The 55,426-nt window shown below is 62.5% G+C and carries 53 protein-coding genes, 2 pseudogenes and 1 riboswitch (1 of these 56 cut by a window edge); of the genes and pseudogenes, 28 read left to right on the top strand and 27 right to left on the bottom strand.

Annotated features, from left to right (window positions below; all coding sequences use genetic code 11):
• A protein-coding gene (locus QEN71_RS15495; protein WP_201648624.1) for a hypothetical protein crosses the window boundary here: on the top strand, window positions 1-231 show its 3' portion. Its footprint begins 24 nt before the window's first position; only the last 231 of its 255 coding nucleotides appear in the window; the start codon falls outside the window, past its left edge; it ends in the stop codon at window positions 229-231.
• 37 nt (window positions 232-268) lie between these two features.
• On the opposite strand, the gene QEN71_RS15490 is transcribed toward QEN71_RS15495, so the two are convergent.
• A complete protein-coding gene (locus tag QEN71_RS15490) occupies window positions 269-1,168 on the bottom strand; it encodes a hypothetical protein (protein WP_201648625.1) in 900 nt (299 codons plus the stop codon).
• 235 nt (window positions 1,169-1,403) lie between these two features.
• On the opposite strand from QEN71_RS15490, the gene QEN71_RS15485 reads away from it, so the two are divergent.
• The 4 genes from QEN71_RS15485 to QEN71_RS15470 all read left to right on the top strand — a co-directional run bounded on the left by QEN71_RS15485 (window position 1,404) and on the right by QEN71_RS15470 (window position 4,289).
• The gene (locus QEN71_RS15485; RefSeq protein WP_201648626.1) at window positions 1,404-1,937 is read left to right on the top strand and encodes a carboxymuconolactone decarboxylase family protein; all 534 of its coding nucleotides are present in this window, start codon (window positions 1,404-1,406) and stop codon (window positions 1,935-1,937) included.
• Window positions 1,938-2,147: 210 nt separating this feature from the next.
• Window positions 2,148-2,552 carry an FKBP-type peptidyl-prolyl cis-trans isomerase gene (locus QEN71_RS15480; RefSeq protein WP_012403284.1) on the top strand — a complete coding sequence of 135 codons (405 nt, stop codon included), beginning with the start codon at window positions 2,148-2,150 and terminating at the stop codon, window positions 2,550-2,552.
• 353 nt (window positions 2,553-2,905) lie between these two features.
• Window positions 2,906-3,340, top strand: coding sequence for a low molecular weight phosphatase family protein (locus QEN71_RS15475; protein ID WP_407675431.1), 435 nt, complete (start codon window positions 2,906-2,908; stop codon window positions 3,338-3,340).
• Window positions 3,341-3,455: 115 nt separating this feature from the next.
• Window positions 3,456-4,289: a CHAD domain-containing protein gene (locus QEN71_RS15470; protein WP_201648628.1), complete on the top strand. Its 834-nt coding sequence runs from the start codon at window positions 3,456-3,458 to the stop codon at window positions 4,287-4,289.
• A gap of 79 nt (window positions 4,290-4,368) precedes the next feature.
• On the opposite strand, the gene QEN71_RS15465 is transcribed toward QEN71_RS15470, so the two are convergent.
• From QEN71_RS15465 to QEN71_RS15455, 3 genes are all read right to left on the bottom strand, one after another.
• Window positions 4,369-4,566 carry a DUF3562 domain-containing protein gene (locus QEN71_RS15465; protein WP_201648629.1) on the bottom strand — a complete coding sequence of 66 codons (198 nt, stop codon included), beginning with the start codon at window positions 4,564-4,566 and terminating at the stop codon, window positions 4,369-4,371.
• A gap of 285 nt (window positions 4,567-4,851) precedes the next feature.
• On the bottom strand, window positions 4,852-5,184 hold the full coding sequence (locus QEN71_RS15460) for a hypothetical protein (RefSeq protein ID WP_201648630.1): 333 nt from the start codon (window positions 5,182-5,184) through the stop codon (window positions 4,852-4,854).
• 35 nt (window positions 5,185-5,219) lie between these two features.
• Entirely contained in the window at window positions 5,220-5,639 is a 420-nt protein-coding gene (locus QEN71_RS15455) for a secondary thiamine-phosphate synthase enzyme YjbQ (RefSeq protein WP_201648631.1), read from the bottom strand.
• 116 nt (window positions 5,640-5,755) lie between these two features.
• On the opposite strand from QEN71_RS15455, the gene QEN71_RS15450 reads away from it, so the two are divergent.
• Window positions 5,756-6,022, top strand: coding sequence for a cupin domain-containing protein (locus QEN71_RS15450; protein WP_201648632.1), 267 nt, complete (start codon window positions 5,756-5,758; stop codon window positions 6,020-6,022).
• A 124-nt stretch (window positions 6,023-6,146) separates the two neighbouring features.
• Entirely contained in the window at window positions 6,147-7,010 is an 864-nt protein-coding gene (locus QEN71_RS15445; protein ID WP_201648633.1) for an oxidoreductase, read from the top strand.
• Window positions 7,011-7,014: 4 nt separating this feature from the next.
• Here QEN71_RS15445 and QEN71_RS15440 read toward each other — a convergent pair whose 3' ends face one another.
• On the bottom strand, window positions 7,015-7,689 hold the full coding sequence (locus QEN71_RS15440; RefSeq protein ID WP_201648634.1) for an antibiotic biosynthesis monooxygenase family protein: 675 nt from the start codon (window positions 7,687-7,689) through the stop codon (window positions 7,015-7,017).
• A gap of 24 nt (window positions 7,690-7,713) precedes the next feature.
• Window positions 7,714-8,106, bottom strand: a complete 393-nt coding sequence (locus QEN71_RS15435) for a RidA family protein (RefSeq protein ID WP_201648635.1) — start codon at window positions 8,104-8,106, stop codon at window positions 7,714-7,716.
• Window positions 8,107-8,306: 200 nt separating this feature from the next.
• Here QEN71_RS15435 and QEN71_RS15430 point away from each other — a divergent pair, with 200 nt between their 5' ends.
• Together QEN71_RS15430 and QEN71_RS15425 are read left to right on the top strand one after the other, a co-directional pair.
• A complete protein-coding gene (locus tag QEN71_RS15430) occupies window positions 8,307-8,783 on the top strand; it encodes an outer membrane lipoprotein (RefSeq protein WP_201648636.1) in 477 nt (158 codons plus the stop codon).
• A 38-nt stretch (window positions 8,784-8,821) separates the two neighbouring features.
• Window positions 8,822-9,226: a VOC family protein gene (locus QEN71_RS15425; protein ID WP_290468209.1), complete on the top strand. Its 405-nt coding sequence runs from the start codon at window positions 8,822-8,824 to the stop codon at window positions 9,224-9,226.
• A 10-nt stretch (window positions 9,227-9,236) separates the two neighbouring features.
• On the opposite strand, the gene atzF is transcribed toward QEN71_RS15425, so the two are convergent.
• From atzF to QEN71_RS15385, 8 genes are all read right to left on the bottom strand, one after another.
• A complete protein-coding gene (gene atzF, locus QEN71_RS15420) occupies window positions 9,237-11,066 on the bottom strand; it encodes an allophanate hydrolase (protein ID WP_201648638.1) in 1,830 nt (609 codons plus the stop codon).
• A gap of 37 nt (window positions 11,067-11,103) precedes the next feature.
• A complete protein-coding gene (uca, locus tag QEN71_RS15415) occupies window positions 11,104-14,715 on the bottom strand; it encodes an urea carboxylase (protein WP_201648639.1) in 3,612 nt (1,203 codons plus the stop codon).
• A gap of 197 nt (window positions 14,716-14,912) precedes the next feature.
• Window positions 14,913-15,557 carry an urea amidolyase associated protein UAAP2 gene (locus QEN71_RS15410; RefSeq protein ID WP_201648640.1) on the bottom strand — a complete coding sequence of 215 codons (645 nt, stop codon included), beginning with the start codon at window positions 15,555-15,557 and terminating at the stop codon, window positions 14,913-14,915.
• Between the two features lie 14 nt (window positions 15,558-15,571).
• On the bottom strand, window positions 15,572-16,279 hold the full coding sequence (locus tag QEN71_RS15405) for an urea amidolyase associated protein UAAP1 (RefSeq protein ID WP_201648641.1): 708 nt from the start codon (window positions 16,277-16,279) through the stop codon (window positions 15,572-15,574).
• 37 nt (window positions 16,280-16,316) lie between these two features.
• A complete protein-coding gene (locus QEN71_RS15400) occupies window positions 16,317-17,090 on the bottom strand; it encodes an ABC transporter ATP-binding protein (RefSeq protein WP_201648642.1) in 774 nt (257 codons plus the stop codon).
• Window positions 17,087-17,902: an ABC transporter permease gene (locus QEN71_RS15395; RefSeq protein WP_201648643.1), complete on the bottom strand. Its 816-nt coding sequence runs from the start codon at window positions 17,900-17,902 to the stop codon at window positions 17,087-17,089. Before QEN71_RS15395 ends, QEN71_RS15400 begins: the two co-directional genes overlap by 4 nt.
• Window positions 17,903-17,932: 30 nt before the next feature.
• Window positions 17,933-19,000 carry a putative urea ABC transporter substrate-binding protein gene (locus tag QEN71_RS15390; protein ID WP_201648685.1) on the bottom strand — a complete coding sequence of 356 codons (1,068 nt, stop codon included), beginning with the start codon at window positions 18,998-19,000 and terminating at the stop codon, window positions 17,933-17,935.
• A 57-nt stretch (window positions 19,001-19,057) separates the two neighbouring features.
• Window positions 19,058-19,177: riboswitch (guanidine-I (ykkC/yxkD leader) on the bottom strand.
• A gap of 180 nt (window positions 19,178-19,357) precedes the next feature.
• Window positions 19,358-20,314 (bottom strand): LysR family transcriptional regulator, encoded by a 957-nt coding sequence (locus tag QEN71_RS15385; RefSeq protein ID WP_201648644.1) that lies wholly within the window; start codon window positions 20,312-20,314, stop codon window positions 19,358-19,360.
• 202 nt (window positions 20,315-20,516) lie between these two features.
• Between QEN71_RS15385 and QEN71_RS15380 the strand changes: the two genes are divergently transcribed.
• Genes QEN71_RS15380 through QEN71_RS15370 form a run of 3 tightly spaced genes read left to right on the top strand, consistent with a single transcriptional unit; the run spans window position 20,517 to window position 24,160 of the window.
• Entirely contained in the window at window positions 20,517-21,824 is a 1,308-nt protein-coding gene (locus QEN71_RS15380) for an MFS transporter (RefSeq protein ID WP_201648645.1), read from the top strand.
• A gap of 33 nt (window positions 21,825-21,857) precedes the next feature.
• On the top strand, window positions 21,858-23,114 hold the full coding sequence (locus QEN71_RS15375) for a Zn-dependent hydrolase (protein WP_201648646.1): 1,257 nt from the start codon (window positions 21,858-21,860) through the stop codon (window positions 23,112-23,114).
• 17 nt (window positions 23,115-23,131) lie between these two features.
• Window positions 23,132-24,160: a histone deacetylase family protein gene (locus QEN71_RS15370; protein ID WP_201648647.1), complete on the top strand. Its 1,029-nt coding sequence runs from the start codon at window positions 23,132-23,134 to the stop codon at window positions 24,158-24,160.
• Between the two features lie 90 nt (window positions 24,161-24,250).
• Here the strand turns inward: QEN71_RS15370 and QEN71_RS15365 are convergent, their stop codons facing one another.
• On the bottom strand, window positions 24,251-25,786 hold the full coding sequence (locus tag QEN71_RS15365) for a complex I subunit 4 family protein (protein ID WP_201648648.1): 1,536 nt from the start codon (window positions 25,784-25,786) through the stop codon (window positions 24,251-24,253).
• A 402-nt stretch (window positions 25,787-26,188) separates the two neighbouring features.
• Between QEN71_RS15365 and QEN71_RS15360 the strand changes: the two genes are divergently transcribed.
• Window positions 26,189-26,437 carry a hypothetical protein gene (locus tag QEN71_RS15360; RefSeq protein ID WP_201648686.1) on the top strand — a complete coding sequence of 83 codons (249 nt, stop codon included), beginning with the start codon at window positions 26,189-26,191 and terminating at the stop codon, window positions 26,435-26,437.
• Window positions 26,438-26,513: 76 nt separating this feature from the next.
• Here QEN71_RS15360 and cyoD read toward each other — a convergent pair whose 3' ends face one another.
• The 4 genes from cyoD to cyoA are packed head-to-tail and all read right to left on the bottom strand — an operon-like array spanning window position 26,514 to window position 30,378.
• Window positions 26,514-26,858: a cytochrome o ubiquinol oxidase subunit IV gene (gene cyoD / locus QEN71_RS15355; RefSeq protein WP_028363654.1), complete on the bottom strand. Its 345-nt coding sequence runs from the start codon at window positions 26,856-26,858 to the stop codon at window positions 26,514-26,516.
• Window positions 26,859-27,467, bottom strand: a complete 609-nt coding sequence (gene cyoC / locus QEN71_RS15350) for a cytochrome o ubiquinol oxidase subunit III (RefSeq protein ID WP_201648649.1) — start codon at window positions 27,465-27,467, stop codon at window positions 26,859-26,861.
• Window positions 27,467-29,473 (bottom strand): cytochrome o ubiquinol oxidase subunit I, encoded by a 2,007-nt coding sequence (gene cyoB, locus QEN71_RS15345; protein WP_201648650.1) that lies wholly within the window; start codon window positions 29,471-29,473, stop codon window positions 27,467-27,469. Before cyoB ends, cyoC begins: the two co-directional genes overlap by 1 nt.
• Before the next feature lie 2 nt (window positions 29,474-29,475).
• Window positions 29,476-30,378 carry a ubiquinol oxidase subunit II gene (gene cyoA / locus QEN71_RS15340; RefSeq protein WP_201648651.1) on the bottom strand — a complete coding sequence of 301 codons (903 nt, stop codon included), beginning with the start codon at window positions 30,376-30,378 and terminating at the stop codon, window positions 29,476-29,478.
• Window positions 30,379-30,654: 276 nt separating this feature from the next.
• Here cyoA and QEN71_RS15335 point away from each other — a divergent pair, with 276 nt between their 5' ends.
• From QEN71_RS15335 to QEN71_RS15315, 5 genes are all read left to right on the top strand, one after another.
• Complete coding sequence (locus QEN71_RS15335; protein WP_201648652.1) at window positions 30,655-31,074, top strand: DUF1810 domain-containing protein; 420 nt, start codon at window positions 30,655-30,657, stop codon at window positions 31,072-31,074.
• A gap of 129 nt (window positions 31,075-31,203) precedes the next feature.
• Window positions 31,204-31,656 (top strand): Fur family transcriptional regulator, encoded by a 453-nt coding sequence (locus tag QEN71_RS15330; protein ID WP_201648653.1) that lies wholly within the window; start codon window positions 31,204-31,206, stop codon window positions 31,654-31,656.
• Window positions 31,657-31,740: 84 nt separating this feature from the next.
• Window positions 31,741-32,403, top strand: a complete 663-nt coding sequence (locus tag QEN71_RS15325) for a response regulator (protein WP_201648654.1) — start codon at window positions 31,741-31,743, stop codon at window positions 32,401-32,403.
• Window positions 32,400-33,734, top strand: a complete 1,335-nt coding sequence (locus QEN71_RS15320; RefSeq protein ID WP_201648655.1) for a sensor histidine kinase — start codon at window positions 32,400-32,402, stop codon at window positions 33,732-33,734. The genes QEN71_RS15325 and QEN71_RS15320 overlap by 4 nt, the downstream gene beginning before the upstream one ends.
• Before the next feature lie 250 nt (window positions 33,735-33,984).
• On the top strand, window positions 33,985-34,233 hold the full coding sequence (locus QEN71_RS15315) for a DUF4148 domain-containing protein (protein WP_342965337.1): 249 nt from the start codon (window positions 33,985-33,987) through the stop codon (window positions 34,231-34,233).
• A 20-nt stretch (window positions 34,234-34,253) separates the two neighbouring features.
• On the opposite strand, the pseudogene QEN71_RS15310 reads toward QEN71_RS15315, so the two are convergent.
• The 5 genes and pseudogenes from QEN71_RS15310 to QEN71_RS15290 form a co-directional block, all read right to left on the bottom strand.
• Window positions 34,254-35,705: pseudogene (locus QEN71_RS15310) on the bottom strand (heavy metal sensor histidine kinase).
• A complete protein-coding gene (locus tag QEN71_RS15305; protein ID WP_201648656.1) occupies window positions 35,705-36,382 on the bottom strand; it encodes a heavy metal response regulator transcription factor in 678 nt (225 codons plus the stop codon). Before QEN71_RS15305 ends, QEN71_RS15310 begins: the two are co-directional and overlap by 1 nt.
• 165 nt (window positions 36,383-36,547) lie before the next feature.
• Window positions 36,548-37,411 carry an ABC transporter permease gene (locus QEN71_RS15300; RefSeq protein WP_201648657.1) on the bottom strand — a complete coding sequence of 288 codons (864 nt, stop codon included), beginning with the start codon at window positions 37,409-37,411 and terminating at the stop codon, window positions 36,548-36,550.
• A 26-nt stretch (window positions 37,412-37,437) separates the two neighbouring features.
• Window positions 37,438-38,235 (bottom strand): ABC transporter ATP-binding protein, encoded by a 798-nt coding sequence (locus tag QEN71_RS15295; RefSeq protein ID WP_028363642.1) that lies wholly within the window; start codon window positions 38,233-38,235, stop codon window positions 37,438-37,440.
• Between the two features lie 51 nt (window positions 38,236-38,286).
• Window positions 38,287-39,303, bottom strand: a complete 1,017-nt coding sequence (locus tag QEN71_RS15290; RefSeq protein ID WP_201648688.1) for an ABC transporter substrate-binding protein — start codon at window positions 39,301-39,303, stop codon at window positions 38,287-38,289.
• Window positions 39,304-39,511: 208 nt separating this feature from the next.
• Here QEN71_RS15290 and QEN71_RS15285 point away from each other — a divergent pair, with 208 nt between their 5' ends.
• From QEN71_RS15285 to QEN71_RS15270, 4 genes are all read left to right on the top strand, one after another.
• Window positions 39,512-40,189 carry a response regulator gene (locus tag QEN71_RS15285; RefSeq protein WP_201648658.1) on the top strand — a complete coding sequence of 226 codons (678 nt, stop codon included), beginning with the start codon at window positions 39,512-39,514 and terminating at the stop codon, window positions 40,187-40,189.
• Window positions 40,186-41,586, top strand: a complete 1,401-nt coding sequence (locus tag QEN71_RS15280) for a sensor histidine kinase (RefSeq protein WP_201648659.1) — start codon at window positions 40,186-40,188, stop codon at window positions 41,584-41,586. Before QEN71_RS15285 ends, QEN71_RS15280 begins: the two co-directional genes overlap by 4 nt.
• Before the next feature lie 158 nt (window positions 41,587-41,744).
• Window positions 41,745-43,337, top strand: a complete 1,593-nt coding sequence (locus tag QEN71_RS15275) for an aspartate-alanine antiporter-like transporter (protein WP_201648660.1) — start codon at window positions 41,745-41,747, stop codon at window positions 43,335-43,337.
• 268 nt (window positions 43,338-43,605) lie between these two features.
• Entirely contained in the window at window positions 43,606-45,543 is a 1,938-nt protein-coding gene (locus tag QEN71_RS15270; RefSeq protein WP_201648661.1) for a putative bifunctional diguanylate cyclase/phosphodiesterase, read from the top strand.
• A 6-nt stretch (window positions 45,544-45,549) separates the two neighbouring features.
• Here the strand turns inward: QEN71_RS15270 and QEN71_RS15265 are convergent, their stop codons facing one another.
• Entirely contained in the window at window positions 45,550-46,008 is a 459-nt protein-coding gene (locus tag QEN71_RS15265) for an Lrp/AsnC family transcriptional regulator (protein ID WP_007745325.1), read from the bottom strand.
• A gap of 259 nt (window positions 46,009-46,267) precedes the next feature.
• Here QEN71_RS15265 and QEN71_RS15260 point away from each other — a divergent pair, with 259 nt between their 5' ends.
• Window positions 46,268-47,341 carry a Leu/Phe/Val dehydrogenase gene (locus tag QEN71_RS15260; protein WP_201648662.1) on the top strand — a complete coding sequence of 358 codons (1,074 nt, stop codon included), beginning with the start codon at window positions 46,268-46,270 and terminating at the stop codon, window positions 47,339-47,341.
• 79 nt (window positions 47,342-47,420) lie between these two features.
• Here QEN71_RS15260 and QEN71_RS15255 read toward each other — a convergent pair whose 3' ends face one another.
• A complete protein-coding gene (locus QEN71_RS15255; protein ID WP_201648663.1) occupies window positions 47,421-48,293 on the bottom strand; it encodes a sulfurtransferase in 873 nt (290 codons plus the stop codon).
• A 167-nt stretch (window positions 48,294-48,460) separates the two neighbouring features.
• Between QEN71_RS15255 and QEN71_RS15250 the strand changes: the two are divergent.
• Window positions 48,461-49,730, top strand: a pseudogene (locus QEN71_RS15250) (IS4 family transposase).
• 56 nt (window positions 49,731-49,786) lie between these two features.
• Here QEN71_RS15250 and QEN71_RS15245 read toward each other — a convergent pair.
• Window positions 49,787-50,893 carry an aromatic ring-hydroxylating oxygenase subunit alpha gene (locus QEN71_RS15245; RefSeq protein ID WP_201651245.1) on the bottom strand — a complete coding sequence of 369 codons (1,107 nt, stop codon included), beginning with the start codon at window positions 50,891-50,893 and terminating at the stop codon, window positions 49,787-49,789.
• Between the two features lie 286 nt (window positions 50,894-51,179).
• On the opposite strand from QEN71_RS15245, the gene QEN71_RS15240 reads away from it, so the two are divergent.
• From QEN71_RS15240 to folE2, 4 genes are all read left to right on the top strand, one after another.
• Window positions 51,180-51,497 (top strand): exodeoxyribonuclease VII small subunit, encoded by a 318-nt coding sequence (locus QEN71_RS15240; RefSeq protein ID WP_201651244.1) that lies wholly within the window; start codon window positions 51,180-51,182, stop codon window positions 51,495-51,497.
• Entirely contained in the window at window positions 51,494-52,387 is an 894-nt protein-coding gene (locus QEN71_RS15235) for a polyprenyl synthetase family protein (protein WP_201651243.1), read from the top strand. Before QEN71_RS15240 ends, QEN71_RS15235 begins: the two co-directional genes overlap by 4 nt.
• Window positions 52,388-52,480: 93 nt before the next feature.
• A complete protein-coding gene (gene dxs / locus QEN71_RS15230; protein WP_201651242.1) occupies window positions 52,481-54,379 on the top strand; it encodes a 1-deoxy-D-xylulose-5-phosphate synthase in 1,899 nt (632 codons plus the stop codon).
• 149 nt (window positions 54,380-54,528) lie between these two features.
• Window positions 54,529-55,335, top strand: coding sequence for a GTP cyclohydrolase FolE2 (gene folE2 / locus QEN71_RS15225; protein WP_201651241.1), 807 nt, complete (start codon window positions 54,529-54,531; stop codon window positions 55,333-55,335).
• Window positions 55,336-55,426: the final 91 nt, after the last annotated feature.

Raw genomic sequence — 55,426 nt, 5'->3', positions numbered from 1 at the left:
TCGTTCTGGAAGGCGTTTTGCGCGCGTCAGATTGCGCGCGGCGTATCGCAGGCGCAGCTGCAGGCGTCGGAAGCGGCGTTCTATTCAGGTGCCGTAGCCATGTACGACATCATGATGATCGTCACGGATCCCGACTTCGATCCAATGGATGCACGCGTGATACTCGCCGCGCTTTACGACGAGCGAGAAGAGTTCCTGCGCATTCACGATATCGCGGCGATCGACCGCTAAAGATCACGCTAAAAGCTTCACGAAATGTCGTTTAGAACTATTGCGCCGTTTGCTGGCGCAAGTACTCGTTCTTCTTCATCTGCAAATACTCTTGCCGGTCCAGTTCATGTAGTTGACGCGGATATTGCTCCGTAGCGTCGAACCATGTAGCAAAGCGCTGATCGACGCGCTTGCCGGCGGGAAGAGAAAGAGAAGCGAGATACGCATCGATGGCGAGGTAATAGCGCATCGTATTGCGTTCCACGAGGCCGCGCACGCCGCCTATATAGTCGCCCGATGCCTGGGTGAATCCCACTTTCGCACTGCCTATCGTCGCGAGATACGTCTTCATCGCGATGCGTCCTGCCGCGCCGAATCCATACGAGTACGTGAGATGCAGGAACGTGCGCCCTTTGCCGATATCGACGGCTTCGAGCACGATCCGATAATCCTTCGTGCTGAGCGGTCCCGTCGCCGCGTTCAGATCGACCTGGAAGTAGTCCGGGCTCGTCGCCACCGATCGGTAATTGAACTGCACGCGGTACGTGTCGCCGAGTTCCTGTTCCGTCTTCTTGCCGACGTTCATGCTGATGATGGCCGCGCCGTTGCCGCCCACGGACGCATGGCAGTACTTCGTGTTCAGATGCAGGATCAGCACCTCGCACCAGTTCACGGGTCCTTGCTGCGGGTCGTTGAATGCGCTGTTGACGGTGGCGAACGGATAGTCCACTACCGCGTAGATATCGCCCTTCAGCGAGTTCGATGTCTCTTCCGAATCCAGATGGATCGGCCGATGAAACACGTTCGACTTGAGCTGCGGCGTGAGCGCGTCGTACTTGTCCTTGAGGGCGGTGGAGTTGTCGTCGGCCCATGTGAGCGCGCCGAGCGACAGCCCCAATAGCGCGAGCACGACCAGTACGAAGCGTTGTGTTATACGCATGATCCCGTGAGTGCTCATTTTTGGCGCTCCCGCTGACGACGCTGTTATAGGGCAGATAACGAACAAATGACAGGGCAAGTGCCGCACGAATATAGCAGAGCGCGGCCCAACGCCCGATAAACCGTTGAGCCGTTCGAGCATAAACGTGATTTGAACCAGCATTCACCGTAGCAACGTGCGTTCCTAGAATGGCATCCATGCGCTGACCCAATGGCGCTACGCAAATACCACGATCCACTCTAGGAGAAACATCATGGAACGCCTCAATCGCCAACCCGTCGCCGAAGCAACCGGCCAGGCCGCAGAACTGTTCGCGGGCATCAAGCGCGCGGTGGGCATGGTTCCGAATGCGTATGCAGCGATTGGTTCGAACAGCCCGGCTGCGTTGCAAATCGTGCTGGCAACGGGCGACGCGCTCGGCAAGGGCGCGCTGTCGCGCAAGGAAGTGGAAGCGATCAAGCTGGCGATCAGCGGCGTCGCGGATTGTGATTACTGTCTCGCCGCTCACTCGCTGACGGGCAAGAAAGTGGGCATCGCGGCCGACGACGTCGCCGCACTGCGCGAAGGACGCGATTCGTCGGACGCTCATCTGAACGCGATCGCCACGTTTGCGCGGACCGTGTTCGCATCGCGCGGCACGGTGCCCGCAGCAGTCGTCGATGCCGTGAAGGCAGCCGGTTATAACGATCAGCAGATCACCGAGACGCTGCTCGCGATCGCCGACATCACCTTCACGAACCTGTTCAACCGCGTGAACGACACGGTCGTCGATTTCCCGAAGATCTGAACGCAGTGCGATCGAAGCGCGATCGAAGCCGCTTCAGGTAGCGGCTTTGTTGTCCCGCGACGGGCCATTCGCCCGCCGCGGGCATCGCGCGTTTGCTCGTACAACTTTTCATCGCATGCAAGGGTTGATTTGTAGCAAGTTGATTCAGGTCTCTGTCGCGAAGGGGTGATCCGCTAGAATGGGGTCGCTTTTTCAACCAAGGAGATACGCGTGAAATCAGTTGTTGCCCTGCTCGCCGCAGCCGCGCTCGCATCGGTAGCGCTCAACGCTAACGCCGCATCGACGGAGAAGCTGCCCTCCGGTGTGGTCGTCGAACACCTGACGCAGGGAAGCGGCCCGCAGCCCACGGCTGCCGACGTCGTGCGCGTCAACTACCGCGGCACGCTCGCGAACGGCACCGAGTTCGACAACTCGGCCAAGCATGGCGGCCCGGCAGAGTTCCCGCTCGGCCGCGTGATCCCCTGCTGGACGCAAGGCGTCGCCACGATGAAGGTGGGCGAGAAAGCCAAACTGACCTGCCCGGCTGCGACTGCATACGGTTCGCGCGGCGTCGGCACGATTCCGCCGAACAGCGATCTGACGTTCGAAGTCGAACTGCTCGCGATTGTGAAGTAACTCTCAGGTAACCACGCAGTTAACCTTTCAGCAACCCGGCCATCCCGTGGCCGGGTTTGCTTTGCGCATCGCCGCGCACCGCGCCGTCGCTGGCGCGCAGCCTTAACGGTAGGCCCGCACCCGTTCTTCATTATCGTTAACGCTGGCTGGCCGGACGCAAATTGGCGTGATATCTAAACGGTCCTGCGGCGAATCGGTTGGACGATTGGGATTCTGTCACCAATATGAAAAACTGGACGCTCAGAATCCCGCAAAAAAATAGAATCTGCATGACGGGGTGTAGGGTGACCAGAAAACAAAGAGTGCTGTTCCTTTGCCGGGACAACGCGACGCTAAGCATTTTGGCGGAAGCCTTGCTACGCGAGCTGGACGGATTGCATTTCGACGCATTCAGCGCAGGCCTCGAGCCCGCCGAGCGGGTTCACTCGGCGGCGATGGGCGAGCTGCGCCATGGCTTTTCGAGTCTCGACCTGCTGAATCCCAAAAGCTGGCTGGAATTCACGAGCGAGTGGGCGCCGCAGATGGATTTCGTGGTGACCTTGTGCGACGAGTCGGCGCGTATCGACATGCGCGCGTTTCACGGCGCGCCGAAGCAGCATCACTGGACGCTGACGCCGTCCGCGTATGGCGCTGCGGGCGCGATCGAAAACGCGTTCTGGCAGATCCTGAAGCGCGTCGAAGACTTCATCACGGCGGAGCGCCGCCCGTGGCCGTCGTCGCTGAAACTGCCGTCCGTGGCCAGTTGCGCGTCGCCGGACGCCTGCGATCTTCTGCTAAGCGGGCAATGACTTCGTGACGCCGCTGCGGCATCGTGCGCTGCAGCCGGCTCGAACAGGCGGGAACCTGATTTGCTTACCCAAGCATTACAAACACACTGGGTTAGCACCACATTCAGGGAACACGATGAAAGCCGATACACCGAACGGACTGCCGCACGATGGCACCGCACAAGCTCATTTCTCGCACTACGCCGCGCCCTTGATCGACAGCGCGCTTGCCTGCGCAGCGGCCTTGCACTCGAACCCCGACGCCGAAGTGCTGCACAAGCTGCGCGTGTCGCTGCGACGTTTACGCACGTTGTTGTGGGCATATCGTCCGCTGCTGGATGAGCAATTTGACAATCAGCAGCGTGCACTTTTCAAGTTCTACGCAAGCGCCGCCGGCAAGACGCGCGACTGGGACATCCTGATCGCGTTGCTCGACGAAACGGGCGATGGGCAGGAAAAGCCCGGCGACGCGTTGCAGGCCGCCCGCGCCAAAACCTTCGAGACGAGCCGCACGACGCTCGAACAGGCGGACGTGAAGCGCGCGTTGCGCGAGACGCTCAAGGAAGCGAACCGCGAACTGAATACGGCGCACAAACGCACGCCGCTGCCGAAATTCGCGCGCAAGCGTCTCGCGGCCGCGCAGAAGTCGATGACGAAGCGCATGAAGCGCGCGGCGCGCGCCAAACGCTCGGACTACGCGTCGTACCACGAGGTACGCAAGGCCGGCAAGAAGCTGCGCTATCTGATCGAGTTCTTTGAGCCGATGCTCGCGAAGAAGCAACGCAAGGCCACGAAGCCGCTCAAAAGGCTGCAGAAGCGCTTCGGCGCGTTGAACGATGTCGTGGCGAGCGAACAGCTGCTGCGCGACAACCAGACCCTATACGCCGACGATACAGCCGCCGCGCACGCATTGGACGCGCTTGCGCAAGAGCGCAAGCGCCGCATGCGCGACGCAGGGAAGCTGCTGTGATGCGATTGAGTGCGGTGGCGCCAGGGTCGGCGCGATGGAACGGGGAGCGCAACCGGGTAGCGCTCCCCGCGTTCGTCAGTTAGCGGCGTGATGCGGTCCGCGAGCGCAGGGTCTCACGCACGCGCTTGGCCGCGAAGAGCGGCACGTAGTCGAGGATGCGTGCTTCGCGTTCATACGCCTGCACGGCATCGGTGTACATCTGCGATACGACTTCTTCCGGGGCGTCGGTGGATTCAGCAATTTCGTGCACGATCTTCTGCGAATCTTCCGTCTTCATTCAAGCCTCCTTGTCGCTTGTCGGTCAGTCGTCGTCGGAAAGCTGAATTGAAGGACACGCGATGCGAGGACGCCAATAGAACTTCGCAATCGGTGGTCCTGCTGCGCGAAGGTGTGCTCGAACGCGACGTGTGAAGGCGCGCTTGACGTTGCATTGCAACGCGCGAATAAAGCCTGTTTGATCAGACAGATAGCGCGCGTGCCCCAAACTTTTCCACAGATCTTTCAACAGAATCTGTGGATAACGTGATTGCAAATCAGTCGCGAAGTACGGCAGCACCTGCGACTATTTGAGCCACTTGCGCACGTCCTGTTCCCATTCGGGGTCGCCGCAGCCTTTCGGATTTTCCGGGCCGAGCACGGTGATGTAGCCCTTGCTTTTCATGCAAGATTCGTAGGCGCGCACTTTCGCGCATTGTCCCGTGCCCGTGTTCTTCGCGACCGTCTTGCACTGCGCGATCGAGCGGTCCATCGGACCGAAGTCGAGGTCGCTCGAACTGTTGAGCGTCGGCGCGTCCGCGCCCGTCACCGAGAACTCGACGGGCCCCGTATGAGTGCAGCCCGCCGTCAGCACCGCAAGCGATGCCGCCGCGATCAGAACATGCGCACGCAAGATCATGATTCGCTTCCTTGTCGAAGTCGTTCGTTGAGTTGTTATTCGCCGATCAGATGCAGCACGATATCGCGTTCCTGCGGACGCGCGCGATGTTCGAACAGATAGATGCCTTGCCATGTACCGAGCGTCATGCGTCCGTGCTCGACGGGTATCGACAGTTGCACTTGCGTGAGCGCGGTGCGCAAATGCGCGGGCATGTCATCGGGGCCTTCCGTGTCGTGTTCGTAGCGCTCGGAGTCTTCGGGAGCGAGCATCGCGAAGTGTCGTTCGATATCGCGCTGCACCGAAGGGTCCGCGTTCTCCTGGATCAATAGCGATGCCGACGTGTGCCGGCAGAATAGTGTGAGGATGCCTGTATCGATCGACGCGTCGCGCACGAATGCGGCGACTTGCGTAGTGAATTCGGACAGTCCGCGAGCGCGCGCCCGCACGTTCAGATGGCGAATGGCCTGGCGCATGAATCTTTCTCCCTTGTAGTGCCTGTCAAAGAGTTTACCGCGAGCGCCGTGCCCGATCCCGCCATGCAAACAGGGCTATGCTGATACCTCGGTGCAAACAGAAAAGGGCGAAGGTCATGGAACGCGATGAATTCATCGATGCATTGAAGCGCGAAGGTTTTGCCGAAGTCGTGACCGTCACGCGCGACCCGAACGGCACAATGGACGATCATGCTCATCCCTTCGAAGCGAAGGCGCTGGTTCTGCACGGCGAATTGACGATTCGCATTGCCGCGACGGAACGTCTGTACAAGACGGGCGACGTATTTCATCTGCAAGCGAATGAAAGCCATTCGGAACGCTTCGGACCCGAAGGTGCTCAATATCTGGTCGGCCGGAAATAAGCACGGCGAAAGCGGTCAGGCCGTCAGCACGAATTGCATCGAGCCGCTACTATTTTTGTTCGCGTCCGTCGACGTCATGCGCGTCGACGCGTCATCGCTCATTCCATCATCGAGGAGGTTTTGAATGTCCACGTCCACGACGCCCGTCTGGTTCATCACCGGATGTTCAACCGGCTTCGGCAAGGAACTGGCGCGCGCGGTGCTCGAACGCGGGTGGCGCTGCGTAGCGACGGCGCGCAACGTCGCGTCGCTCGCCGATCTCGCCGAGCCCGGCAGCGATGCCGACGCGCGTCTCCTGCGTGTAAAGCTCGACGTGACGGATGCCGCGCAGATTGCCGCTGCCGTTGAAAGTGCGGAGCAACGCTTCGGCGCGATCGATGTGCTTGTGAACAACGCGGGCTATGGTTATCAATCGTCGGTCGAAGAGGGCGAAGAAGCGGAAATTCGCGAGCAGTTCGACGTCAACGTGTTCGGCCTGTTCGCGATGACGCGCGCCGTGCTGCCCGGCATGCGCGCGCGGCACAAGGGGCATGTGCTGAACATCACGTCGGTGGCGGGCATTGCGGGCTTTCCGGGCTCGGGGTATTACGCGGCAAGCAAGCACGCCGTCGAGGGCTGGTCCGATTCGCTCGCCACTGAAGCCGGGCCGCTCGGCATCCGCGTGACCTGCATCGAGCCGGGTCCGTTTCGCACCGACTGGGCGGGCCGCTCGCTCAGGCAGACGCCGAACAGGATTTCCGACTACGCGGAGACGGCCGGCAAGCGCATGCAAGCGACGGCCGGTTACAGCGGCCAGCAGCCCGGCGACCCCGCGCGCGCTGCGCAGGCGATGATGCGCATCACCGAAACGGAACATCCGCCGCGTCATCTGGTGCTGGGCGCGTTCGGCGTGGATGCCGTATCGAAGCGCGTGCATTCGACGCTCGCGGATATCGAAGCGTGGCGCGACACGAGCATCGGCGCGGACTTTCCGGAGAACGAGCGCTAGGCGGTCATTCGGGTCGCGCAGCGTCGGGATAGTACTGCGGCGCTTCGCGGCGATCGAACATGCCGTAGTCGCGAACGACGCGCACGGTGCGCAGCCGCGCGCCTTCGGGCAACGTGAGCGTGCTTGCATAGGCATCGGCGGCCTGAGCGTCGCGCCACGCCGTGAGCAGGATCACATCGCCCGGTGTCAGCACGGCGTCGAACGCGTCCCACGATACGAGACCTGCTGCGCCTTCGCGCAAGCCCAGCGCGCTCGCAACTTCGTGCGCGCTCGCATGCTTGACCCAGTCAGCGTCGCGTTGCGCGTCGATCAGCACGATCGTGGTGGCATCGCCCGTTTCGGTTTCGTCGAGCCGTTGTTCGTGCAATGCTTGGCCAGCGGGCAAGCGCGTGTCGTGCGTCAACTGACCCACGCGCAGGCGATAATCGCGAAACGTCTGCGAGCGCCCTTTCTCCTGTACGCCATGATGGATTGCCTGCGTACGCCAGCGCACGAGCGCTTTCTCGTCACGCCAGCCCGACAGCGACAACAGCCATCCTTCGCGCGTGAGACTGCCGTAACGGACGTTATCGACGAAGCCGTCGATCTGCTCCAGTTCCGGCTTCAGCAATTTCGCGTAGCCGAGATACGTGTCCCATCGGTCGCCACGCGGCTGCACTTCGAACAGCACTGAAAACATCGTGCGCTCCCCTGAATAGACGAATCAAATGGCCGCGATGCAATCGATTTCGATGTCGAAATGCCCCGGCCATGCAGGCACGCACACAAAGATACGCGCGGGCGGATCGTTCGGAAAGTAGCGGGCGTAAATCGCATTGACGGCCGCGAACTGTTCGACCGATGTGCAGTACACATTGCACTTCAGCACGTTATCCAGCGACGAACCCGCCGTCTCGACGCACAGCTTCAACTGTTCGAGCACGAGTACCGTCTGACGTTCGAGCGGCGCATCGACGACCTCGCCCGTTTCGGGATCGAACGGCGGCAGGCCCGACACGTAGATCGTGTCGCCATGCCGCGTAACGACGGAAGTCGGCGCCTTCCATCTTTCGAGCCAGCCCGACAGCGGTTCGACCCGGATGATTTCGCGTTTCATTGCAGCCCTCGTTTCGCAGGATGTGGAAGCCATCGTAGCGCTGTTCGCTGCGTCGACGTTTCAGGCCGAGACGAAATGACGGGTGCGAATGCGCAAATCCGCTCCTCATTTTTCTCTCATTCTTCGAGCCTAGGATGCACTCATCGAAAGAACCTGCAGCGCGACACACCGACAGCGCGCTGCTTCCAGAGGGGAACACCATGAACAGGTCATTCGTTACAGCATCTGCATCGGCACTCGTCGTCTCGCTCGCGTTGAGCGGTTGCGCGACCTTCGACGGCTCCGCCAACGTCTACAGCGCGTCGCAGGCGCAGCGTGAAGAAACGGTGCGCTTCGGCACCGTCGAAAGCGTGCGCGGCGTCACGATCGATGCCAGCAACGGCCAGCCCGGCGTGCTCGGCGCACTCGGCGGCGGCGCGCTCGGCGCTGTTGCGGGCAGCGCGATCGGCGGCGGACGCGGCTCCATTCTGACGGGCATCCTCGGCGGGCTGGCAGGCGCCGTCGCGGGCAACGAAGTGCAGAACCACTTCGAGAAGAAACAGGGCGTCGAGATCACGGTGCGGCTCGACGACGGCTCGCTGCGCGCGATCACGCAAAGCACCGACGGCCCGATGTTCTACGCGGGCGAGCGCGTGCGGCTGCTGTCGAGCGGCGGCATCACGCGCGTGACGATCTGAGCATACGCAGCGGCAAAGTGAAGGAGAACATCATGTTCATGCGCGACGACGTAACTTACGAGTTTCATCACATCGGCATTCCGACGCACGAAGTGCGCGACGGCGAACGCTACAGCCCGCAATACCGGATGTACACGAGCGACAGCGATTGCCAGCTCGCGCACATCCAGTACCACCGTTTCGAAGCGGATAGCCCGCTGCACGAGCTGATGCGCACCATTCCGCATTCCGCGTTCAAGGTCGACGATCTCGACCGCGCGATCGACGAGCAGCAAGTCATTCTCGGCCCGTACGAGCCGATCAATGGCTTCCGCGTGGCGGTGATCGTCGATGACGGCATGCCCGTCGAACTGATCCAGACCGCGCTGACCGACGACGTGATCTGGAATCGCGCGGTGACGGGAAGGCAGGCGTCGCTGTACACGGCGGAACTCGTGGACTGACTCCACGCGATCAGGCTGCCGAAGGCTCCGTGGCCTGTGCCGCGCTGCGTTGCAGCCACGCGCGCCAGCCGCCGTATGACGTGATGTCGACAGCGCCTGCGATGCCTTGCGCTTCGCACACGAAGCCCGTTTCCCAACTGCCGTCCGCAAGCTCGACCTTGCCGAGCGCGAGCGGCGCGGGAATGCCCGCGAGGAACGAGCCGACTTCGCTGCCCGGCAAGTCCCACACTTCGACGTCGATAGCCGCGCCGCTCGCCGTATCGCGAATCATGCCGGGGCGCTGCGTCGCGCCGCTGCCCGCGAGGGCATACAAGCGGTAACTCGGTGCGCTCGACGTCGCTGCGACAAGCCGCGCGCCGCGTGATGTCAATTGGCAGTTCAACGCGAGGCCTTCGAGATGCGCGCCGCACACGACGAGCTTCATCCTGTCGTGACGTGCAGCGCGTGCGGGTACATCTAAGTCATGTCGCGCACCGCCCGTCAGCGGCACTGCGAGCTTGCGATGCAGCGCATCGGCGACACTCAGCAGATATTGATCGGTGAACGCACGCCCGAACAGCGTCACGCCCCACGGCAGACCATTGCGTATGAAACCCGCAGGCGTCGCGACGGCGGCGTAGTCGAGCAGATTCATGAAGTTCGTGTAATGCCCGAGTAGCGAGTTCGCGCCGACAGGATCGCGCTCCAGTTCCGCTAACGTCACGGCACGCGGAATCGACGGTGTCAGCACGCAATCGAGTTGCGCAAGCACGGCATCGCAATGCTGCTTCAACGCCTGAAGCCTGTATTGCGCGCGAAATGCATCGACGGCTGTGGCGCCTGGCGCTTTCGCGAGCACGTCGCGGATCACGGGCAACACGGCATCGGGTTGCGATTCCATCAACGCGCCCGCCACGCTGTAACGCTCGGCGACCCACGGTCCTTCGTAAAGCAGGCGCGCTGCTTCGAGAAAAGGCGTGAAGTCGATTTCAACCGCCTCGCCGCCGATGGCTTCAAGCGCTGCACGCGCCTGCGCGAATAGCGCGGGGCTTTCTTCGCAGCCGGCAAATTCGAGTTGCGCGGGCACGCCGAAACGAAAGCGTGTGACGGCGCCGAACGCCGACGCGTCGTTCCATTGCGGATTCACGCGGCTATACGCATCGGCGGGATCGTGACGGGCGGTGAGCGCGAGCAGTTCGCTCGCCTCGCTCGCGGTGGCCGTGAAGTACGTCACGCAGTCGAGCGTGCGGCACGCGGGTACCACGCCTGCCGTCGACAACAAGCCTTTCGTTCCCTTCGTGCCGACGAGGTTGTTCAGCGCGGCGGGCACGCGGCCCGAACCTGCCGTATCCGTGCCGAGCGCGAAGCTCGCGACACCGAGCGCCACGGCCAGCGACGATCCCGCGCTCGATCCGCCCGACGGATACTCGGGATGCACGCTGTTGCGGCACTTGCCATATGGCGAGCGCGTGCCGTTAAGGCCCGTGGCGAACTGATCGAGATTCGTCTTGCCGATGGGCACTGCGCCGAGCGCGATCAGTTGCGCGACCAGCGTCGCCGATTCGTCAGGCGTGTAGGCGAAGGCGGGGCACGCCGCCGTCGTCGGAATGCCTGCCAGATCGATGTTGTCCTTTAGCGCGAACGGCACGCCATAGAGCGGCAGCGAATCGATGTCGCGTTCATCCAGCGCGGCAAGGTAAGGCTCGATTTCCGCGTCGGACAGAAGATGGATGAAGAGATGAAACTCGGGGTTAAGCGCGGCGGCGCGTTCGCGCAATGCGGCAATCAGTGTGCGCGGCGTGGCGCGGCCTGCGCGATACGCAGCCCGCAACGCGGGCAGACGCAGATCGAATGAATCCATGTCGTGCGGTTCCTTGAATACGTTGATGTGAAGTGCGTCACGCGTGCTGTTCGAGCACGACCACGCGCTGTCCGGCGCGCACGGGCGAACCCGGCGCGACATGAATCTCGCCGACTGTACCCGCGCAAGGCGCCACGACGGATATCTCCATCTTCATCGACTCGATCACGAGCAGCACGTCGCCGGCTTCGACCGTCGCGCCGGGCTCGACGCGCACTTGCCACAAGTTGCCCGCGATTTCGCTGTCGACGGCGATCTGGCCATCGGTGAGCGGCGCGATTTCGGCGTCGGCGGCGACGGGCGGCTCCAGCGCGTCTTCATTGCTGCCCGCGTCATGCCAGCGTTGCCGCTCTGCCTGAAACGCGGCTTGCTGACGCGTGCGGAACTGCGCGATTTCATCAGCGTCGCGTTCGAGAAAAGCCTGATAGTCGGCGAGCGACAACTCGGTCTCTTCGATCTTCAGCGGATAACGCCCGAGCGGGAACGCTTCGCGGATGCGCAGCAATTCATCGGCGGAGACTTCATAGAAGCGGATCTGATCGAAAAAGCGCAGCAAATAAGGACGTCCCGCGAAATCCGCGATGTCGCGATAGCGATTCCACATCTGCAGCGTGCGTCCGACGAACTGATAACCGCCGGGCCCTTCCATCCCGTACACGCACAGATACGCGCCGCCGATGCCGACCGAGTTTTCCGCCGTCCACGTGCGCGCCGGGTTGTACTTCGTCGTCACGAGCCGGTGACGCGGATCGAGCGGCGTCGCGACGGGCGCGCCGAGGTAGACGTCGCCGAGTCCCATCACCAGATAGCTCGCATCGAACACGACGCGCTTCACGGCGTCGATCGAATCGAGATCGTTGATGCGGCGGATGAACTCCAGATTGCTCGGACACCACGGCGCGTCCTTGCGCACAGTGGTCATGTACTTGTCGATCGCGAGCTGACATGCAGGGTCGTCCCACGACAGCGGCAGATGCACGACACGCGACGGCGCGCGCAGATCCTTTTGCAACAGCACGCGCTGCCACGTCGCCGCGACGTGATCGAGCAGCGTGGCGAGCGGCAACTGTTCCGGCTGATAGTGAACCTGCAGCGAACGGATGCCGGGCGTCAGGTCGATCACGCCGGGCAACTGCAACGCTTCGAGCGATTGCATCAGCGCGTGGCCGCGAAAACGCAGCACGAGATCGAGTTCGGGCGGTCCGATTTCGAGCAGCAGATGCGTGTCGCCGGAAAGACGGGCGACGAGACGCTCATCGCCTTCGCCGACGTTCAGCACGATCGGCGATTGCAATGTCGTTGGCGCGTCGTTATCAGGCGATACGGCATGCGCCGTGAGCGTCGACACTTCCTGAAGACGTGCATGTGCCGCCGCGCGCGCCGTCGTGATGTCGACGGGAATGAAGCGCACCTTGTCGCCTGCTTTCAGCTGACCGATCTGCCAGAGGTCCGCTTCGATCACCGTCACAGGGCAGACAAAACCGCCGAGGCTCGGGCCGTCCGGGCCGAGAATCACAGGCATATCGCCCGTGAAATCGATTGCGCCGACCGCATACGGATTGTCGTGAATGTTCGACGGATGCAGACCTGCTTCGCCGCCGTCCGCGCGCGTCCATTCGGGCTTCGGGCCGATCAGCCGCACACCGGTGCGGCTCGAATTGAAATGGATTTCCCAGTCGGTATCCAGAAACTGCTCGATATAGCGCGCGCTGAAGTATTCGGGCGCGCCGTGCGGACCATAGATCACGCGCAACACACGCACGTCATCGAGCCGATGCGCGAGCGTCGACGGCAGCGTTGCGCCTGTATCGCGATCCGTGAGCGCGTGAAGATGCAGCACATCGCCTGCACGCAGCGCGCGCCCGCCGTGGCCGCCGAACTGGCCGAGCGTGAACGTGCTGCGGCTGCCGAGATATTGCGCGACGTCGAGGCCGCCACGCACGCACAGATACGCGCGTGCACCTGCGCCGCGTATCGTGCCGAGCGCGAGCGTCGAACCTGCTGTGACCGCGAACGTCGTGTTCATCGGTTGCGGGATGTCGTCGAGCATGACGGGCAGCGTCGCGCCTGTCACGACGACGATAGCGTCCGTATTGAAGCGCAGCGTCGGACCGCTCATCGTGATTTCGAGCGCGGCCGCTTGCGCGTCGTTACCGAGCAAACGATTGCCGAGACGCAATGCGCGGTCGTCCATCGGTCCCGACGGCGGCACGCCGACGGCCCAATAGCCAGGGCGTCCCGGATAGTCCTGCACAGTGGTCTGCGTGCCGCCGCTCAACACTTCGAACGTGGATGCGCGATAACGCAGGCCTTCGAGACAACGTGTCCACGGATGACCGCTTGCGAACGGTGTATCGGCGAGAATCTGCCGCAGATAGTCGCGATTCGTTTCGACACCGTAGATGCGCGACGCTTGGAGCGCGGCGTCGAGCGCGTGGCGCGCTTCATCGCGCGTCGGCTGCCACGCGATCAGCTTTGCGAGCATCGGATCGAACCACGGCGGCACTTCGCAGCCCGCTTCGATCCACGTGTCGATGCGCAGCGCGCGACCATCGGCGGAAGGGAACGATACGTCAGTCAATAACCCAGGACAGGGCTTGAAATCGCGGCCCGGATCTTCCGCGTAGAGGCGTGCCTGAATCGCGTGCCCTTGCGGCTTGAGATCGCGTGAAAGCACGTTAAGCGGTGCAAGTGTGCCCGCCGCGAGTTCGATCATCCAGCGCACCAGATCGACGCTCCACACCTGTTCGGTCACGCCGTGCTCGACCTGAAGACGTGTGTTCACTTCAAGAAAGTAGAAGCGCGCGGCGTCGCTGTCGTAGACGAATTCGACCGTGCCCGCCGAGCGATACGAGACCGCTTGAGCGAGTCGGATCGCCGCATCGCATAGCGCGGCCTCGACGCCATCGGGCAGATTCGGCGCGGGCGTTTCTTCAAGCACCTTCTGGTTGCGCCGCTGCACCGAGCAGTCGCGCACGCCGAGTGCAATTGCCGCGCCCTGGCCATCGCCGAATACCTGCACTTCGAGATGCCGCGCTTTCTCGATGTACTTTTCGAGGAACACGCCCGCATCGCTGAAATTGTTTTGCCCGAGTCGCTTGACGATATCGAAGTGCGCAGCGAGTTCTTCGTCCGAGCGACACACGCGCATGCCGATGCCGCCGCCGCCTGCCGTGCTTTTCAGCATCACCGGATAGCCGACGCGTTTCGCCGCTTCGAGCGCCGCATCGATTCCGTCGAGCAGGCCGGTGCCTTCGAGCATCGGCACGCCCTGTTCGGCGGCGATCGCGCGCGCCGTGTGTTTGAGTCCGAACGCGCGCAACTGCGAAGGCGTCGGGCCGATGAAGGCAATGCCGGCGGCTTCGCAAGCCTCGGCGAAGGCCGCGTTCTCCGACAGAAAGCCATAGCCCGGATGAATCGCCTGCGCGCCTTGTGCGCGTGCGATCTCCAGAATCTTCGCGATGTCGAGATAGGTGACGCTCGCCGCGCCGTCGCCGAGGCTGCATGCCGTATCGGCGAGACTGACGTGACGGCTCGCGCGATCCGCTTCGCTATACACAGCGACGCCTTCGACGTTCAGTTCGCGCAGCGTGCGCAGGATGCGGCATGCAATCGCGCCGCGATTGGCAATGAGGACTTTATCGAACATGAGTGGATGTTCAATGCGTGGGCGGGTCGTCCCGCCACGTGGGCATGCATGCCGAGGTCGTCCACGGCAAGTCGCTTCGCTTCCGTGTGTCGAAGCGGACGACGTTCAGTGCTTCTTGTATGTTGCGGAACGGTCGATGCGCATGAAGCGTTCGGCGCGCACTTTCATCATCGTGTAGAGCCACAGACGCAGCGTGCTCAGTTCCATATCGTCAGCTCCGCAGGCGTCGGGTTGTAGCCGTTGCAGGGATTGTTCAGCTGCGGGCAGTTCGAGATCAGCACGATCACATCCATTTCCGCGCGCAATTCGACGTATTTGCCCGGCGCCGAAATGCCGTCTTCGAATGTGAGGCCGCCCTCGGATGTGACGGGCACGTTCATGAAGAAGTTGATGTTGGCGGCAATGTCCTGCTTCGACAAACGGCCGTCGTGCGCGCACGCTCGCAGGTAGTTGTCGCGGCAGCTGTGCATGTAGCGCTTTTCCAGCGCGTAGCGCACCGTGTTGCTTTCCTGCGCGCAGGCGCCGCCGAGCGTGTCGTGACGTCCGCACGTATCGGCGACGATGGTCAGCATCGGATTGCCGAGGTTCGAATAGAGCACGGTGCCCGTCGTCAGATAGAGGCTCTGCTGGCGGCGCAGCGTGCGTTGTGCATCGTAGCGTTCGCGCGGATCGGCGAGACTGTAGAAGAGCGTATCGATCGCCTGATTGCCTTCGACGTCGCGGATACGCAGCGTCTGTCCCGCTTTCAGTTCCTTGAGCCACGGCTCGCCCGCGGGCAAGGTTTCGCGGAAGGTTGCGCTGGCGGGATCGAGCGTGCTGGCTGTGAGTGTGGATGTCGTCATGGCGCGCCTGTCGCTCAGAGAAAGAATCGTTCGGTGTTGATGAAGCCGCGCGTGTTTTCATCGCACGACGTACGGCAGATTTCGGCGATCTGCGGATCGGCGGCGCGCAGTGCGAGCTTCACGGGCTTCGGCGCGTATTCCGGGTTTGGGTCGAGCGGATGCTGGATCGCCGTCAGCACGACGAGCGTGTTCATCGGCGCATACAGCTCGATGTAGTTGCCCGCTTTCGAATTGCCCTCGACGAATTGCATCGCGCCCGCATCCGTCACGTCGACGCGGCTGAACAGGTTCAGCGTCATCAGCAGATCCGCGACGCCGAGTCCCCACTTGCCGAGTTCCACGAGCAGGTTGTCGGTGCCGTTGCGATAGAACGCGTTGCGCAACTCCTGATAGCGGCCCTGGCCATATTTCTCGAACACTTCCGCCGCGTTCGACGCGCCGGCGAGACTGTCGTGCCAGCCGCACGTGTCCGCGACGACTGCGGCGAGCACGCGGCCCATGTCCGAATAAATGCAATGGCCGCGCGTCAGTTTTGCGGTGTGCTGGCACTTGAGCGTGTCGGGCAGATTCATGCGCTCGCTCTTCTCGGCGGCGTTGAAAAGCAGCATGCCGACGTTCGCGCCGCCACGCGGATCGGTGATACGCAAAACCTGTCCACGCTTCACGATCAGCGACGCATGGCCGCCGCCCGGCACGGTTTCTTCGAGCAATATTTCGTTCATGTCTTTGTCCTTGTTTCGTTCGCTTCGGTTGCGCAGGTCATGCGGGCACGGCGAGCAGCGGCGGAATCGCCGTCGTCGCCTGCGGCTCGCGCACGCCGTTGCGTTCGAGCGGAATGTCGTAGGTAATGCGCGCGCCGTACGCCTGCGGCGCTTGCGGATCGATGCGCACCTTGTCGAAGACGAGCACGCGGCTGCCGAGCGTGAAGCCTTCTTTCAGATCGTGCGTGACCATGAAGACGGTCAGCTTCGCTTCGCGCCAGAGGCCCGTCAGCAGTTCGTGCATGTCGCGGCGGATGCCGGGATCGAGCGCGCCGAACGGTTCGTCGAGCAGCAGCACGCGCGGCTTCATCACGAGCGCCTGAGCGAGCGCGAGACGTTGCTGCATGCCGCCCGACAGCTGATGCGGATATTTGTCGAGCGAATCGGCGAGGCCGACGCGTGTGAGCATCGCAACGGCTTCATCGCGTGCGAGACGGCGGCGCGCGCCGAACAGGCGGCCCGTGAAGCGCGCATGCGGCAACTCCAGTCCGAGCATCACGTTGCGCAACACGGTCAGATGCGGAAACACCGAGTAGCGCTGAAACACGACGCCGCGATGCGGGTCCGGCTCCGGCGGCAGCGGTTCGCCGTCGAGCAGGATCTCGCCGCGCGTCGGACGTTCCTGGCCGAGCAGCAGCCGCAGGAACGTCGACTTGCCGCAGCCCGACGCGCCGACCATCGAGCAGAACTCGCCTTCCGCGATGCGCAGATTGAGCCGCTCCAGCACGACCTGATCGTCGTACTGCTTCCACAGATTGCGGATCTCGATCATGCGCGGCCCCCGTTGTACCAGGGGAACGCCCATTGCGTGAGACGGCGCAGCGCTTCGTCGATCAGCCATGCGAGCAGCGTGATCCACGCGACGTACGGCAGGATCACGTCCATCGCGAGATAGCGGCGCACGAGAAAGATGCGATAGCCGAGGCCGTCCGTCGATGCGATCGCTTCCGCCGCGATCAGAAAGAGCCACGCGGACGTCAGCGCGAGCCGCAGCGCGATCAGCAGACGCGGTAGCAGTTGCGGCACGATCACGCGCACGATCAGCGTCCAGCTCGACGCGCCGAGCGTTTGCGCCTTGATCCACAGTTCTTCGGGAATCTCGCGCGTGCGCTGCTGCAAGTCGCGGATCATCATCGGCGTAATGCCGATCACGATCAGCACGACTTTCGATAACTCATCGAGACCGAACACGATGAAGAGAATCGGCAGCACGGCAAGCGGCGGAATCATCGATATCACGGTGATGAACGGCGACAGCGTCGCGCCCGCGAGCGGAATGCTGCCCGTGACGATGCCGAACACGAGCGCAATCGCCGCGCTCGCGACGAGTCCGATGCCGAGCCGCTTCATGCTCGATACCGTGTCGTCCCACATCGTGTAGTCGCCCGTGCGCTTGTCTTCGGTGAACGCGTATTCGTGCAGCGCGTCCTTCATCTGTGTGGCGCCCGGCAGCAGCTTGTCGTCGGGATTCGCCTGCAGCCGCAGCGACGAGCCGGTGAAATACACCGCGACCAGCACGATGAAGGGCAGCAGCAACAGCATCAGACTGCCGGTGCGGCCAGGATGTCGGTTGATGAGCCGCATGGGCCTCTCCTGCTCAGAATGACGCGGCGTTCAAAGCTTGCCTTGCGCGGCGAGGCGCACATACGTCGGGTCGAAACGCAGCTTCAGGTTGCCCTTGTTGCCGACGGTCACGTCGTTGTCGAACGCCATGCCGACGGCACCCGCGTTCGGCGCGCCTTTGCCGAGCAGACCGTGATCGAACGAGAACTGCGCGACGCGCGTCATGATCTTCGGCATGTTCGGGCTGGTGGCGAAGTCGAGCGCCTGTTGCGGCGTGTAGAAGAGGGCGGTGGTCGACAGTTGCGATCTGAAGCCGGCGAGGTCGGTGCCCGATGCTTTCGCCATCGAGGTCAAGGCCGCTTGCGTTTCCGGCGACGTGCCGTGCATCAGTTGCATGATCTCGAACCACGCGCCCGTCAGCGCCTTGCCGAGCGCGGGGTTGTCGTGCAGCGTCTTCGTGTTGACGACCATCATGTCCATGATCTCGCCGGGAATGCGGCTCGAATCGAACACTTCGGTGACGTTCGGCTTCGCCTTCAGATCGGCGAGCATCGGATTCCACGTGACGGCGTTATGCACGGTCGGCGTGGCGAACGCGCCGGAGATATCGGCATCGGACGTATTGACGGTCTTGATGTCGCGCTCGCTCATGCCTGCCGATTCGAGCGCGCGTGCGAGCAGGTAGTGCGAGACGGAGAGTTCGACGAGATTGACGGGCTGGCCTTTCAGGTCGGCGACCTTCTTGCCGCTGCCTTTGATCAGCACGCCGTCGTTGCCGTTCGAATAGTCGCTGACGATCAGCGCGGTGCTGTCCACGCCGCCCGTTGCCGGAATGGTGAGCGCGTCCATGTTGGTCATCGCGCAGCCATCGAACTTGCCGGCCGTGTACTGGTTGATCGATTCGATGTAGTCGTTCAGTTGCACGACATCGACGTTGATGCCGTACTTTTTCGCCCACTTCGACATGATGCCCTGGGTCTTCGCATAGCCCCACGGCATCCAGCCGGCGTAGATGGTCCAGCAGACCTTGAAGTCCTTGCGTGCTTGAGCGAATGAAGGCGTGGAAATGCAGAGGGAGAGAGCGACGGCGGCTGCGGCGAAAAAGCGGAGCTTGCGCATGAGGTTGACCTCGCGGGGACGGTTATCGACGGCAGGAGCGGCGCGACGCATCGCGTTCTCTCCCGGGCTTTTATCCCGCCGTGTAACCTCGTTCGAGGTCGACAACTCTCGGACCAGCGTCGCGCACCGAATGCTTTTGTCGATTCGATGCGGACCGGAACCCTAGTCGTCCATTTGCCAGATTGTGACTGCTAAACCGGATGCTGCACCGGCTCCTGCTCCTCACTAAGCGATAAGCATGCCATTGCCGGCGCGACGTCGATTCGACGTGTTTGGCGCGTCATTGATGCACAACGTTGAAGCGCGACGGCGATATGCGTGCGCGTGTGCGCACCAGTCGGGTGCTTCGAGACGGCGTTATTTGCCCAGCCGCTCTGCGAGCGCGTGGCGGCGCATGCAGCGCTCCATGCTGTCGAGGAACGCGTGATCGGCCGCATTCATCTTGCGTTCGCGATGCCACAGCAGATGCACGTCGACATCGACGAGACCTTCTTCGGGCGGCAGCCGCCACAGGCGCTGCTGCGCGATGTCGTCGCGCACGATGTGTTCCGGCAGACAGCCGATGCCGAAGCCCGCGAAGATCAACCGGCGCACTTCGTCGAGACTCGGCGACGACGCGACGATGCGCCCCGTGAAGCCCTTCTGGTCGCGAAACACGGTGAGCGGCGAAAGACTGTCGCCGATCTGGTCGCTCGTGAACGACACGAAGTTTTCCGCGAGCAGGTCTTCCATCGTCAGCGGCGACTTGCCGTACAGCCGGTGATGACGCCCGCAGAAAATCGCGTAGCGCTGCCTTAGAAAGCAGCGCATTTCCAGCTTGTCGTGCGGCGTGCGGCACAGGCCGAGGCCCGCGGTCGCCGTCTTCTGCAGCAGCGACGAGATGATGTCCGACGAACGCATCACTTCGATCTGCAAGTCGATGCGCGGATACGCGCGATGAAAGTCCGCGAGGAACTCGTCGTACACGGGCGATTCGATCCGGCTGATGGTCAGCAGACGTATCGAGCCGCTGATGTCCTCCGTGCGGTCGTCGATCTCGGTTTCGAGCCGCGAGATATTCCCGTAGATGTCGCTCGCAATGCGATACACCTCTTCGCCCGCCTGCGTCGGCGCGAAATACGGACCGCGCCGCTCGATCAGCTTGCGCTCCAGCGTTTCTTCCAGCCGCCTCAACGCCTGGCTGACGGCGGGCTGCGTCACGTGCAGACGCGCGGCGGCACGGCTCAGACTGCGCTCCTGCATGATCACGAGGTACGTGCGCAGCAGGTTCCAGTCGAGCCGGTCGTTCAGAAATCGGGCGATGTCGGGGCGCATGCGGGTGAAACTATAAGTTGAATTTATGCGGCGAATAATAACTCGAAATTTGACTAATGTTTTCTGGCCGCCGATAAATGACGCATTCCGTCAGCCGTTGCGCGCGACCGTTCCGGCCACAAGCCACGAACGGCACACCGATCCCAACACCGCGCGCGAGGCCACGGGTTCAACCCACGTCATACGTGTATCAGGAGCCAGCATGACCCAAGCCATCAGTACCCGTCAGCCGGGACGCGCCGCGACGGCCGCGTTCATCGGCACGATGATCGAGTGGTACGACTTCTACATCTACGCGACGGCGGCAGCGCTCGTATTCGGCGAGCTGTACTTTCCGTCGAGCGACCGCTTCATCAGCACGATGGCGTCGTTCGCGACCTTTGCCGTGGGCTTTTTCGCGCGGCCATTGGGCGGCATCGTGTTCGGCCATCTCGGCGACCGTATCGGCCGCAAGAAGGCGCTGATGACGACGCTGATGATGATGGGCGTCGCGACTGTATGCGTCGGCCTGTTGCCCGACTATTCGAAAGTGGGCGCGCTCGCGCCCGTGCTGCTCGTGCTGCTGCGCGTGGTGCAAGGCATTGCCGTGGGCGGCGAGTGGGGCGGCGCAGTGTTGATGGCAGGCGAGCACGCGCCGAAGGGCCGCCGCACGTTCTTCGCGTCGTTCGCGCAGCTCGGCAGCCCGGCGGGACTGATTCTGTCGCTGATCGCGTTTCGCGCGGTCACGTCGATGGACAAGGCGGACTTCATGTCGTGGGGCTGGCGTCTGCCGTTTCTCGCGAGCGCCGTGCTGCTGATTGTCGGCATCGTGATCCGTCTCGGCGTGAACGAATCGCCGGAATTCGCGCGTATGAAAGAAGCGAACCGCACGTCGAAGCTGCCGATCGCCGAAGTGTTCCGCTCGGCGTGGGGCCTCGTGCTGCTGTGCATCGGCGCGAACACGATCGGCATTGCGGGTGTGTACTTCACGAACACGTTCATGATCGCGTACACGACGCAATACGTGGGCGTGACGCGCTCGCTGATTCTCGACTGCCTCTTTGCGGTGGCGATCATCCAGTTCATCGCGCAGCCGCTTGCTGCGTGGCTGGCCGAACGCATCGGCGGCGCGCGCTTCCTGAAGATCGCCGCGCTGCTCGCGATGATCTCGCCGTATCCGATGTTCGTGCTCGTGCAAAGCGGCTCGGCCGTGCCGATGGTGATCGGCATCGCGATCGCCGTGGTCTGCATGGCGAGCTTCTATTCGGTGATCGCTGGCTTCGTCAGCGGCATCTTTCCGACGCACGTGCGCTACTCAGGCATCTCGCTCGCGTATCAGGTGTGTGGCGCGGTGGCGGGCGGCCTGACGCCGCTCGTGGGCACGTGGCTCGCGCATCGCTATACGGGCCAATGGTGGCCGCTCGCCGTGTTCTACACGTGCCTCGCGGGCATCTCATTGCTGTGCATCGTCGCGCTCGACGCGCGTCGCGCGGCGCATGCGGAGCAGACGGAAGTCGTCGGCGCGCATTGAATCGAATCTGAGTTGATGAACATCGGAAGACCCATGAAAGACCTGTTGCAAATCGATGGCGCGCGCCTGTGGCAAAGCCTGATGGACATGGCGAAGATCGGCGCGACGCCTAAAGGCGGCGTGCGCCGTCTCGCGTTGACGGATGAAGACGTGCGCGGCCGCGATCTGTTCGCGACGTGGTGCCGCGATGCGGGCATGACGGTGAGCGTCGATGAGATCGGCAATCTGTTCGCGCGTCGCGAAGGCGTGCAGAAGGACGCCGCGCCCGTGCTGATCGGCAGCCATCTCGACACGCAGCCCGAAGGCGGCCGTTTCGACGGCGTGTACGGCGTGCTCGCCGCGCTCGAACTGGTGCGCGCGCTGAACGATGCGAACATCGAGACGGACAAGCCGATCGAAATCGTCTCGTGGACCAATGAAGAAGGCGCGCGCTTCACGCCCGCGATGCTCGGCTCGGCGGTGTTCACGGGCATCACGTCGCTCGACGACGCGCTCGCCAAGAAAGACGCCGACGCCATCACGCTCGCCGATGCGCTCGCGCAAAGCGGCTATCGCGGCGCGCGCGCCGTCAATGCGCAACGTGTGGATGCGTATTTCGAAGCGCATATCGAGCAAGGCCCCGTGCTCGAAGCGAACGGCACGACGATCGGCGTCGTGACGGGCGGCCAGGCGATCCGCTGGCTCGACGTCAAGGTGACGGGCATGGCCGCGCACGCCGGCACGACGCCGATGCCGTATCGCAAGGACGCGTATTTCGCGAGCGCGCAGATGGCGGCGGAACTGGAGACGATCGTCGGACGATATGCGCCGCGCGGACTCGTGACGATCGGACAGATCGGCATCACGAACGCGTCGCGCAACACGATTGCAGGCGAAGTGAAGTTCACCGTCGACTTGCGTCATCACGAAGACCGCGAAGTCGACGCAATGGAACGCGATCTGCGCGATGCGTTTGCGCGCATTGCACAGGCACGCGGCGTGATGATCGACGTCGAAACGTACTGGCGCAGTCCCGCAACGCCGTTCGATACGGACTGTGTCGCGCTCGTCGCGCAGGCCGTCGAAGGGCTCGGCTATTCGAACGAGCGCATCGTCAGCGGCGCAGGTCACGATGCGATTCACCTGGCGCGCTATTGCCCGACGGCGATGGTGTTCATTCCGTGCGTCGACGGTCTGTCGCACAACGAAGCCGAAGACGCATTGCCCGACGACGTGACGCGCGGCGCGAACGTGCTGCTCAATGCCGTGGTTGCGCGCGCGGGTGTCGCGTCGACGGTTCAAGTGCAATAAGAGGAATAGCCCTGCAAATGAAGACCTTTTTTCATCCCGAACAGTTGCTGCATCATCCGCGCACGTACATGTCGCGCGGACAGATGCGCGCGCCGCAGGAAGTGCCCGAGCGCGCCGCGCGGCTCGTCGCGGCGGCGAAGTCGCTGGACTTCGATGTCGTCGAACCCGCCGATCACGGCACGGCCGCCATCGCTGCCGTGCACGACATGAACTATCTGCGCTTTCTCGAAGAAGGGCATCGCGAGTGGAAGCAGATGCCCGATGACTGGGGCGACGAAGTGATGTCGAACATCTTCGTGCGCGATCCGAATCCGTTGCGCGGCGTGCTCGCGAAGGCGGCGCGCTATCTCGCCGACGGCAGTTGTCCCGTCGGCGCGAATACCTGGCGCTCCGCTTACTGGTCGGCGCAGAGCGCGCTGGCGGCGGCTGCTGCCGTGAATGACGGCGCGCGCGAAACGTACGCGCTGTGCAGGCCGCCCGGCCATCACGCGCGTGCCGATGCGGCGGGCGGCTTCTGCTATCTGAACAACGCGGCGATTGCGGCGCAATCGTTGCGCAGCCGCTTCAAACGCGTCGCGATTCTCGATACCGACATGCACCATGGCCAGGGCGTGCAGGAGATTTTCTACGGACGCGACGACGTGTTGTACATCTCCATACACGGCGATCCGACGAACTTCTATCCCGTCGTCGCGGGTTATGAAGAAGAGCGCGGCGCGGGTGCGGGCGATGGCTTCAACGTGAATCTGCCGATGCCGCACGGTTCGTCGGAAGCCGTTTTCTTCGACAAGCTCGACGATGCGTTGCGCGTGCTGAAGCGTTTCGAACCCGATGCGCTCGTGCTCGCGCTGGGCTTCGATATTTACAAGGACGATCCGCAATCGCAGGTCGCGGTGACGACGCAAGGTTTCGGACGGCTCGGCGAAGCGATCGGTGCGTTGCGTCTGCCTTCCGTGATCGTGCAGGAAGGCGGCTATCACCTGGAGAGTCTCGAAGCGAATGCGCGTGCGTTCTTCGACGGCTTCATGGAGAAGCGCAGCGCTTGAGCGCCTGAATCAACACACAAAATGAAAACGGCCTCGCGACAAGTTGCGAGGCCGTTTTTCTTTGCGCTTCTGCTGAAGCTGGCTGGCAGCTTAGCCCGGCAGACGCGTCGACGACGCCGTTGCGCGGTTGTTCGAAGCGACGCCCGTGTCAGTCGGCAGCGCGGAGCCTTGCGCCTGCGCGACGAGGTTTTCGGCGGCAGGGCCGATCGCGTCGGTGAAGGTCTTCGGACGCACGCCGATGGCGAGCACCAGCACGGCCATTGCGCCGAGCAGCACGAACTCGCGGCGGCCCAGATCGCGCAGGCTCGATACACGCGTGTTCTTGATCGCGCCGAACATCACACGCTTGTACATCCACAGCGTGTACGCGGCACTGAGGATCAGCGTGAGCGCAGCCGTCGCGCCGACCCAGAAGTTGAAGCGGATCGCGCCCATCAGCACCAGGAATTCGCCGACAAAGCCCGACGTGCCCGGCAGACCGACGTTGGCCATCGAAAACAGCATCGCGAACGTGGCGAGCTTGGGCATCGAATTGGCGACGCCGCCGTAGGCGTCGATCGAGCCGTTCTTCGTGCGGTCGAACAGCATGCCCGTGCACAGCAGCATGGCGCCCGACACGATGCCGTACGACAGCATCTGCACCACCGCGCCTTCCGTGCCCATGCGGTCGAACGTGAACAGGCCGAGCGTGACGAGGCCCATGTGCGCGACAGCCGAGTACGCGAGCAGCTTGCGCATGTCGGTTTGAGCGAGCGCGAGCAGGCTGCCGTAGATCACCGCGACGAGCGACAGCGCGATCATGGCCGGTGCGAAGAAGTGGCAGGCGTCCGGGACGATGGGCAGCGCGAAGCGCAGCAGGCCGTAGCCGCCCATCTTCAGCATGCCGAGCAGCACGGCGGCGCCCGTCGGGCCGTCGGAGTGGACGTCAGGCAGCCACGTATGCACGGGCCACATCGGCACCTTCACCGAGAACGCGGCGAGGAAGCCGATGAACACCATCAGCTGCGGCGTGAAGTCGAGCTTGAGCGTGCGCCACGTGGCGATGTCGAACGTGTGCGCGTGCGCCCACAGATAGATCAGCGCGGCGAGCATCGCCAGCGAGCCGACCAGCGAAAAGAAGAAGAAGCGCACGGCCGCATAGACGCGGCGCTGTTCGCCCCACGTGCCGATCAGCAGGTACAGCGGGATCAGCGACGCTTCGAAGAACACGAAGAACAGCATGCCGTCGAGCGACGTGAACACGCCCTGCATGCAGCCCGACAGCAGCAGGAACGCGCCGTAGTACTGCGCGACGCGCGACGAGATCGATTCCCACGACGCGATCACGATGATCAGTGTGGTCACGGACGTCAGCACGGTGAACCACAGCGAGATGCCGTCGACGCCGAGGTGATACGAGATGCCGAACTCGGGCAGCCAGGCGAGCTGCTGCTCGAACTGCATGGTGGACAGCGAGGAGTCGAAGCCCGACACCAGCGGAATGACGGGCAGGATGCTGACGGCAGCGCCGATCAGCGCGAGCCAGCGCGTGCGGCTACGGGCATTGTCGGAGCCGCCGAGCAGCACGACGATACCGGCGACGATGGGGACCCAGATCAGGAGGTCGAGAACTGATGGGAGGTGCATTTGCTCTTTCGATGAAACGCCAGGACGCGAATAGCAGGCCCTCGCCCTCAAGGCGAAGGATCAAAAACCTTACATGGACATTTCGACGGCCGGCCCCTGAACGGAGCGGGACGATGCGCAGTCTTGCGCACGCGCGTAACCAAAACGCATGAGACGGTCAGGGTTAACGAGGATAACTCAAAATTATAATGTTGCGCTGCCACAAGTGCGATTTTTATTTATTGCGAAAGTCGATATTGACATTGCTGGGCGGGCCTGTGCAGTCGATTTGCGCTGCACAAAAAAGCGGCATTGAAACGTTGCCATTGGTCTGGCGCGACTATTTGCCCACCGGGGTTGCCCTGGATTTGCGCCATAGTTGTTCGCGATACGCTTAAGTCGCGAGGAGACGAATCCATGACCATGAGAAAAGTTTTTCACATCGCCGTTATCGCTGTTCTGGCTTATCTGGTCGCCGACCGCGCATTGCTGCATGCGCAGGCAAAAGAAGCCAGCACGTTCGCCTGCGCGCAAGGCGCGGAACAGGTGAAGCTGGATGCGCTCGGCCGGGGGTTTGGCGACGCTGCCGCAAGCAGTCAGGGCGAAGCGTTCAAGTCGGGATGTCTCGTGACGGGCCGTGGCCGTCCGATGGAGATGCTGGCGCGCAACTGATGCGCCGAAGGTGGGGCAGGGGAGCGTGCCGGCTGCACGATACGGCATGTGCAACCGGCACGGGGATGCGCGAAGGTTAACGCGACATCATGTTCATGCTGACGTTATGCATGACCCACAGCGTACCGCCGATCACGATAACAGCCGTCAACACGGTGAACGCGAACGCCGTGACGTTCCAGCGCTGGCCCGACGACGTGTTCATGTGCAGGAAGAACACCAGGTGCACGATGATCTGCACGAGGCCGAGACCGGCGATCGCGTAGAGCGCCTGCGTTCCCGTCAGCCAGCCTGCCAGCACCACGCCGAACGCGGCTGCCGTCAGGATGACGGACAGCACGAAACCGATCGTGTAGCTGCCGAAGCTGCCGTGGCTTTCGTCGCCGTGCGCCGAATGTGACGAGTGAGAATGGCTGCTCATTTAGATCACGCTCGCAAGATAGACAAACGAAAAGACACCGATCCAGACGATGTCCAGAAAGTGCCAGAAAAGGCTCAGGCACGTCAGACGTCGCAGTTCGCGCTCGCCCAGCTTCGGTGCGCGGATGACCTGAATCATCATCACGAGCATCCACACCAGACCCGACGTCACGTGCAGACCGTGCGTGCCGACCAGCGTGAAGAACGCCGACAGGAACGCGCTGCGGTCCGGACCTGCGCCGTCGGCGATCAGGTGCGAGAACTCGCGGATTTCCAGCACGACGAACGCCGCGCCGAGCACGAACGTCACGGCCAGCCACAAGAGCGTGGTGCTCTTGTTGTTCTTGTGCGCGCCGAGCATCGCAAAACCGTACGTGATACTCGAGAACAGCAGGATCGCCGTTTCGAGCGCAACGCCCGGGATTTCGAACAGGTCTTTACCGCTCGGACCGCCCGCGAACTGATGGCTCATGACTGCAAACGTCGCGAACAGCGCCGCGAACAGAATGCAGTCGGTCATCAGATACAGCCAGAAACCGAATACCGAGTTGGACGGTGCGTGCTCTGCATCGTGATGATGCGGGTCCGCAACAATAGCTTTTTGTAGCATCAGGCAATCTCCTCAGCTTCGGGCAGTTGCTTCGCGATCGTCGCGCCCGAACCCGCACCGTTGCGCTCTTCGATCAGTTGAACCGTATCGGCCGGGATGTAGTAGTCGATGTCGTTATCGAAGCTGCGTGCGATCCACGTACCGATCGCGCCAATGAACGCCGCGATAGCCAGCCACCAGATGTGCCACGTCAGCGCGAAGCCCAGCGCAAGGCTGAACACGCCGATGAAGAAGCCAGCGCTCGTGTTCGACGGCATGTGAATGTCGCGATACACGGGCGTTTCGACGTTGCCGCGTGCCTTCATGTCGTGGAATGCGTCCAGCTCATGCACGACGGGCAGCGTTGCGAAGTTGTAGATCTGCGGCGGCGAAGTCGTCGCCCATTCGAGCGTGCGGCCATTCCACGGATCGCCCGTCAGGTCGCGGTTTTCCGGCTTGTTGCGATCGCGGATCGACACGACGAGCTGCAGCAGCTGGCAGCCGATACCGATTGCGACCAGCACGGCGCCGAATTCGGCGACCAGCAGCCACGGATGCCATGCCGGGTTGTCGTAGTGATTCAGACGACGCGTCATGCCCATGAAGCCGAGCACGTACAGCGGCGTGAACGCAACCCAGAAGCCGATCTGCCAGAACCAGAACGCAGCCTTGCCGAGCTTCTCGTTCAGCTTGAAGCCGAACGCCTTCGGGAACCAGTAGTTCATGCCGGCGAGGTAGCCGAACAGCACGCCGCCGATGATCACGTTGTGGAAGTGAGCAATCAGGAACAGCGAGTTGTGCAGCACGAAGTCCGCGCCCGGAATCGCCATCATCACGCCCGTCATACCGCCGATCGTGAACGTGACCATGAAGCCGATCGTCCACAGCACAGGCGTCGTGAACTCGATGCGGCCCTTGTACATCGTGAACAGCCAGTTGAACACCTTCACGCCCGTCGGGACCGCGATGATCATCGTCGCAATACCGAAGAACGCGTTGACGTCGGCGCCCGAACCCATCGTGAAGAAGTGGTGCAGCCACACGAGGAACGACAGCACCATGATCGCGCAGGTCGCGTAGACCATCGTCTTGTAGCCGAACAGCGGCTTGCGCGAGAACGTCGAGATCACTTCCGAGAAGATGCCGAACGCAGGCAGGATCAGGATGTAGACCTCAGGGTGGCCCCATGCCCAGATCAGGTTCAGGTACAGCATCGCGTTGCCGCCGGCTTCGTTCGTGAAGAAGTGCATGCCGAGGTAACGGTCGAGACCGAGCAGCGCGAGCGTGACGGTCAGGATCGGGAACGCGGCCATGATCAGCACGTTCGTGCACAGGGCCGTCCACGTGAACACGGGCATCTTCATCAGCGTCATGCCCGGCGCGCGCATCTTGATGATCGTGACGAAGAAGTTCACGCCCGTCAGCAAGGTGCCGATACCGGAAAGCTGCAGCGACCACAGGTAGTAGTCGACACCGACGCCCGGACTGAACTGCAGTTCCGACAGCGGCGGATACGCGAGCCAGCCCGTTTGCGCGAATTCGCCGATCAGCAGCGAGATGTTGATCAGGATTGCGCTGATCGCCGTCATCCAGAACGACAGCGAGTTCAGGAACGGGAACGCGACGTCGCGTGCACCGATCTGCAGCGGCACGACCAGATTCATCAGGCCGACCATGAAGGCCATCGCCATGAAGAAGATCATGATGACGCCGTGCGCCGTGAAGATCTGATCGTAGTGGTGCGGCGGCAGATAGCCGGGCGCGTGATACGCGAGCGCGAGCTGCGTACGCATCATGATTGCGTCGGCGAAGCCGCGCAGAAGCATGATCATGGCCACGACGATGTACATCACGCCGAGTTTCTTGTGGTCGACCGACGTGAGCCACTCGGTCCACAGATACCGCCACTTGCCGAAATACGTGATCGCGCCGAGCACAGCCAGCGCGCCGAGAATCATCCCGGCGCCTGCGACCACGATGATGGGCTCGTGATACGGAATGTCCGCCAGGGTTAATTTACCGAACATGCTTACCCCTTGGTCCCGTTAGGTGCACAGTTCACGTCCTTCATGTTGTCGATGACGTGACCGTTGTTGTAGCGGGCTACGATGTTGTTGAAGAGCTTGGGATCGACCGACGAGAAGTACGACACAGCTGCCTTTTCTTCCGGCTTCGCGACTGCGTAATAGCGGTCCATGTCGAGGTGATCCGTCGACGCGCGCGCTTTCGCGACCCATGCGTTGAATTCTTCCGGCGATTCGGCCAGCGTGCGGAACTTCATGTCCGAGAAGCCCTTGCCGCTGAAGTTGGCCGACGTGCCTGCGTAATCGCCGGGTTCTTCAGCCAGCAGATGCAGACGCGTCTGCATGCCTGCCATCGCGTAGATCTGGCCGCCCAGTTGCGGGATGAAGAACGAGTTCATCACCGTGTCCGACGTGATGCGGAAATTCACCGGCGTACCCACGGGAATCGCCAGCTGGTTCACCGACGCGATGCCCAGATCCGGGTAAATGAACAGCCACTTCCAGTCGAGCGCGACGACTTCGACGTTGATCGGCTTCACGTCCGACTCGAGCGGCTTGTACGGGTCGAGCTCATGCGTGCTCTTCCACGTCAACACGGCGAGGAACAGAATGATCAGTGCGGGAATCGTCCAGACGGCGATTTCGATTGCCGTCGAATGCGACCAGTTCGGACGGTATTCGGCAGCCTTGTTCGACGCGCGATAGCGCCATGCGAACAGCAGCGTCAGGAAGATGACGGGAATCACGACGATCAGCATCGCCCACGTCGAGGTCGCGATCAGCGACTTCTCTGCGGCACCAATGGGGCCTTTCGGCGCGAGTAGATCCAGGTTATTACACCCCGATAGCAGGAACGCTGGGGCAATTGAGACGAGACCGGCAAGCCGGCCCGCGATTTTTTTCATCATCGCGGCCCTCTACAAAAACAAACGAACGAACGCATGCATTTCCTTGCTCCTTTTATAAGCGCTCGCATAATACGAAATGCACGTGTTGCAGTACAGCACTTTGATGCGAACGAACTATTGCGTGATCAAGGGTGAGACATAGTGTCGCAATGCCGCATCCGGGTTGGATTTCCGCGGGACGCAGGGGCGGGAAACGGCATTGAAAGGTAGTTGAAGGGCTTGGCAGGCATGCCGGATGCAAAAATCCGACATGTAAAAATGACTGCGGAGGACGGGATGGACGATCAATTCGACCTTCGGCGCTTCGTCGATGCTCAGGCACCTATTTATGCGCAGGCGCTAGCGGAATTGCAGGCGGGACGCAAGCAAAGCCACTGGATGTGGTACGTGTTTCCCCAGTTTCGGGGCCTCGGAGAGAGTCCGATGGCCCAAAAATTTGCTATCCAGTCACTCGACGAAGCTGTCTCATATTTGCAACATCCGGTGCTCGGCGCCCGCTTAAAAGAGGCCACGCGCGCAGTCAACGAAGTCGAAGGCCGGTCGATCGAGACCATCTTCGGCTACCCGGACTACCTGAAGTTCCGCTCGTCGATGACGCTGTTCTCGAAAGCCGCGCCCGACGAGCCGCTTTTCACCGACGCGCTCGCGAAATACTTCGGCGGCGCGGCGGACGAGAAAACGCTGGCGCTGCTGTAACGGCGGCGCGAAGCGCTGAGAGCCAGTCGCCAACAGGCGGCCCCTGATAAGCGATTCTTAAGGATCGCGCGACCAGAATGAGCGGTCACGAAGCCCATCGCGAGGCTTCGATACAAGACGGGGCCCCACATGATTGCGATTTACGCGGCACTTAAAACGGCCGGTCTGCGCCCGACCTCCAGTCGGGCCGCTGTACTGAGGCTCTTTCACGAACTACCGCACGAGCATTTCACCGCCGATCAGGTGTATCGCAAGCTGTCGCGCGAACCCGAGCCTTGCAGTCTCGCGAGCGTCTATCGGGCGCTCGCGCAGTTGCACGAGGCGGATCTCATCACGAGCGCATCGTTGGGCGATGCGCGCATCGTCTATGAGCTCAATCGCGGTCAGCGTCACTACCATCTCGTCTGCAGCCGCTGTGGCCGCATTCAGGATGCGTACGATCCCGGCCTCGAACAGCAGCAGGCCAGAATCGCCGCCGATCACCACTTCCACTACACGAGCTCCAGTCTCGTGATCTTCGGCCGCTGCGAGAATTGCGACGCCTTGCCTGCCGCGACGACGCGGCGCGTGGGCGCGAGTTGACGGACGTACATCGAGCAGAAACGCCTTGGGGCGCGTTAAGCTGCGGGTTTGAACAATCGCGGCGATTGACGGAGACATGACGCCATGCGTTTGCTGCTGGTGGAAGATGACGAAATGATCGGCGAGCCCGTCCTCGATACGATGCGCGGCGCGGGCTATGCGATCGACTGGGCGCGTGACGGACGCGAAGCCGAGCTGTCTCTGGCGCACGATGTCTACGATCTGGTGCTGCTCGATCTGGGCCTGCCGAAAGCCGACGGCATCGACGTGCTCAACCGTTACCGGCGGCGCGGCGGCGGCGCGCCCGTGATCATTCTCACTGCGCGCGACGCCGTCGAAAACCGTATCGCCGGACTCGATGCCGGCGCTGACGATTACCTCGTCAAACCCTTCGATCTCGACGAACTTGCTGCGCGCGTGCGCGCGCTGTTGCGCCGTCGCACGGGACAGACCAATCCCGTCTACGCGCATGGCGATCTCACCTTGAACCCCGTCACGCACGAAGCCACGCTGAAGGGCGACACGCTCGCGCTCGTGCCGCGCGAATTCAGTCTGCTGCAAGCCCTGATCGAAGAGCCGATGCGCGTGTTCACGCGCACCGAACTCGAAGAGAAACTGTACGGCTGGGGCGAGGAAGTGGGCAGCAATACGATCGAAGTCCATGTACACAGCCTGCGGCGCAAGATCGGCGCCGAGCAGATCGTGACCGTGCGCGGCGTCGGCTATCGGCTCAAACGCGCCGTATGACGTCGATCCGGCGCTGGTTGCTGGGCTGGCTGATCGCCGGGCTCGCGGTCGCGGCGTTGGTCGCGGCGTACGGGATCTTCTACACGGCGCAGATGGAAGCCACCGAGCTGTTCGATTATGAATTGCGCACGGTGGCGCTCTCCGTGCCCGCGACCATCGCCGGTACGAACGGCTTCACGCAGCGCGGGCCGGACTTCGAAGGGCTCGCCGACGACCGTCTGTTCATCGAGGTATGGGACGGCACGGGCCGCAGCGTGTACCGGTCGCTTCCCGACATCGACGTGCCGCGTTTTCCGCCGGGTCTGCGCACGATCGAATACGACGAGTATCACTGGCGCATCTTCGGCGTGCAGGAAGGCGACCGCTTCGTGCAGGCGGCGCAGCCGATATCCGTGCGCGAGGATCTTGCGCGTCACCTCGCGTTGCGCACGCTGTGGCCGCTCGCGTTGTTCCTTCCCGCGATCGTGCTGATCGTGCTGTTCGTGGTCGGTCGCGGTCTCGCGCCGATGCGCGGCATCTCGCGGGCGCTCGCCACACGTTCGTTCGATTCGCTCGAACCGTTGCGGTTCGAAGGCACGTTGCCCGTCGAAATGCAGCCGCTCGTCGATGCACTCAACGATCTGCTGCATCGGCTGAATGAGGCGTCGCAATCGCAGCGCACGTTCGTCGGCGATGCCGCACATGAGTTGCGTTCGCCGCTCGCCGCGTTGAAGCTGCAATTGCAGGCGGCGGAGCGCGATGGATCGCTGGTCGGCAACAAGCAGACCTTCGAGCGCATTGAAGGACGCCTGAACCGGCTGATCCACCTCGTGCATCAACTGCTGACGATGGCGCGCGAAGACGCGCAACGCAGCGCGCATTTCGAGCCGGTGAGCCTGCGCCGACTATGCGAGCGCGCGGTGGCCGACTTTTCGATGCTCGCGGAGGCGAGACAGATCGACCTCGGGCTCGAGTTCATTCCTTCGTGCGGCGCGGACGATACGTACAAGGTCAACGCCGAGCCGAACGGCATCGAAGTGCTGCTCAACAATCTGATCGATAACGCGATCCGCTACACGCCGCACGGCGGCAAAGTGGATGTGATCCTTACGCGCAGCGGCGACGAGGTCAGCATCTGCGTGTCGGACAGCGGTCCCGGTGTGCCGGAGTCGGAGCGCGAGCGCGTGTTCGACCGCTTCTATCGCAGCGCGGGCAACAAGGAACACGGCAGCGGTCTCGGACTCGCGATCGCGTCGAAGATTGCGCAGCGACATCACGCGACACTCAGCATGAGCGACAACGAAAACGGTGTCGGGCTGCGCATTACGCTAGCGGGCCTGCGCGTCGAATAGCGGTACAACGCAAACACGCACAACCTCCCCATCGTCCTGCATTTTTCGCCGCGTGCGCTTAGCGAATGCTTAACGCACGCGATGAAATTTTTCTTCTCTCGACGGTTATCAAAATCGTAATCGCACGGTCAGTGTGAGGTCACGGCCGCCCCACGAAAATGATTTCATCGGTTCCACCAGCTTCGTCGTTCGAACGGATGACGTATGAAAGCGGAAGCCGATCGATCCATGTTTCGACCAGGAGAACACCGTGAAGAAATCGATCTGTTTGATGATGGGCGCAGTGGCCTGTTGCGTCGCGATGAGCGCTTCGGCGCAAAGCGTATCGACGGGCAAGACGCGCGCGCAAGTGCGTGCCGAACTCGTGCAGGCGCAACGCCAAGGCGTCGTGCCTGCACCGAAACACGACTATCCGCCGAGCGCCGAGGAAGTGCAGCGCAACGCCGAACTCTATGCGATCCAGCATGGCGGCGACAACACACGTACCGCGATGCAATGACGTGCAATCAGGCGGCGCGCTCAGCGAAACGTCAGCACGAAACGTGTGCCGTGCGCGTCGCTTTCGGCGTGTACGGTGCCGCCATGCAGATCCATGATCGTGCGCACGATTGCAAGGCCCAGCCCCGTCGAACCCGGCGAGCCTTGCGGCGACCCGGACGACGGCAACGAACTGCGTGACGGATCGACGCGATAGAAGCGATCAAAGATCCGTTCGAGATGTTCGGGCGCAATCGGCTCGCCTTCATTCGACACGGTGATGTGCACGGCGTCGTCGACTTCATGCGCGTCGAGCACGATTTCCTTGTCGCGCGGCGTGTAGCGCAACGCGTTCGCCAGAAGGTTGCTGACTGCGCGGCGAAAGAGTTCGAGATCGGCAGTGAGCATCGCGGAGCCTGTGACGCGCATGCGCACGCCCGCATCTTCCGCGACGCCTTCGAAGTACTCGCCGATCCGCGTCAGTTCCTGCACGGCATCGAACACGCGCATGTGCTTGACGAACTGCGGATGCTCCGCGCGCGCGAGAAACAGCACGTTCTCGATCATGCGCGACAGACGTTCGCACTCTTCGAGATTCGATGCGAGCAGCGCTTCGTATTCGTCGGCGGAACGCGGACGTGCCAGCGCGACTTCCGTTGCGCCGCGCATGTTGCCGAGCGGCGTGCGCATGTCGTGCGCGAGATCGGCGGTGAAGCGCGACATCTGCTTGAAACCGTGGTCCATGCGTTCGAGCATCGCGTTGAGCGTCGTCACCAGCGTTTCGAGTTCGCGCGGCACGCTCTTCACGGCGATGCGTGTGTGTAGCCGGTTCACGGTGACTTCCGCGGCGCTGGCGGCGATGTCGTGCACGGGCCGCATCGCTGCGCGAATCAGCAGATAGCTGAGCACGGTCGTCAGCAGCACGCCGATGATGCCCTAGATCTTCAGCGTGTCTCGGTAGTGATCGAGCAACTCATAGCGGTCGCTCATGTTGCGTGCGATCAGAATGCTGACCATTTCGCCGCCGCGCAGCTTGACGTCGGTGGCGACGCCGCGTATCGGTGCGCCCGTCCTGTTCTTCCATTCGACGATTGCGTCTTGCGTGATGCGGTCCGTTGCGGGCACGCGCTGAATCGAGCGGCCGGCCGCCAGCAGCGAGTTGTCGTTTTCGGCGACGGGCGTGCCGAGCGTGCTTTCCAGATTGTGCTCGATTGCCAGTTGTCCGTTGGGATCGAACACTTCCATCGATAGGCCCGGATTGCCGAGCACGATGCTCGTGATCCGGTCGCCATGCTCGCGAATGCCGCGCGACGTATCGATCTCCTGCGCGAGCCGCCGCGCGTGACGCGCCGACAGCACGATGCTCATGTCGTCCTGAGCGCTGATCTGCTGTTCGAGCGCGCGATAGAGAAAATTACCCACCAGCACGAACACGACGAGCGTCGTTGCGCCGAATGCGAGTGCGAGCGTGGTGGTGATCGAGCGGCCGCGCATCAAGCCGCGTCCTTGATTTCGAGCACGTAGCCCACGCCGCGAACCGTGTGAATCAGCTTGACGGGAAAGTTGTCGTCGACCTTGCTGCGCAGGCGTCGAATTGCGACTTCGACCACGTTCGTATCGCTGTCGAAGTTCATGTCCCACACATACGAAGCGATTTGCGTGCGGCTCAGCACTTCGCCGTGGCGGCGCGCGAGCAATTGCAGCAGCGAGAATTCGCGTGGCGTGAGATCGATGCGCGTCGTGCCGCGCTTCACGCGACGTCGGTTGATATCCATCTCGAGGTCGCCGATGCGGATCAGTTCGCTCTCGCGCGGCGGCCCGCGACGCGCGAGCGTGCGCACACGTGCGAGCAGTTCGACGAAGGCAAAGGGCTTGACGAGGTAATCGTCGGCGCCGAGTTCGAGGCCGCGCACGCGGTCGTTCACGTCGTCGCGCGCGGTGAGAAAGAGCACAGGCGTGGTGCGCGTCGCGCGCAGCGTCTTCACGACGGTCCAGCCGTCCATCCACGGCAGCATCACGTCGAGAATGATGACGTCGTAGTCTTCCTCTTGCGCGAGGATAAGGCCATGCGAGCCGTCGTTCGCCACTTCGACCGAATAACCGGACTCTTCGAGTCCTTTCTTCAGATACGCCGCTGTTTTGGGCTCGTCCTCTATGACCAGGATTCGCATCGTTGTGCTCCGCTTCGCTTGCTGCTGATTGACGTTTCAATCATACCGGCATGGGTGCGGGGGCTGATTACATTTCGGTAATGTTGCGCGGCGTCGTGCGAATAAAAAAAGCGCCCCACAAGGGGGCGCTCAACTACCTCAAACACAACCACTGCGAGAAACCGATCAGTTCGTATTCGGCCGCCATTTGAGCAGCCGCTGCTCGACGGCAGTCAGCAGATAATCTGCGGCCAGCGCAACGACAGCCAGCACGATCATCGCGGCAAACACGCCGCTCGCGTTGAACGCGCCCTGCGCCGTCGAGATCAGCAGACCAATGCCTTGCTTCGATCCGAGAAACTCGCCGACCACCGCGCCCACCAGCGCAAAGCCGAAGCTCACATGCAGACTCGCGAGAATCCAGCTCAGCGCCGAAGGAATCACGACAGACGTCGTCACCTGTCTGCGCGACGCACCGAGAATCTGCGCATTCGCGATCATGTAGCGGTCCGCTTCGCGCACGCCCTGGAACGCATTCGCGAACACGACGAAGAACACCATCACGACAGCGAGCGCCACTTTCGACGCCATGCCAAGACCGAGCGCAATCACGAACACCGAGCCGAGCACGACGCGCGGAATCGAATTGGCGATCTTGATGTAAAGACTGAACACGTCGGAAAGCAGCTTGTTGCGGCCGAGCACGATGCCACAGAACACGCCCGCCACCGAGCCGATGATGAAGCCGAGACCCGTCTCTTCGAGCGTGACCCACACCTGCGTCAGCAGCGGCCCTTGCGACGTGCCGTTCACGAACCAGTCGACGATCTGTTCGAAGATCAGCGAAGGCATCGAAAAGAAGAACGGGTCGATCCACTTCATGCGCGCCGACACTTCCCAGCCGCCCAGCACGAGCACGAGCACGGCGATGCGCAGCCCGATCACGAGCGCATTGCGTTGACGGATGCGCTTCTGCGCAATCCGTTCGACCTGTGCAAGCGAAGTCGGATCGAGCCCGGCAGGCATCATCTGTTGAGGCGTAGTAGACATTCGGTAAAGCTCCTGCCGTAAATGATTTAACCGATCTGCACTTCTTCGCGCAGGTCGTGCCAGATATCGCGCGAAATTTCGATGAAGCGCGGGTCGTAGCGGATTTCCGACGTGACGCGCGGACGCGGCAGATCGATCTCGTAGACCTTCTTCAACGTCGCGGGCCGCGCCGTCAGCACGAACACGCGATCCGCGAGCGCAATCGCTTCCTCGAGATCGTGTGTGACAAACACGACGGAGCCCGCATTGCCCGACCACAGTTGCAGCAGTTCATCCTGCATCAGCGTGCGCGTCTGCATGTCGAGCGCCGAGAACGGCTCGTCCATCAACAAAATTTCCGGCTTGTTGATGAAGGTCTGCGCGAGCGCGACGCGCTTCCTCATGCCGCCCGACAACTGATGCGGATAGTGCTTGCCGAACTTGTCGAGCCCGACACGGCGCAGCCATTCGTTTGCCTCGTCGTAGGCGGCCGATTTCGAGCGGCCGCGATACAGCGGACCCGCCGCCACGTTGTCCAGCACCGAGCGCCACGGAAACACGGCATCGGCCTGAAACACGAAGCCGATGCGCGGATCGATGCCGTCGACGGGCGCGCCCATCACGCGCACTTCACCTGTCGTCGGCTTGAGCAGGCCCGTGATCATGCTGAGCGTCGTGGACTTGCCGCAGCCCGTCGGTCCGACGACGGCGACGAACTCGCCCTTCGCGACCGACATGCTGAAGTCGCGCAACGCGATGGTCGCCTTGCCGTCGGGTGAAATGAAGCGGCACGATACGTTGCGCAACTCGATCGCGGGTGCGCCGTGCGGCCTGGTTTGATTCATCGCGTGCTGCCTCTTTCGTTGCGAAAAGTGTTTAAGAGCCGTCGATGCCGCTTATTTCGATGCCGTCGCGACTGCCGACACGTACTCGTTCGAATACGTCTTCGCGAGATCGATATGCTTGCCCTTCACGGACGGATTGAACGACGCGAGCACCTTCAGCACAGTCTCGGGACCATCGGCGGGCATCTTGCCGTCCTTCGTGAACATCGGCAGCGATGACTTCAGCGCAGCGACGTACAGATCCTTGTTGCTGCCGTAGTAGTCCTTCGGCATCTTCGCGGCGATCTCTTCCGCGCTGTGCGTCGCGATGAAGTTCAGCGTCTTCGCGAACGCGTGCGAGAGCTTCGTGGCGTCCGCCTTGTGCGATTCGGCCCATGCGCGCTGCACGTAGAAGCTCGACGCCGGATACGTGCCGCCAAGCGCCGCGCGCGTGCCTTCGAGCGTGCGCATGTCGACCAGCACCTTCGCGTCGCCCATCTTCAGCAGTTGCGAGACGGTCGGCTCGGTGGTCATGCCGGCATCGATGCGTTCCTGCTTGATCGCGGCGATGAAGCTGTTGTCGGCGCCGACGGGCAGCAGCGTGTATTGCGTCGACGGAATGCCGGCGCGTTGCGCGAGGTATTGCGTGAGGAAACTCGTCGACGAGCCGAGGCCCGTCACGCCGAGCGTCTTGCCTTTGACATCGGCCATGCTCTTGAGCGTCGCGGATGCCTTCGTCGACACCATTTCGACTTCGCCCGGCACCTGACCGAAGATCACGAGCGCCTGCACTTCCTTGCCCTTGCTCTGAAGATCGATCGTGTGATCGTAGAAGCCGACCACGCCTTGCACGGCGCCTGCCAGCAGTTCGTTTTCTGCATCGACGCCCGCAGGTTGAGAAAGGATCTCAACATCGAGGCCTTCGTCCTTGAAGTAGCCGAGCTGTTCCGTCAGCTTCGCGGGCAGGTAGATGATCTTGGCGGCGCCGCCGACCATGATCGAGATTTTTTCTGCGTGAGCGGCGGTGGAGCCGGCGGCGAGGGCGAAGGCGAGTCCCGATACGGCGGCGATCTGGCGGATGGTACGCATCATCAGTCTCCTTTAATGAGGCGCCACCCCGTTCGACGCGGCGCCATTTTTGAATGAGTGCGGCGATTATAGAAAGCTCAAACCTTCTGCCAGCTTTCGGCGGCGACAGCAAAACATGGGTGTTAACCCGATGCTTAACAGAGCATCGCGTCGACATACAATCGCGCGGCAATGCTGAACGAACGCCTTTCATGCCTATCGCTTACCGATGAAGCTGCTGTTGATCGAAGACAATCCGACGCTGTCGCACTGGCTCGCGCGCATGCTGGAGCAGGATGCGTTCGTGCTCGATGCCGTGCAGGACGGCGAAGCCGCCGACCAGCTGCTGCGCACGAATCGTTACGACGTCGTGCTGCTCGACCTGAATCTGCCGCGGCTGTCGGGCAAGAACGTGCTGCGCCGGCTGCGTCAGCGCGGGGACGCGACGCCCGTGATGATCCTCACGGCGAGCGGTTCGATCGATGAAAAAGTCGAACTGCTGGGCGCGGGCGCCGACGACTATCTGGTGAAGCCTTTCGAAGTGCGCGAACTGGTCGCGCGCGTGAAGGTGATGATCCGGCGGCAGACGGCGTCGACGGCAAACGAGGTGTCGTGCGGCGATCTCGTGTTCGACATCGACACGCGTCAGTTCACGCTGAAGGGCGTGCCGCTGAACGTGACGCCGCGCGAGCGCAGCGTGCTCGAAACGCTGATTCTTCGCATGGGCAAGACGGTGTCGAAGGCGGCGCTAATGGACTCGATCTTCACGCACGACGATCAACCGAGCGAAGACGCGCTCGAAATCTACGTGTCGCGGTTGCGCAAGAAACTCGATGGAAGCTCGGCGGCTATCGTCACGCTGCGCGGGCTCGGTTATCTGCTGCGCAAGAAGGACGACGTCGAATGACGGGCAGTCTGCGCATCCGCTTGTTGTGGTGGCTGCTGGTGCCGCTCGCGATCTACGTGTTCGTGACGGGCAAGGCCGAATACGACAACGCGCGGCGCACCGCCGATCTCGTGCAGGACAACACGCTGCTGTCGTCGGCGCGCATGATTGCGGGCGAAGTGGAATGGGCGGACGGCATGTTGCGCGTCGACATTCCGCCTGCCGCGCTCGAAATTTTCGCGTCGCCGTATGGCGATCAGGTGTTCTACAACGTGAGCGTCGACGATGACCGATTGCTCGCGGGCGTGCCCGATTTTCCGTTGAGCGCGAAGGCGTCGGCTTCGGCCACTCACGATTCGCCCACCTATTACGACGCCGATCTGCACGGCAGATCGATACGCGCGATCGGCTACGTGCGTCGCATGTACGACAACGGCGCGACGCGGCGCGTGCTGGTGTCGGTCGGCAAGACGCAGGCGTCGCGCGATGCGATGGTGCGCGAACTGTGGCGTCCGCAACTGGTGCGTCAGCTTGAAATGATGCTGCTCGCCGTCGCGCTCGCGTGCATCGGTCTCACGTTCGAATTGCGTCCGCTGCTGAAAGTGAAGAGCGAAGTGATGGACCGCGATCCGATGCAACTGGAGCCGTTGCGTGTCGATCGTCTGCATACGGAGCTTCGGCCCATCGTCGATGCGATCAATCAGTGCATTGCACGGCTCGGCGTGCAGGTCGCGGTGCAACGGCGCTTCATCGCAGATGCCGCGCATCAGCTGCGCACGCCGCTCACACTGCTCGATACGCAATTGCAATACGCGCGGCAGCATCGTGAGCTTGAGCCGTCGCTTGGCGAAGCGCTTGCAGCCATGCAGCGCAGCAATCGCTCGATGGTCGGGCTCACCAACAAGCTGCTGCTGCTCGCGCAAGCGGAAGCCGCCGACTACACGCAGCTTGCGAATCAGCCGGTGGATCTCGCATCGATTGCGAAGGACGTCATCGAGGATCTCGCGCTGTTTGCGCAGAAACGCGACATCGATCTGGGCGCCGAACTCGAAGCATCCGCGTGGATGACCGGGCACGAAGGTTTGCTGTCCGCGCTGGTGTCGAACCTCGCGGAGAACGCGATCCGCTACACGCAGCGAGGCGGACACGTGACGGTCGCCGTGCGCGGCGACGCGGCGCGCGTCGTGCTGAGCGTCACCGACGACGGCCCCGGCATCCCCGCCGAAGCGCGCAGCCGCGTGTTCGAGCCGTTCTACCGCGCATCCGCCGATACGGAAGGCACGGGCCTCGGCCTCGCGATCGCGCGTGAAATCGTGCAGGCGCATCGCGGCGAGATCGCGCTCGTAACGGGCGAAGGCGAGGCGCGCGGGCTGACCGTGAAAGTCACGTTCGTCGCGGCATCGACGGATGCTGCATGACGCCGCACAGCGTCTATGATTGATCTGGCAATACATGGGCGATGGCGCGGTCGACACTCTCAACGTCGCGCAACGAGAACTTCGCGCCCATTCCATTTTGCATCGTGCTCTTTCGTTAGCTAACGGCAAGCGCTTTGCTTGCGACAGGTGGAACGAATATGGATGCAGTCCGGACGTTGCTCGAAACGCAGCCGTTGCTCACCTTGTTTCTCACCGTCGCGGTGGGCTATGTGATCGGCGAATGCAGCATCAAAGGCGTGGCGCTCGGCTCGGGCGCAGTGCTGTTCGTCGGGCTCGCGATCGGCGGCTTTGCGCCGAAGTCCGCGCCGCCTGCGTTGCTCGGCACGCTCGGGCTGCTGCTGTTTCTGTACGGCATCGGCGTGCAATACGGCGGGCAGTTTTTCGCCGGACTGTCGAGCATGGATGGACTCAAGGCGAATGCCGCTGCTGTGCTCGGCGTGCTCGGTGCGGGTTTCGTGTCGCTCGCGCTCGGGCCGCTGTTCGGCGTGAAGCTCGATCAGGCGCTGGGCCTGTTCGCTGGCGCGGGCACGAGCACGGCGAGTCTGCAGGCGGTGCTTGCCGTGCTCAAAGGCGAGGGCGCGGCAGTCGGCTATAGCGTCGCGTATCCGTTCGGCGTCGCCGGGCCGATCCTGTTTCTCTATCTGCTGAACGTCGCGCTCGCGAGCCGGATCGAAGCGCCGCCCGCGCACATCATCGAAACGGCTGAGATCGCGCTGCGTAATCAGGCGTTCGTCGGTCTTACGTTTCCCGAACTGAAGGCGCGCCTGCCCGCGAGTCTCGGCATCGTCGCCGTGCGCCGCGCGCATCACAACCAGTTGCCCGCCGACGATTTCGTCATGCAGACCGACGACGTTCTGCTCGCGACGGCGATGGATCGCGACGAACTCCGCAAGGCCGCCGAGCTGCTCGGCGAATTGCAGCCCGGACGCATGATGCGGTTTCGCGAAGACCTCGACTATCTGCGCGTGTTTGCGTCGAGCCGCATCGTGGTCGGCCGTGCGCTGAGCGATATTGGCTTTCCTGAAGGCATGGTGTGCACGATCGCGCACGTGCGTCGCGGCGACGCCGACATGCTGCCGAGCCCCGATCTCATTCTCGAATTCGGCGACCGTGTCGGCCTGCTGATCGGTCCGGGGCAACGCGAAGCCGTGCGAAAGCTGTTCGGCGATTCGATCAAGGGCACGGCTGAACTGAGCTATATCTCGATCGGCGTGGGCGCGGCACTCGGCCTGCTGGTCGGCCTGATTCCGCTGCCGATTCCGGGCGTCGGCAAGCTCTCGCTCGGTCTTGCGGCGCTGCTGCTGGTCGCGCTCTATCTCGGGAAAATGCGGCGTTTCGGCGGGCTCGTCTGGACCATGCCGCTGTCGGCGAATCTGGTGTTGCGCAATTTCGGCCTGACGGTTTTTCTCGCGCAGGTCGGGCTGTCTTCGGGCCCGAAGTTCTTCGCGACGATCGGGCTCACTGGCATCTCGTTCCTGCTGTACGGCGCGGCGATTCTGATCGCGCTCGTGTGCATCACGGCGGCGTGCTGCCTGTGGCTTTTCCGCTTGCCGTTCGATGCCACCGTCGGCGTGATCAGCGGCGCGACGGGTAATCCCGCGATTCTCGCTTTCGCGAACCGCATCGCGCCGACCGATCGCCCCGACGTCGGCTACGCGATGATCTTTCCGTCGATGACGATCGTGAAGATTCTGTTCGTCGAGATTGCTGCCGTTGTCGTCGGCGGATAGTGCTATTGATCTGACGAATACGAATCGTCGTCGCGTTTCGCGCGATGCATGACGCATGTGTATCGCGCAAGCGTCTGTCGCATTGCGGAGACATTGCGGCGCGCGTTCGCGCATGAATATCTGGCGCGGCAATCCGTCTCGTATCATCAAGTTCGCCGCGAAACTGCCGTAAAAAAGCAGGAGCGCGACAGACGTCGCCGCCTTTCGCAGCCAGAACTATCGACGGGCGGTGCCTCCGGACTTGCCGACCCTTTTACGCCGCCGAGCCATGATTCGCCCGCAGGATCCCGCATCGTTTCGTACTGATCCGGCCGAACAGGCCGCGCTCTCGCGCTCGCAGTTCGACGCGTTTTCGCGGCAATTGCCGTTGCTGTACGTGATCCTCGTGATCAACAGCATCGCGGTCGCCGTCACGCACGCGGACATCGCGCCCGCGTGGCTCGCCATCTGGCTGCCCGCGGCGATGTGCTCGGCGTGCGCCGTGCGACTCGTCGTGTGGGTGCGGCGCAGACAACACCTCGCGTCGCTGACGGACGAAGAAGTCGCATCGCGGCTCAAGACCACGGTCTGGCTGATCGCGCTGCTGGGCGTAATCTTCACGGGCTGGGGATTGCTGCTCTTTCCGTATGGCGACCCGTACGCGCGCGCGCACGTCGCCTTCTACATGTCGATTACGGTGATTGGCTGCATCTTCTGCCTGATGCACATGCGCAAGGCCGCGTTGCTGCTGACGGCCGTCGTGATCGTGCCGTTCTCGCTATTCTTTTCGTTGACGCACAACGCGGTGCTCGTCGCGATTGCGATCAACATGCTGCTCGTCGCTGTCGCGATGATCTTCGTTCTGCTCACCTACTATCGCGACTTCGCGACGCTCGTTGCCTCGAAGCACGCATTGCAGGCGAAGCAGTCGGAGCTGCAACGCCTGAGCGACGAAAACTCGCGTCTCGCCAATCTCGACAATCTGACCGGGCTGCCGAACCGCCGGCGTTTTCTCGCCGATCTCGACGCGCTTTTTCAAACATCGGAGGCTGAAGGCAGGCGCTTTGCCGTCGGCGTGATCGATCTCGACGGCTTCAAACAGGTCAACGATCTGTACGGCCACGGCGCGGGCGACCGCGTGCTCGAAGAAGTGGGGCGGCGGCTGCTCGAAATGTCGGGACCGCGCATCCGGTTGGCGCGTCTGGGTGGCGACGAGTTCGGTCTGCTCGTGACGGACGTGCGCGAGCCGCAGGATCTTCGTGCGATCGGCGCGGCGATCTGCGAGACGCTTCGCGCGCCGTATGCGTGGCCCGGCGCGACGGCGCGGCTGTCGGGCTCGCTCGGTTTTGCGATTTATCCGGATGCGGGTCTGTCGCCGGCGCAACTGTTCGAGCGCGCGGATTACGCGTTGTACTTCGCCAAGGAACATCGGCGCGGCGGCACAACGATTTTCTCGTCGGAACATGAGAAGCAGATCCGCGAGCTTGGACAGATCGAACAGGCGCTGCGGCAGGCGGACCTGGAGCGCGAAATGACGCTGCATTTTCAGCCGATCGTCGATGTGGTCCGCGAGCGGATCGTGTCGTACGAAGCGCTCGCGCGATGGGACAGTCCGACGCTGGGTGCCGTGCCGCCGTCGCTGTTCATCAAGGTCGCCGAACGCAGCGATTTCATTCACACGGTGACGGTCGCGCTGCTGCGCAAGGTGCTCGCAACGATGCGCGAATGCGATCCGGCTGTGCGCGTTGCGTTCAATCTGTCGGCGCGCGATATCGGTTCGGCCGACGCGGTCGCGAATATCACGGCGATCGTCCGCGAAAGTGGCGTCGAGCCAAAGCGCCTGACGTTCGAAGTGACGGAGACGGCCGTCATCCAGGATTTCGAGCAGGCGTCCGCTTCGCTCGAGGCCTTCAAACGGCTCGGCGCGCATATCTCGCTCGACGATTTCGGCACTGGCTATTCGAGCCTCACGTGCATTCATCGGCTGCCGCTGGACAAGATCAAGATCGACCGCGGCTTTCTCGATCGCATCGACGACGATCCGGCGGCGCAGGACATCGTACGCAGCATTGTCGAGCTGTGCCGTTCGCTCGAATTGACCTGCGTGGCGGAAGGCGTGCAGACGGAAGCGCAGGCGAACGTGCTGCGCGGACTCGGCTGCACGGCGATGCAAGGGTTTTACTTCGGCAAGCCGAGGCTTTTCGACGAGCAGCCGCTCACGGCGTGAACGCCTTCAAGGTTCGACGGATACCGAGCGTTTGAGGCAGCGCAGCGCGAAGATCGAGCGGCTGTCCTGAAAGCCGGGCAGGCGATACAGCTTGCGTCGCAAGAACGACTCGTAGCCTTCCGTGCCGGCGACGGCGACCTTGATCAGATAGTCGTATTCCCCCGACACCAGAAACGCCTCGACGACCTCGGGCAGATCGGCGAGCGCTTCGCCGAAGCGGTCGAGCGTCCGTTCGTCGTGCTTCGCGAGCTTCACCTCGATGATCACCGTATCCGGCAGGCCGAGCGCCTTCTGATTCAGCAGCGCCGCGTATCCTTCGATCACCCCCGCTTCTTCGAGCGCGCGCACGCGGTTCCAGCACGGCGTCGCCGACAGGCCGACGCGTTCGGCCAGCTTCGCGTTCGACAGACGTCCGTCGTTGCGCAGTTCGCGCAAGATCCGCTGATCGGTGGCGTCCAGTTTCATGCAGTCTCCGTTGCAGACGATTCGTCTTTTGATGTAGCGATTTGATGGTCGATTATTCTGCCATGACGACCGTATTGCCAGATTAACAGAACGAAAATCCAGATTTGGCCACATACACTTTTGCTACAGGGTGCCGCGCGCGTGCGGCGGCACCGAACCTTCAGCCGTGTGCATTCGCGACCCGGATGACATGCGGCCAGCTTGCGCGAAGCGATCGCTTCGCGCGGACTCAACTGCCTGCCCACAAGGAAGGAACGAGATGGACCGACTGACGACAAATTTCGCTGGAACGCTTTTCGGGCTTCACGGCGAACCGGCCCACGAACGCATTGTCGTGGCGAGCGACGCCGACTCCGGCCTGCAAGCCGTGATCGCCGTGTACAGCACGGCGCGCGGCCCGGCGTTCGGCGGCTGCCGCTACTGGCAGTACGCATCGGAGTACGAGGCGTATCACGATGCGCTGCGTCTGTCGCAAGGGATGGCCTTCAAGAATGCGCTCGCCGGTCTGCCGTTCGGCGGCGGCAAGGCGGTGATCCTGAAGCGTCCGGAGCAGATGGATCGCGTGGCGCTGTTCAAGGCGTTCGGCCGGCTCGTGCAGTCACTCGGCGGCGTCTATCTGACGGCCGAAGACGTCGGCACGACCGCCGACGACATGCGCGCCGTGCAGAGCGAAACGCCGTACGTGAGCGGCATTCCGCGCGATAACGATGTGTATGGCGGCAACCCGTCGCCGCGCACGGCTTATGGCGTGTTCGTCGGCCTGAAGGCGGCGGTGCAGGTCGCGCTCGGCCGCGACTCGCTCGACGGTATCTCTGTGGCCGTACAGGGCCTGGGCTCGGTGGGTTGGGATCTGTGCGAGAGACTGCATCGCGCGGGCGCGGAGCTGATCGTGTCGGATATCGACGCAGGCAAGACGGAGCGCGCGCAGCAGATGTTCGGCGCGCAGGTCGCGGATATCGCACGCATCGCATCCGTGAATGCCGACGTGTTCGCGCCGTGCGCGCTAGGCGGCTCGATCACGGAAACCGTCGCGGCGAACTGCCAGTTCAAGGTGATCGCGGGCGGGGCGAACAATCAGCTGATGTCGCTGGCCGAGGGCGACATGCTGCATCGGCGCGGCATCTTCTACGCGCCGGATTTTCTCGTGAACGCGGGCGGGATTATCAGCTGCGTGCGCGAATACCTGGGTTCGGCCGACAAGCAGGCCGTGCTCGACGAGGTCGCGCAGATCGGACCGCGAGTGTTCGAACTCGCTGAACGCGTGAAGGTGACGGGTGTTGCGCCGGGACGCGCAGCCGTTGTCTGGGCGCGGGAGATGATGCAGCGCGTTTGATGGTTTGTGCTAGTTGCTTCTGCTTTTGCGCGGCGCGGGCATTCGCGTGATGCCCGTGCCGCGCAAGCGCTACTACGTATTACGGATTGGCGCCCGTTGCCACTGGCCGCGCCGTGTCCGAACTCCATTCGCTCCAGGATCCCGGATACAACGCCGCGCCATGCATGCCGGCGATCTCCATCGCGAGCGCATTGTGGCAAGCAGTCACGCCCGAGCCGCATTGCAGGACGACGTGCTCGGCCGACACGCCCGCGGGAATCACCGCGTTGAACTCGTCGCGCAGCGTGTGAGCAGACTTGAAGCGGCCGTCCGCGGTCAGGTTGTCCTTGAAGAAGCGGTTGCGCGCGCCGGGAATATGCCCGCCGACGCGATCCAGCGTCTCGTTCTCGCCGCGATAGCGATCGGCCGCACGCGCGTCGATTACCACGCGCTCTTTGGTGCCGATGTTGCGCTCGACAGCCTGTGCATCGACGGTCACGGCAAGCGGAGCGCCTGCCTTGAAGTCGCCCGCCGCCGTGGGCGGCGCGTCTTGCGTCAACGGCTGTCCGGCCGCTTCCCAGGCCTGCAGGCCGCCGTCGAGCAGCGCGACGGAATCGTGACCCAGCCAGCGCAGCAGCCACCACAAACGCGCGGCGTACATGCCACCTTGCGCGTCATACGCGACAACCTGCTGGCCTTGCTTGAGACCGAGCGCGACGAGCCGGTTGATCAGCGTCTGCCGGTCCGGCAACGGATGACGTCCGTTGCTGCCCGTCTTCGCGCCGGACAGATCGCGGTCGAGATGAAAGTAATGTGCTTGCGGCAGATGACCGGCCGCATAGGCTTTCTCGCCCGCTTCAGTGTCGACGAGGTCGAAACGGCAATCGGCGATGAACACGCTGCCGGGTGCGGCGGCGAGACGTTCGGCGAGATTGCCTGCGGAGATCAGCGTGGTGTAGTGAGTGTGTGGCATGACGGCTCCTGAGAGACTGGCTTCGGCTGCGCCGAACGATATCTCTAGTCTAAACAAAAAAGACGGGCCGAAGCCCTAATGCCGTTCAGTTAAGCGACTGAACGGCATTTTTATTGGTAGCTCGAATTGGTTGTAAACGCGGCGTGGCGATGTTAACTTTCATCGCCATGCTGGTCGATGATTTGCGCCTCCTTGTTGAATCACAGCCGCCGCTCGATTGGGACCGGCTAGGCCAGCATCTGCCGTACAAATGGATCGAGTATGCGGTGCAGGCCAGTGGCAGTGCCAGCGTGCGTCGGCGTCGGCTACCCGCACAGCAGGTCGTGTGGCTAGTGATTGCGCTGGCGTTGTATCGGCACCAGTCGATCAGCGAGGTCGTCGATGAACTGGACCTTGCGCTACCCGCACCCGATGCGTCATTTGTCAGCAAGAGCGCCATCGCCCAGGCGCGGCAGCGTATCGGCGCCGCCCCCCTGGCGTGGCTGTTTCATGAATCGGCCCGGAACTGGATCGCGCAGGATCAGGCGAAGTACCTGTTCAAGGGATTCTCGCTATTCGCGATGGATGGCACGACGCTGCGAACCACCGACAGTGTCGCCAACCGCAGGCATTTCGGCGCCTCGGCTGCCGCTCACGGTCGGGTGGGCAGCTATCCCCAACTGCGCGCGGTCACGCTCACCGCCCTGGCGACGCATCTGGTGTGTGATGCCGGGTTCGGCCCTTACGATATCAATGAGATGATCTGGGCGCGTGAGCTCATCCCTCGTGTGCCAGACAACTCCATTACCGTTTTTGATAAGGGGTTCCTGTCGGCCCAGATCCTGTGCAATCTGGGTCGTGAGCGGGTGCGACGGTGACCAGATCGTGCGCATGCGTGTGTCGCCGCAGGCCCGCACGAAATGCCCCGAGCTGCCCGAATTCTGGCAGGCGCGCGCCGTGCTGGCCGTCGATGCACGTGGCCGGCAACGGACATTGCTCACGTCCCTGACTGATCGAAGGCGTTTCAAGGCGGCTGACATTGTGTCGTGCTACGAGCGTCGCTGGCAGATCGAGACCAGCTACCATGAACTGAAGCAGTCGATGCTGGGCATGGAACTGACCCTTCGCAGCCAGACCGTACAAGGTGTCTATCAGGAGTTCTGGGGGGCTCTGATCGCCTATAACCTGATTCGCCTGGAGATGGCCAGGGCGGCACTCGACGCCCGGCACGCACCCGACGAGCTGAGCTTCATCCGCGCGTTTCGCACCATTCAGTACGAAATGACGTGGGCGGCCGTGACGCGCTCGTACGGCAAACTGCCAGCGCTGCTCAGGCGCCTGCGCGAGCGGCTCAAGCAACTTCCCAACGACAAACGGCCCGGGCGCAGTTGCGCTCGGGCCGTCAAATCCAGACCGTTTCGCTATACCGTTCGGTTCCTCAAAAGAGACCTTAACTGAACGGCATTAGGGCCGAAGCCCGTCTTTCCTCGTTCTTAGCCGTTTGGCCAGGTGCGTCAGATCGTGCCGAGTTCGCGACGCAGGAACTCGTGAAAGTGCTGCATGCCGTCTTCCATCGGACTCTGGTACGGGCCGACCTGCGATTCGCCACGGTCCAGCAGCGCGCGTCGACCGGCGTCCATACGCTCGGCGATCTCGTCGTCTTCACGTGCCGTTTCCATGTAGGCGGCGCGCTCGGCCTCGACGAAGTCGCGCTCGAACAGCGCGATTTCTTCAGGGTAATAGAACTCGACGACATTGGTCGTCTGTTGCGGGCCGCGCGGAATCAGCCACGACACGACGAGCACATGCGGATACCACTCGATCATGATGCCCGGGTAGTACACCATCCAGATCGCGCCGAACTCGGGCATCTTGCCTTCGCGGTAGCGCAGCACTTCGTCGTGCCACTTGCGATACGTCGGGCTGCCCGGACGCGCGAGCTCGTTGTGCACGCCGACCGTCTGCACGCTGTACCAGTCGCCGAACTCCCACTTCAGGTCGTCGCAATTGACGAAGCTGCCGAGGCCCGGATGGAACGGCACGACGTGGTAGTCCTCCAGATAGACCTCGATGAAGGTCTTCCAGTTGTAGTTGCACTCGTGTACTTCGACGTGATCGAACATGTAGTCCGAGAAGTCGAAGTGTTTCGCCGTTCCGAGGCGCGCCAGATCTTTCGCGACGTCGCGTCCCTGCGATTCGAACAGCAGACCGTTCCAGCTTTGCAGCTGCGTGGCGCCGAGATTCAGGCAAGGGTTGTCGGCGAAATGCGGCGCGCCGAGCAACTGGCCGTTCAGGTCGTAGGTCCAGCGGTGCAGAGGACAGACGATGTTCTCCGTCTGCCCGCGTCCGTTCAGCATGATCGCCTGACGATGGCGGCACACGTTCGACAGCAATTCGATCTGCGACTGCTGGTTGCGAACGAGCACGCGCCCCTCACGTTCGCTGGGCAAGGCGAAATAGTTACCCGCTTCGGGAACCATGAGTTCGTGCCCGACGTAGCGAGGACCTTTCTTGAAAAGGGTTTCGAGTTCGCGCTGGTGAAGCGCCTGGTCAAAGTAAGCCGTGACTGGCAGCTGGCTGTGAATAGCCTTGAGCTGCAATGCATTGCTCAGATTGGACATTCCCACTCCCGATGAAGACGTGAAAGCAGTGAACAACCCAACCATCGAAGATTCGATTTAGGGAGCCCGCGATTATACCTGTTTCCCCCTCCTTGGGGCGACTAAGTGCCTGATTTGGGTTAAAAATGTCGCGGAAGTTCGCGATTTCGACGTGCAAACGTTAGATTTTTTTCTATCGTCCGAAGTGTTGCGCAAGCGTCGCGCCAGTACCCCCTGGTGCGCTTACAGGTCGGAAATGTTCCTTTTGCCGTAGAATGTCCGACTTGTTTTAATTTTGCGACGATTCATGGCGAAAACGGCTTCCACCGATACGGCTGGTTTGTCCCCCACCAGCGCGGAAGGTTCCGACAACACACCGCTGCCCGAGAGCTACGAGGCGGCGCTGGCGGAACTGGAAGGGCTCGTCGGGCGCATGGAGGGCGGCAGCCTCAATCTGGAAGAGTCGCTGGCGGCTTACCGGCGCGGCGCCGTGCTCGTGGCGTTCTGCCAGCAACAGCTCGAGAAAGTGGAGCAGCAGGTGCGTGTCCTTGATGGCGAGACGCTCAAGCCGCTTCCCGTGAACACTGCAGGTACAACCGCTGGCGACAGCGGAGACGATCTATGACCTTCGAACAATGGATGCGCTCGGTGCTGGACCGGGTAGAGAGCGCACTCGAACAATACTTGCCGGCCGAATCGATCGAGCCTGCAAAGCTGCATGAAGCGATGCGTTACGCCGTGCTGGGCGGCGGCAAGCGGGTTCGCCCGTTGCTGTGCCACGCTGCGGGCGAACTGACGGGCGCGAAGGCCGAATGCCTCGACGCGGCGTCGGCGGCGCTGGAGATGATCCACGTCTATTCGCTCGTGCACGACGACATGCCCTGCATGGACGATGACGATCTGCGCCGCGGCAAGCCCACGGTACACGTCAAATATGACGAAGCGACGGCGCTGCTGGTCGGCGACGCGCTGCAATCGCAGGCTTTCGTTGCGCTGACATCGGATGTGTTCTCGCCCGTGCAGCAGGCCGCGCTGGTGCGCGAACTGGCGCTGGCGAGCGGCTCGATCGGCATGGCGGGCGGCCAGGCGATCGATCTGGCGAGCGTCGGTCATTCGCTGACGCGTCCGCAGCTCGAAACGATGCACCGTCTGAAGACGGGCGCGCTGCTGCGCGCGGCCGTGCGCATGGGCGCGCTGACGGGCCAATTGGACAACGGTGGGCCGGATACGAAGGCGCTCGAAGCGCTGGACGCCTATTCTGCTGCCGTGGGCCTCGCATTTCAGGTCGTCGACGACATTCTCGACGTCACGACCGATTCCGCGACGCTCGGCAAAACGGCTGGAAAGGACGCGAAGGACGGCAAGCCGACCTACGTGTCGATTATCGGGCTCGACGCTTCGCGCACGCTGGCTGCGCAACTGCGCAGCGATGCGCACGATGCCCTCGCACCCTTCGGCGCCCGCGCGCAGCGGCTCGCCGAGCTGGCTGACCTCGTGGTGAACCGGGTCAGCTGATGTAGTAACGCGAAAGCCCGCCGCCCGCACAAGACTCTTCGGGTGTGCGCGAATGAAGTGCGGGCGCGTAAGTTTTCCTACAATGGAACGACGATGTACGACTTGCTGAAAACCATTGACGACCCCGCGGACCTGCGCCGCCTTGATCGCCGCCAGTTGCAACCGCTTGCAGACGAGTTGCGTGCCTTCGTGCTCGACAGCGTGTCGCAGACGGGCGGCCACCTGTCGTCCAACCTCGGCACGGTCGAACTGACGATCGCGCTGCACTATGTGTTCGAAACGCCGCGCGACCGCATCGTCTGGGACGTGGGTCACCAGACCTATCCTCACAAGATTCTGACGGGCCGCCGCGACCAGATGTCGACGCTGCGCCAGCTCGGCGGCATCTCGGGCTTTCCTAAACGCGACGAATCGCCGTACGACACGTTCGGCACCGCGCATTCGAGCACGTCGATTTCGGCGGCGCTCGGCATGGCGATCGGCAGCAAGCTGCGCGGCGACGACCGCTTCGCGATCGCCGTGATCGGCGACGGCGCGATGACGGCGGGCATGGCCTTCGAGGCGATGAACAACGCCGGCGTCGAAGACGACGTGCCGCTACTGGTCATCCTCAACGACAACGACATGTCGATTTCGCCGCCCGTTGGCGCGCTGAATCGCCATCTCGCGCGCCTGATGTCGGGCCGCTTCTACGCGGCGGCGCGCGCAGGCGTCGAACGCGTGCTGCGCCATGCGCCGCCCGTGCTCGACCTCGCGCGCAAGCTCGAAGAACACGCGAAGGGCATGATCGTGCCGGCTACGTTGTTCGAAGAGTTTGGCTTCAACTACATCGGACCGATCGACGGCCACGATCTCGACTCGCTGATTCCGACGCTGCAGAACATCAAGGAACTGCGCGGTCCGCAATTCCTGCACGTCGTGACGAAGAAGGGCCAGGGCTACAAGCTGGCCGAAGCCGATCCCGTTCTGTACCACGGTCCGGGCAAGTTCAACCCCGCCGAAGGCATCAAGCCGTCGACGACGCCTGCCAAGAAGACCTACACGCAAGTGTTCGGCGAATGGCTGTGCGACGCGGCCGAGCTGGATTCGCGCGTGGTCGGCATCACGCCGGCGATGCGCGAAGGCTCGGGCATGGTCGAGTTCGAAAAGCGCTTCCCGGATCGCTATTACGACGTCGGCATCGCCGAGCAGCACGCGGTGACGTTCGCGGGCGGCCTCGCGACGGAAGGCATGAAGCCGGTGGTCGCGATCTACTCGACGTTCCTGCAACGCGGGTATGACCAGCTGATCCACGACGTCGCGTTGCAGAATCTGCCCGTTGTGTTCGCAATCGATCGCGCGGGTCTCGTCGGCGCGGACGGCGCGACGCATGCCGGCGCCTACGATCTCGCGTTCATGCGCTGCATCCCGAACATGACGATCATGGCGGCGTCGGACGAAAACGAATGTCGCCAGATGCTGTACACGGCACTGCAGCAGCCGAACCCGACGGCCGTGCGTTATCCGCGCGGCGCGGGCACGGGTGTCGCGACCGTCAAGCAGATGGCTGCACTGCCGCTCGGCAAGGGCGAAATTCGCCGCCAGTCGACGCAGCCTGCCGGCAAGCGCATCGCGATTCTCGCGTTCGGCACGATGGTCGCGCCGTCGCTCGCGGCGGCGGAGCAACTGGACGCAACGGTCGCCAACATGCGTTTCGTGAAGCCGATCGACGCCGATCTGGTGCGCGAACTGGCCGAAACGCACGACGCGATCGTCACGATCGAAGAAGGCTGCGTGATGGGCGGCGCCGGTTCGGCGTGCGTGGAAGCCATGATGGAGAGTGGGGTTATCCGACCCGTACTACAATTGGGCCTTCCCGATCGCTTCATCGATCACGGAGATCCCGCCAAGCTGCTGGCGTCGTGCGGTCTGGACGCTGTGGGCATCGCGAAGTCCATCCGTGAGCGATTTGTGGAGCACGCAAGCGGCAAGTCGGTGAAACGCGTCGCTTAAGATTGAGCGGGCCGCCCGGAACGGAACAGCGGCTCGCGGCATCTACTCCAATATGAATCGGCGGGTCGCGTACCCGTCGGGCTCCGCCGGCGCAAGCCGGCGGTTGTCATTTTGCGCGTCGATTCGCGCTGCAAGTTGAGGATAAGAACATGAACCAGATGAACCCCGCCTTCGTGATGCCCGACGTGCAGAGCACGCTCGACACTCGCCAGATTCCGATTCAGCGGGTCGGCGTGAAGGCGGTGCGTCATCCGTTGACGGTTCGCACGCCGGACGGCAACGTGCAGCCGACCGTCGGCACGTGGAATCTCGACGTCCATCTGCCCGCCGAAGTGAAGGGCACGCATATGTCGCGCTTCGTGGCGCTGCTCGAGGAGAACAAGGCGCCGCTGGATTCGTCGGTGTTCCGCGCGATGCTCGCGTCGATGCTGGAGAAGCTCGAAGCGTCGGCGGGCCGCATCGAAGTGTCGTTCCCGTATTTCGTCAACAAGACGGCGCCTGTGTCGGGCGTGCAGAGTCTGCTGGACTACGAAGTGACGTTGATGGCCGATTCACGCGACGGCGCGACGCGGTTGTTTCTGAAGGTGCTGGTGCCTGTGACGAGCCTGTGCCCGTGCTCGAAGAAGATCTCGCAATATGGCGCGCACAATCAGCGTTCGCATGTGACGATCAAAGCCGAGTTGATCGACGACGTGCCTGTCGAGGATCTGATTCGTATCGCCGAGGAAGAGGCTTCTTGCGAGCTGTGGGGTCTGCTCAAGCGGCCCGATGAGAAGTTCGTGACTGAGCGCGCTTATGAGAATCCTAAATTTGTTGAAGACCTGGTGCGCGATGTTGCGCAGCGGTTGAATTCCGATCAGCGGATCGTTGCTTATGTGCTCGAAGCTGAGAACTTCGAGTCTATTCATAATCACAGTGCTTATGCTGTGGTTGAGCGCGATAAGCGCTCGGTTTAAGTTTTTTTTCGCTGGCATCCGCGTTTTGTTATCGGTCTGCTAGCGTCGCCCCTGTGCGGGGCGGCACCTACTTTTCTTTGCAGCGGCAAAG

This window comes from Paraburkholderia sabiae, from assembly GCF_030412785.1.
GTDB classification, from domain to species: Bacteria; Pseudomonadota; Gammaproteobacteria; order Burkholderiales; family Burkholderiaceae; genus Paraburkholderia; species Paraburkholderia sabiae.
Note: the sequence above shows the minus strand (reverse complement) of the source record. Positions and strands in the feature narration are given on the sequence as shown.

What these genes read in the sequence shown, in the direction of transcription:
- QEN71_RS15490 (WP_201648625.1), bottom strand. Translation starts at nt 1,168, where the DNA reads ATGAGCACTCACGGGATCATGCGTATAACACAACGCTTCGTACTGGTC.
- QEN71_RS15485 (WP_201648626.1), top strand. Translation starts at nt 1,404, where the DNA reads ATGGAACGCCTCAATCGCCAACCCGTCGCCGAAGCAACCGGCCAGGCC.
- QEN71_RS15470 (WP_201648628.1), top strand. Translation starts at nt 3,456, where the DNA reads ATGAAAGCCGATACACCGAACGGACTGCCGCACGATGGCACCGCACAA.
- QEN71_RS15465 (WP_201648629.1), bottom strand. Translation starts at nt 4,566, where the DNA reads ATGAAGACGGAAGATTCGCAGAAGATCGTGCACGAAATTGCTGAATCC.
- QEN71_RS15460 (WP_201648630.1), bottom strand. Translation starts at nt 5,184, where the DNA reads ATGATCTTGCGTGCGCATGTTCTGATCGCGGCGGCATCGCTTGCGGTG.
- QEN71_RS15455 (WP_201648631.1), bottom strand. Translation starts at nt 5,639, where the DNA reads ATGCGCCAGGCCATTCGCCATCTGAACGTGCGGGCGCGCGCTCGCGGA.
- QEN71_RS15450 (WP_201648632.1), top strand. Translation starts at nt 5,756, where the DNA reads ATGGAACGCGATGAATTCATCGATGCATTGAAGCGCGAAGGTTTTGCC.
- QEN71_RS15445 (WP_201648633.1), top strand. Translation starts at nt 6,147, where the DNA reads ATGTCCACGTCCACGACGCCCGTCTGGTTCATCACCGGATGTTCAACC.
- QEN71_RS15440 (WP_201648634.1), bottom strand. Translation starts at nt 7,689, where the DNA reads ATGTTTTCAGTGCTGTTCGAAGTGCAGCCGCGTGGCGACCGATGGGAC.
- QEN71_RS15435 (WP_201648635.1), bottom strand. Translation starts at nt 8,106, where the DNA reads ATGAAACGCGAAATCATCCGGGTCGAACCGCTGTCGGGCTGGCTCGAA.
- QEN71_RS15430 (WP_201648636.1), top strand. Translation starts at nt 8,307, where the DNA reads ATGAACAGGTCATTCGTTACAGCATCTGCATCGGCACTCGTCGTCTCG.
- QEN71_RS15425 (WP_290468209.1), top strand. Translation starts at nt 8,822, where the DNA reads ATGCGCGACGACGTAACTTACGAGTTTCATCACATCGGCATTCCGACG.
- atzF (WP_201648638.1), bottom strand. Translation starts at nt 11,066, where the DNA reads ATGGATTCATTCGATCTGCGTCTGCCCGCGTTGCGGGCTGCGTATCGC.
- uca (WP_201648639.1), bottom strand. Translation starts at nt 14,715, where the DNA reads ATGTTCGATAAAGTCCTCATTGCCAATCGCGGCGCGATTGCATGCCGC.
- QEN71_RS15410 (WP_201648640.1), bottom strand. Translation starts at nt 15,557, where the DNA reads ATGACGACATCCACACTCACAGCCAGCACGCTCGATCCCGCCAGCGCA.
- QEN71_RS15405 (WP_201648641.1), bottom strand. Translation starts at nt 16,279, where the DNA reads ATGAACGAAATATTGCTCGAAGAAACCGTGCCGGGCGGCGGCCATGCG.
- QEN71_RS15400 (WP_201648642.1), bottom strand. Translation starts at nt 17,090, where the DNA reads ATGATCGAGATCCGCAATCTGTGGAAGCAGTACGACGATCAGGTCGTG.
- QEN71_RS15395 (WP_201648643.1), bottom strand. Translation starts at nt 17,902, where the DNA reads ATGCGGCTCATCAACCGACATCCTGGCCGCACCGGCAGTCTGATGCTG.
- QEN71_RS15390 (WP_201648685.1), bottom strand. Translation starts at nt 19,000, where the DNA reads ATGCGCAAGCTCCGCTTTTTCGCCGCAGCCGCCGTCGCTCTCTCCCTC.
- QEN71_RS15385 (WP_201648644.1), bottom strand. Translation starts at nt 20,314, where the DNA reads ATGCGCCCCGACATCGCCCGATTTCTGAACGACCGGCTCGACTGGAAC.
- QEN71_RS15380 (WP_201648645.1), top strand. Translation starts at nt 20,517, where the DNA reads ATGACCCAAGCCATCAGTACCCGTCAGCCGGGACGCGCCGCGACGGCC.
- QEN71_RS15375 (WP_201648646.1), top strand. Translation starts at nt 21,858, where the DNA reads ATGAAAGACCTGTTGCAAATCGATGGCGCGCGCCTGTGGCAAAGCCTG.
- QEN71_RS15370 (WP_201648647.1), top strand. Translation starts at nt 23,132, where the DNA reads ATGAAGACCTTTTTTCATCCCGAACAGTTGCTGCATCATCCGCGCACG.
- QEN71_RS15365 (WP_201648648.1), bottom strand. Translation starts at nt 25,786, where the DNA reads ATGCACCTCCCATCAGTTCTCGACCTCCTGATCTGGGTCCCCATCGTC.
- QEN71_RS15360 (WP_201648686.1), top strand. Translation starts at nt 26,189, where the DNA reads ATGAGAAAAGTTTTTCACATCGCCGTTATCGCTGTTCTGGCTTATCTG.
- cyoD (WP_028363654.1), bottom strand. Translation starts at nt 26,858, where the DNA reads ATGAGCAGCCATTCTCACTCGTCACATTCGGCGCACGGCGACGAAAGC.
- cyoC (WP_201648649.1), bottom strand. Translation starts at nt 27,467, where the DNA reads ATGCTACAAAAAGCTATTGTTGCGGACCCGCATCATCACGATGCAGAG.
- cyoB (WP_201648650.1), bottom strand. Translation starts at nt 29,473, where the DNA reads ATGTTCGGTAAATTAACCCTGGCGGACATTCCGTATCACGAGCCCATC.
- cyoA (WP_201648651.1), bottom strand. Translation starts at nt 30,378, where the DNA reads ATGATGAAAAAAATCGCGGGCCGGCTTGCCGGTCTCGTCTCAATTGCC.
- QEN71_RS15335 (WP_201648652.1), top strand. Translation starts at nt 30,655, where the DNA reads ATGGACGATCAATTCGACCTTCGGCGCTTCGTCGATGCTCAGGCACCT.
- QEN71_RS15330 (WP_201648653.1), top strand. Translation starts at nt 31,204, where the DNA reads ATGATTGCGATTTACGCGGCACTTAAAACGGCCGGTCTGCGCCCGACC.
- QEN71_RS15325 (WP_201648654.1), top strand. Translation starts at nt 31,741, where the DNA reads ATGCGTTTGCTGCTGGTGGAAGATGACGAAATGATCGGCGAGCCCGTC.
- QEN71_RS15320 (WP_201648655.1), top strand. Translation starts at nt 32,400, where the DNA reads ATGACGTCGATCCGGCGCTGGTTGCTGGGCTGGCTGATCGCCGGGCTC.
- QEN71_RS15305 (WP_201648656.1), bottom strand. Translation starts at nt 36,382, where the DNA reads ATGCGAATCCTGGTCATAGAGGACGAGCCCAAAACAGCGGCGTATCTG.
- QEN71_RS15300 (WP_201648657.1), bottom strand. Translation starts at nt 37,411, where the DNA reads ATGTCTACTACGCCTCAACAGATGATGCCTGCCGGGCTCGATCCGACT.
- QEN71_RS15295 (WP_028363642.1), bottom strand. Translation starts at nt 38,235, where the DNA reads ATGAATCAAACCAGGCCGCACGGCGCACCCGCGATCGAGTTGCGCAAC.
- QEN71_RS15290 (WP_201648688.1), bottom strand. Translation starts at nt 39,303, where the DNA reads ATGCGTACCATCCGCCAGATCGCCGCCGTATCGGGACTCGCCTTCGCC.
- QEN71_RS15285 (WP_201648658.1), top strand. Translation starts at nt 39,512, where the DNA reads ATGAAGCTGCTGTTGATCGAAGACAATCCGACGCTGTCGCACTGGCTC.
- QEN71_RS15280 (WP_201648659.1), top strand. Translation starts at nt 40,186, where the DNA reads ATGACGGGCAGTCTGCGCATCCGCTTGTTGTGGTGGCTGCTGGTGCCG.
- QEN71_RS15275 (WP_201648660.1), top strand. Translation starts at nt 41,745, where the DNA reads ATGGATGCAGTCCGGACGTTGCTCGAAACGCAGCCGTTGCTCACCTTG.
- QEN71_RS15270 (WP_201648661.1), top strand. Translation starts at nt 43,606, where the DNA reads ATGATTCGCCCGCAGGATCCCGCATCGTTTCGTACTGATCCGGCCGAA.
- QEN71_RS15265 (WP_007745325.1), bottom strand. Translation starts at nt 46,008, where the DNA reads ATGAAACTGGACGCCACCGATCAGCGGATCTTGCGCGAACTGCGCAAC.
- QEN71_RS15260 (WP_201648662.1), top strand. Translation starts at nt 46,268, where the DNA reads ATGGACCGACTGACGACAAATTTCGCTGGAACGCTTTTCGGGCTTCAC.
- QEN71_RS15255 (WP_201648663.1), bottom strand. Translation starts at nt 48,293, where the DNA reads ATGCCACACACTCACTACACCACGCTGATCTCCGCAGGCAATCTCGCC.
- QEN71_RS15245 (WP_201651245.1), bottom strand. Translation starts at nt 50,893, where the DNA reads ATGTCCAATCTGAGCAATGCATTGCAGCTCAAGGCTATTCACAGCCAG.
- QEN71_RS15240 (WP_201651244.1), top strand. Translation starts at nt 51,180, where the DNA reads ATGGCGAAAACGGCTTCCACCGATACGGCTGGTTTGTCCCCCACCAGC.
- QEN71_RS15235 (WP_201651243.1), top strand. Translation starts at nt 51,494, where the DNA reads ATGACCTTCGAACAATGGATGCGCTCGGTGCTGGACCGGGTAGAGAGC.
- dxs (WP_201651242.1), top strand. Translation starts at nt 52,481, where the DNA reads ATGTACGACTTGCTGAAAACCATTGACGACCCCGCGGACCTGCGCCGC.
- folE2 (WP_201651241.1), top strand. Translation starts at nt 54,529, where the DNA reads ATGAACCAGATGAACCCCGCCTTCGTGATGCCCGACGTGCAGAGCACG.